The following is a 56198-nucleotide window of genomic DNA, read 5'->3' on the forward strand; positions in this document are numbered from 1 at the left end:
ACCAGACCGGCCAGCGGCATGTCCTCCGCGGCCAGCCGCTCCACGAAGTACGCGGCCTCGCGCAGTGCGTCCCGCTCCGGGGCCGCCACCACCAGGAAGGCCGTCCCGGGCGCCTGGAGCAGCTTGTACGTGGCGTCCGCGCGCGTGCGGAACCCGCCGAACATCGAGTCCATCGCCGCCACGAACGTCTGCACGTCCTTCAGCAGCTGCCCGCCGAGCACCTTGCCCAGCACGCCGGTCATCATCGACATGCCGACGTTGAGGAACTTCATGCCCGCGCGCCCGCCGACCTTCGCCGGGGCCAGCAGCACGCGGATGAGCTTGCCGTCGAGGAAGGACCCGAGCCGCTTGGGCGCGTCAAGGAAGTCCAGCGCGGAACGGGAGGGCGGGGTGTCGACCACGATGAGGTCCCACTCGTCCCGGGACCGCAGCTGGCCCAGCTTCTCCATCGCCATGTACTCCTGCGTGCCCGCGAAGCCCGCAGAGAGTGACTGGTAGAAGGGGTTGCCCAGAATCGCGGCGGCCCGCTCGGGGTCCGCGTGCGCCTCGACGATCTCGTCGAAGGTGCGCTTCATGTCGAGCATCATCGCGTGCAGTTCGCCGCCCGCGGAGTCGTCGACGCCCTTCACCCGGCGCGGGGTGTTGTCGAGCGAGTCGATCCCCATGGACTGGGCGAGCCGGCGGGCCGGGTCGATGGTGAGGACCACCACCTTGCGCCCCCGCTCCGCCGCGCGCAGGCCCAGGGCCGCCGCGGTGGTCGTCTTGCCCACGCCACCCGAGCCGCAGCACACCACGATCCGGGTCTCCGGGTCCTCGATCAGCGGGTCGATGGCGAGCGTGCGGGTGGGGGAGAGATGGTGACGGGCCGGGTCGTGGGTCTGTGCCGGTTCCGGACGACGGCTCATGACATCCCCTGCTTCCGGTGCTTCCGACGCGTGACGGGGCCGGTACGGCCGTGGCGGTGACGGAGGTGACGGCCGCCGCGGGGCGGCCGGGACGACGTACGGGCGCGGGCGTTCACGACACGTCCTGTTCGCGCAGTTCCCTGGCGAGCGCGTACAGGCCGGCCAGGTCCATGCCCTCCGCGAGCAGCGGAAGCTCGTGCAACGGCACGTCCAGGTCCGCCAGCACGGCGCGCTGTTCCGTCTCCAGCGCGTACCGCTCGGCGTACTCCTCCGCCTGCGCGAGCAGCGGCTCCACCAGCCGCTCGGCGTGTCCGCCGCGCCGCGCGCCGCCGAGGCCGGCGGACGACAGCGCCCGCGCGACGGAGGAACGGGGGAGCGCCGCCACGAGTTCCAGGGCGGACGCGTCCAGCACCTCCGGCCGCACCATGTTCACGATGACCCTGCCCACCGGCAGCCGCGCCCCGCGCAGTTCCGCGATGCCGTCCGCGGTCTCCTGGACCGGCATCTCCTCCAGGAGCGTCACCAGGTGCACAGCCGTCTCCGGCGATTTCAGCACCCGCATGACCGCCTGCGCCTGATGGTGTATCGGGCCGATCTTGGCGAGCCCGGCCACCTCGTCGTTGACGTTGAGGAACCGGGTGATGCGGCCGGTCGGCGGGGCGTCCATCACGACGTAGTCGTAGACGAACCGGCCGCTTTTGTCCTTCCGCCGTACCGCCTCGCACGCCTTGCCGGTCAGCAGGACGTCCCGGACACCGGGGGCGATGGTGGTGGCGAAGTCGATCGCGCCGAGCTTTCTGAGGGCCCGGCCGGCGCTGCCCAGTTTGTAGAACATCTGGAGGTAGTCCAGAAGGGCCAGTTCGGGATCGATGGCGAGGGCGTACACCTCGCCGCCGCCCGGAGCGACCGCGATCTTCCGTTCCTCGTACGGCAGCGCCTCCGTCTCGAAGAGCTGTGCGATGCCCTGCCGGCCCTCGACCTCGACGAGAAGCGTCCGCTTCCCCTGCGTGGTCAGGGCCAGCGCTAGGGCCGCGGCCACCGTGGTCTTGCCGGTTCCGCCCTTGCCACTGACGACCTGGAGCCTGCTCACGTCTTCGAGCCTAAATGCTCGCCGCTCGCCCCGGCGGCTCCGGGTGGCGGTTCCCGTCGGTCGCGCCCCGAGCGGCGGGCGGGCACACGGGGCGGGTGGGGCCGCCGGGACCGGCTGCGGCAGCGGCTAGAGTCGGCCGCATGACCAAGTGGGAATACGCGACTGTGCCGCTGCTCGTCCACGCGACGAAGCAGATTCTGGACACCTGGGGCGAGGACGGCTGGGAGCTCGTCCAGGTCGTGCCCGGGCCGAACAACCCCGAGCAGCTGGTGGCCTACCTGAAGCGCGAGAAGCAGGCATGAGCGCCGTCGAGGCGAAGCTGACCGAGCTGGGCCTGAGCCTGCCCGAGGTCGTTCCGCCGCTGGCCGCGTACCAGCCGGCCGTGCGGTCGGGGCGGTACGTGTACACGTCCGGGCAGCTGCCCATGGTGGACGGCAAGCTCCCGCTGACCGGCAAGGTCGGCGCGGAGGTCACCCCGGAGGAGGCGAAGGAGCTGGCGCGCACCTGCGCGCTGAACGCCCTCGCCGCGGTGAAGTCCGTCGCCGGGGACCTGGACCGGGTGGCGCGCGTGGTGAAGGTTGTGGGCTTCGTCGCCTCGGCGGCGGACTTCACGGGCCAGCCGGGCGTGGTCAACGGGGCGAGCGAGCTGCTGGGCGAGGTCCTCGGCGACAAGGGCGTCCACGCCCGCAGCGCGGTGGGCGTCGCGGTACTGCCGCTGGACGCCCCGGTGGAGGTCGAGGTCCAGGTGGAACTCACGGAGGCGTAGCCCCCGGCGGCCGTGCGGCACGGCCCTCTCCCGCGGGCGCGGACCGCGGGCCCTCACGGGGACGGCCGTCCTCCCGGCGGTGCCGGTACGGGTGCGGCCGGCGCCGGGCGCTTCGCCGCCCGCCTCCGCGCCCGTACGGCTGCCCCGCCGTCCCTCCGGGCACTCGAACATCCGGGCGTCACGGGATAGCCTCCGGCCATGGCGAACGCGCAGGCAGACGGTCAGTGGTACCCGCCGGAATGGCCGGAACGGATCCGGGCGCTCGCGGGTGGCGGCCTCACGCCGGTCACGCCGAAGCGTGCGGCCACCGTCATGCTGCTCAAGGACACCGGCGACGGACCCGCCGTGCACATGCTGCGCCGCCGCACGTCCATGGCCTTCGCGGGCGGCGCGTACGCCTACCCCGGCGGCGGCGTGGACCCCCGCGACGACGACCGGCACGTCCGCTGGGCGGGTCCCACGCGCGCGTGGTGGGCCGACCGGCTCGGCGTCGACGAGACGGGAGCCCAGGCGATCGTCTGCGCGGCCGTACGGGAGACGTACGAGGAGGCCGGGGTGCTGCTCGCCGGACCGACCCCCGACACCGTGACCGGCGACACCACCGGCGACGACTGGGAGGCGGACCGTGCCGCGCTCGTCGCGCGGGAGACGTCCTTCGCCGAGTTCCTCGACCGCCGCGGACTGGTCCTGCGTTCGGACCTGCTCGGCGCCTGGACCCGCTGGATCACCCCCGAGTTCGAGTCCCGCCGCTACGACACGTGGTTCTTCGTGGCCAGGCTCCCCGAGGGCCAGCGCACCCGCAACGCCTCCACGGAGGCCGACCGCACGGTGTGGATCACCCCGCGCGGGGCGGCCGCCGGGTACGACCGGGGTGAGCTGCTGATGATGCCCCCGACCATCGCCACCCTGCGCCAGCTCACGGCGTACGCCACGGCAGCGGAGGCGCTCGACGCGGCTCCCGCGCGCGACCTCACGCCGGTGCTGGCCACCGCGCGCCTGGTGGAGGGCGAGATCGTGCTCTCCTGGCCGGGACACGATGAGTTCACCAAGCACGTACCGACGGGTGGAGCCCCGGCATGACGGACGCGAACACCCTGCCCGGCCGGCCACGGGGCGGCGTCCTGTCCGGCCCGGCCACCCCACGCGCCGTCAACGTGCTCGCGCCCAACCCCTCGGCGATGACCCTGGACGGCACCAACACCTGGATCCTGTCGGAACCGGACTCCGAGCTGGCGGTCGTGGTCGACCCGGGCCCGCTGGACGACGGGCACCTGCGGCACGTCGTCGGCACGGCGGAACGGGCCGGCAAGCGCGTCGCCCTCACCCTGCTGACGCACGGTCACCCCGACCACGCCGAGGGCGCCGCCCGGTTCGCCGAGCTGACCGGCACGAAGGTGCGGGCACTGGATCCGGCGCTGCGGCTCGGGGAGGAAGGGCTGGCCGCCGGGAACGTCATCACCGTGGGCGGCCTGGAACTGAGAGTCGTACCGACCCCCGGCCATACCGCCGACTCGCTGTGCTTCCACCTCCCGGCGGACCGGGCGGTCCTCACGGGCGACACCGTCCTGGGCCGCGGGACGACCGTCGTGGCCCACCCCGACGGCCGCCTGGGCGACTACCTGGACACGCTGCGCCGGCTCAGGTCGCTCACCGTCGACGACGGCGTGCACACGGTCCTGCCCGGCCACGGCCCCGTCCTGGAGGACGCGCAGGGTGCCGTGGAGTACTACCTCGCCCACCGCGCCCACCGTCTCGCCCAGATCGAGACGGCCGTCGAGAACGGCCACCGCACCCCGTCCGAGGTCGTCGCCCACGTCTACGCCGACGTCGACCGCTCCCTGTGGCCGGCCGCGGAACTGTCGGTACGCGCCCAACTGGAGTACCTGCGGGAGCACGGGATCATCTAGCCGCACCCATACGGCGGAGCCCCCGTCTTCCCGGCCGGGAAGACGGGGGCTCCGCCGTATGGCGTCCGCCGGGAGTCAGCGGGAACGCTTCGCGAGGCGTTCGACGTCCAGGAGGATCACCGCGCGGGCCTCCAGGCGGAGCCAGCCGCGCTGGGCGAAGTCCGCCAGGGCCTTGTTGACCGTCTCACGCGAGGCGCCGACCAGCTGTGCCAGCTCCTCCTGCGTGAGGTCGTGCACGACGTGGATGCCCTCCTCGGACTGCACGCCGAAGCGGCGGGAGAGGTCCAGCAGGGCGCGGGCGACACGGCCCGGGACGTCCGAGAAGACCAGGTCCGACATCGCGTCGTTGGTCTTGCGCAGCCGGCGCGCGACGGCGCGCAGCAGCGCGGTGGCGACCTCCGGGCGGGCGCTCAGCCAGGGCGTCAGGTCGCCGTGGCCGAGACCGAGCAGCTTGACCTCGGTCAGTGCCGTGGCCGTCGCGGTGCGCGGGCCGGGGTCGAAGAGCGACAGCTCCCCGATCAGCTCACTCGGGCCGACCACGGCGAGCATGTTCTCGCGGCCGTCGGGGGACGTGCGGTGCAGCTTGACCTTGCCCTCCGTGACCACGTACAGGCGGTCGCCGGGGTCGCCCTCGTGGAACAGGGAGTCGCCCCGTGCCAGGGTCACCTCGCTCATGGAGGCGCGAAGCTCCGCGGCCTGCTCGTCATCGAGCGCCGCGAAGAGCGGGTTCCGCCGCAGAACGTCGTCCACGAGTTCTCTCCTTGTCGACCTGCTCAGGGGATCTTGCTCCCCACGTACCAGGGGACCGTGGTGCCCCTTTTGCCGGGTGGTCCAAACAGTGTGATCTGTCACAAGGATGCCGTACGGGCCGGTCGGGGTAAGCGGCAGGGGTCCAATTGGACGCCGGTCTTCAGGGGCCGGGGCGGATGTCGGTGCCGGGCCGTAGGCTGGCCGGGTGTCCAAATCGCCGGTGAGAGCACAGGCCGAGGGGGCTGCGCGGGTGGTTGTACGTCGCGATTCCGCCGTGGGCGAACAGGGCTCCGATGGCGGTAGGGAAACGGCGAAAGCGGCAAAGAGGTCGTCGCCGTCGAAGAGGTCGGACGAGAAGCCGGCGGCTCGCGTGAGCGGCGCGGCCGAGGAGAAGAGCGTGCCGAGGAAGCGGGCTGCCGCCGGGAAGGCGGCGACTTCGGGCGGGGCCGCGCCCGCGGGCAGGAGGGCCGCGGGTGAAGCGGCTCCGGCCAAGAAGGCCGCGGGCAAGGCGGCTCCGGCCAAGAAGGCCGCGGGCAAGGAGACGGCGGCTGAAGCAGCCGCGCGCAAAACCGTGCCCGCGCGCAAGGCGGCGCCCGCGCGCAAGGCGGCGCCCGCCAAGAAGGCCGGCACCCTCAAGAAGGCAACTGCCCCCGTCAAGAAGGCCCCGCCCCCGAAGAAGCAGCTCGTCGCTCCGAAGAAGGCGACCGCAGCCGTCCACGCCGCCCCGGCGAAGACCGTCGTCAGGCCCGCCGGGAACGAGTCGCGTACCGCCCTGGTGCGGCGGGCCCGCCGCATCAACCGCGAGCTCGCCGAGGTGTACCCGTACGCCCACCCGGAGCTGGACTTCGAGAACCCCTTCCAGCTCGTGGTCGCCACCGTGCTGTCGGCCCAGACCACCGACCTGCGCGTCAACCAGACGACCCCCGCCCTCTTCGCGAAGTACCCCACCCCCGAGGACCTGGCCGCGGCCAACCCCGAGGAGGTGGAGGAGATCCTGCGCCCCACCGGCTTCTTCCGGGCCAAGACCAAGTCGGTGATAGGGCTTTCCAAGGCACTCGCGGAGGACTTCGGCGGCGAGGTGCCCGGACGGCTCGAGGATCTCGTCAAGCTGCCCGGTGTGGGCCGCAAGACCGCGTTCGTCGTGCTCGGCAACGCCTTCGGACGCCCCGGCATCACCGTGGACACGCACTTCCAGCGCCTCGTGCGCCGCTGGCAGTGGACCGAGGAGACCGACCCCGACAAGATCGAGGCGGCCGTCGGCGCGCTCTTCCCCAAGAGTGACTGGACCGACCTGTCCCATCACGTGATCTGGCACGGCCGCCGCATCTGCCACGCCCGCAAGCCCGCCTGCGGCGCCTGCCCCATCGCGCCGCTCTGCCCGGCGTACGGAGAGGGCGAGACGGACCCGGAGAAGGCGCGGAAGCTGCTGAAGTACGAGAAGGGCGGTCTCCCGGGCCAGCGTCTGAACCCGCCGCAGGCCTATCTGGACGCCGGCGGCAGGGCCGCCCCGCCGCTGGGGGCCGGATGACGGAGCGTTGCACGCCACGGCGGCCCGCGGAACGATCCCGGGGCCGCCGGGCGTTGGACCCGTGGGACGCGGCCGGACGACGGGGGTGGCGATGACGCGCACGAGCGGTGCCCGGGGCGGTCCGGTGACGCTCAGCCGGGAGGGGCTGCCCTCCTGGCTTGACCCGGTGGCCCGGGCGGCGGAGACGGTCGCGCCGAGGCAGCTCAGCCGTTTCCTGCCCCCGGAGAACGGCAAGGGGCGCCAGTCCGCCGTCCTCATCCTCTTCGGCGACGGCGAGCGCGGTCCGGAGCTGCTGCTCATGGAGCGGGCGAGTTCGCTGCGCTCGCACGCCGGGCAGCCGTCCTTCCCCGGCGGCGCCCTCGACCCCGAGGACGGTGACCCGCAGGGTGACGGACCGCTGCGCGCCGCGCTGCGCGAGGCCGAGGAGGAGACGGGCCTCGACCCGTCCGGCGTCCAGCTCTTCGGCGTACTGCCGAAGCTCTACATCCCGGTCAGCGGCTTCGTCGTCACGCCCGTGCTGGGCTGGTGGCGCATACCCAGCCCGGTGGGGGTCGTCGACCCGAACGAGACCGCGCGGGTGTTCACCGTCCCCGTGGCGGACCTCACGCACCCCGACAACCGCGCGACCACGGTTCACCCCAGCGGTCACCAAGGCCCCGCATTCCTGGTCGAATCGGCCCTCGTCTGGGGTTTCACGGCGGGCGTCATCGACCGGTTGCTGCATTTCGCCGGGTGGGAGCGCCCCTGGGACAGGGACAAGCAGGTGCCCCTGGACTGGCGGTCATGACAGGGTGGGCGCCGTGCTGGGTACGACGAGGCGAGGCTTGAAGCGGTGAACGTGCTGGACATCCTGTTGCTCCTCGCCGCCGTGTGGTTCGCGGTCGTCGGCTACCGCCAGGGCTTCGTCGTCGGCATCCTGTCGGTGATCGGCTTCCTCGGTGGCGGCCTGGCCGCCGTCTACGCGCTGCCCGTCATCTGGGACGTGCTGACGGACCATTCCGAGGTCAGCACCGCGGCCGCCGTCGTCGCGGTCGTCGTCGTCATCGTCTGCGCCTCCGTCGGCCAGGCGCTGACCACGCATCTCGGCAACAAACTGCGCCGCTACATCACCTGGTCCCCGGCCCGCGCGCTGGACGCCACCGGCGGGGCCCTGGTCAACGTCGTCGCGATGCTCCTGGTCGCCTGGCTGATCGGCTCCGCCCTCGCCGGTACGACGCTGCCGACGCTCGGCAAGGAGGTCCGCAGCTCCAAGGTGCTGCTCGGGGTCTCCCGGGCGCTGCCCGACCAGGCCGACACCTGGTTCGCCGACTTCTCCTCCGTCCTCGCGCAGAACGGCTTCCCGCAGGTCTTCAGCCCCTTCGCCAACGAGCCGATCACCGACGTCCGGCCCCCGGACCCGGCCCTGGCGGGCAGCCCGGTGGCGCTCCGCGCGCAGCGCTCCATCGTCAAGGTGACGGGCACCGCCCCGAGTTGCGGGAAGGTCCTGGAGGGCACCGGCTTCGTCTTCGCCGAGCGCCGCATCATGACCAACGCGCACGTCGTGGGCGGCGTCGACGAGCCGACCGTGCAGATAGGCGGCGAGGGCAGGAAGTACGACGCCACGGTCGTCCTCTACGACTGGAAGCGCGACATCGCCGTCCTCGACGTACCCGATCTGAAGGCGCCCGCGCTGCGGTTCACCACCGAGGACGCGAGCAGCGGCGACAGCGCCATCGTCGCCGGCTTCCCGGAGAACGGGGCGTACGACGTCCGCGCCGCGCGCCTGCGCGGGCGCATCACGGCGAACGGCCCCGACATCTACCACCGGGGCACGGTCCGCCGTGACGTGTACTCCCTGTTCGCGACGGTCCGTCAGGGCAACTCCGGCGGCCCGCTGCTCACCCCCGACGGCGAGGTCTACGGCGTGGTGTTCGCGAAGTCGCTCGACGACGCCGAGACGGGTTACGCGCTGACCGTGGACGAGATCCAGGAGGACATCACCAAGGGCCGTAGCGCCAACCAGCAGGTGGACAGCGACAGCTGCGCGCTCTAGGCCCCGCGGGGCCTTCGGGGGCAGCGGCTTTACGAACCCTCAGCCGTTACGAACGCCGGCCCTCACGAACAGTCAGCCGCGCGGGCCGCCGGCCGGACGGACCGTCAGCCGCGCGGGTGACGCAGCCGGACCGAGACCCAGCGGGCCCGGCGGCGGAGGATGCGCGGGATACCCACCCTGAGGTCCGTAGCTGCCATCTGAGGTGCACCGCCTCGCTGGTGGGAACCCACACCGCTCGCCGAGCGGCGATTGCGGCTTGCGTCACTGTAGTCGTGCGTCCAGCCCATACCCCGACGTCTGCCCCGGGCCCATGGTCGATAACCTCCCGGCGGGCCCTCAATTGGCCTATGCGCCGGGCAATTGGCGTTCGTCGGACAAGTGTTCAGGAGGCTGGTGCCGGGAGCGACACCGACCGCGTCCGGACGGTCACCGATCCGGCTCGGGATCCTTCAGCCAGTTGATCAGTTCCGTCGAGAAACTGACCGGGTCCTCCTCGTGGGGGAAGTGGCCCAGCCCGTCGAACAGCCGCCAGCGGTAGGGCGCTTCGACGTACTGCCCGGAGCCGGCGGCGCTCCGCGTGCGCACCACGGGATCCAGCGAGCCGTGCAGGTGCAGTGTCGGCACCCGCACCGGCCGCTTCATCCTGCGGTTGTACTGGATGCCGTCCGGGCGGGCCAGGGAGCGCACCATCCACCGGTACGGCTCGACCGAGCAGTGCGCCGTGGACGGGATGCACATGGCCCGCCGGTAGTTCTCCAGCGCCTTGTCGTCCGGCAGGTGCGGCCCGGACCAGTCCTGGATGAGCTTCGCCACCAGCGCCCCGTCGTCCGCGGTGAGCTGCCGCTCCGGGATCCAGGGCCGCTGGAACCCCCAGATGTGGGACAGGGCGGCCGACTGCCTGGCGTCGGAGACCAACGCCGACCGCCAGCGCCGCGGATGCGGCATGGACGCGACCGCCAGCCGCCGTACGAGCTTGGGGCGCATCGCCGCCGCCGTCCAGGCCAGGTATCCGCCCAGGTCGTGTCCCACCAGGGCGGCGTCCGGCTCGCCGAGGGAGCGGATCACCCCGGTGATGTCCAGCGCGAGGTTGGCCGGGTCGTAACCGCGCGGCGTACGGTCGCTGCCGCCGACGCCCCGCAGGTCCATGGCGACGGCCCGGAAGCCCGCGTCGGCGAGCGCCGTCAGCTGGTGCCGCCAGGTCCACCAGAACTGCGGGAACCCGTGCAGCAGCAGCACCAGGGGGCCGTCGCCCAGCTCCGCGATGTGGAAGCGGGCGCCGTTGGCGGCGACGTCGCGGTGGATGAGCCCCGAGCTGCCGGGGATGTCCAGGCGTACGACCGAAGCGGGTTGCGCCGAAGGGGTGGCGGGGTCCGTCATGAGGACGAGCGTGCCACAGCCTCGATGGCCTGGGGGACCCGGTCCTCCGGCAGGGCGGGACGCGGGTGCGGCTTGGCCTTCTGCAGCACGCCCGCCGTCTCCTTCATCGAGGCGGCGACCTTCTGGGCGCCGCGGCCCTTCTTGGCCTTCTTGGCGAAGGTGACGCCGATGAGCGCGAGGACCCCGGCGATCAGCACGTTCGCCGCGAAGGACAGCAGGAAGCAGATCGCGAGGTTCCACTCGCTCCAGGTACGGATGCCGTAGGCGAGGGCGAAGTTCAGCATCGGCAGGGAGAACAGCAGCAGCACTCCTGCCGCCGTGAAGGCGCCGCCGCTGGTGGCGCCCCGCTTGACGTCCTGCCTGAGCTGCGCCTTCGCCAGCGCGATCTCGTCGTGCACCAGCGCCGACATGTCAGCCGTCGCCGAGGCGAACAGCTGGCCGATGCTGCGTTCGGCGCCGACCGGGCTGCCGTCGGGTGCGCTCATCGCGGTCTCCCTCTCCTGCGTACGCTCTGCGTACGGTCCTCGTGCCTGCGCGGACGGTTCAGTCTTTTGTACCGTCTCGTCAGATCATGCCGGACCGTCGTGCTCCTCGCTTGCCCCGTCGGTCACTTCGGCAAGCGCGTCCCGCTCGGCGGCCTTCTCCCGGGCGAGTCGCCGGTGCTCGACGGCCTTGCGTTCGTGGATCTCCGCCATGCGCAGGTGGTACGCCGGGTCGTCCTGTTCGTAGACGTCCGGGATTCCGCTGAGGTCCTCGTCGCGCTCCTCTTCCTCGATCAGCTTGCGGTACTTGGCGTTCCGTATCTTCAGCAGGACCGTCGCCAGGGCGGCGGCGATCAGCGAGCCGGCCAGGACGGCCGCCTTGACGCTGTCCGTCATCGACGCGTCGTCCTCGAAGGCGAGCTCGCCGATGAGTAGCGAGACGGTGAAGCCGATGCCCGCGAGGGCCGCCACCGCGAACACGTCCGCCCAGGCGAGCTCGTCGCTGAGCGAGGCCCTGGTGAATCGGGCGGTCAGCCAGGTGCCGCCGAAGATGCCGAGCGTCTTGCCGACGACGAGGCCGAGGACGACGCCGAGCGTCTCGGGCTGGGTGAACACCTCCGCGAGCGCGTCGCCGGAGACCACCACGCCCGCGCTGAACAGGGCGAACAGCGGGACCGCGAGGCCCGCCGAGAGTGGCCGGACGAGGTGCTCGATGTGCTCGCCGGGGGAGTGCTCCTCGCCCTCGCGGCGGTGGCAGCGCAGCATCAGGCCCATGGCGACACCGGCGATGGTGGCGTGGATGCCGCTGTTGTACATCAGCCCCCACACGACCAGCGCGAGCGGCACGTACACGTACCAGCCGCGTACGCCCTTGCGCAGCAGGAACCAGAAGGCGGCCAGGCCGACGACGGCCCCGCCGAGCGCCGCGAAGTTCAGGTCGCTGGTGAAGAAGACCGCGATGATCAGGATCGCGAACAGGTCGTCGACGACGGCGAGGGTGAGCAGGAAGGCGCGCAGCGCGCTCGGCAGGGAGGTGCCGATGACGGCGAGGACGGCGAGCGCGAAGGCGATGTCGGTGGCGGTGGGTACGGCCCAGCCGGCCAGGGAACCGCCGCCCGCGGTACTGGTGAACACGTAGACCAGCGCCGGTGCGGCCATGCCGCACAGGGCGGCGACGACCGGAAGCGCGGCGGCCTTGGGGTCGCGCAGATCGCCGGCGACGAGTTCACGCTTGAGCTCGACGCCCGCGACGAAGAAGAAGACCGCGAGCAGTCCGTCGGCGGCCCAGTGCGCCACGGACAGGTCCAGCCCGATCGCCCCGGGGCCGAAGTGGAAGTCGCTGACGCTCTCGTAGCTGTCACCCAGCGCGGGTACGTTCGCCCAGACCAGCGCGGCCACGGCGGCCAGCAGCAGGAGTACGCCACCGACGGTCTCGGTGCGCAGCGCGTCGGCCACGAAGGACCGCTCGGGCAGGGAGAGGCGTCCGAAAACCTTGCGGGGGGTGGGGGTCTGGGGCGCGGTCACGGGGAGATCCTCAGTTCTATGGGCAGCACGAATCGCGTGCCGACCAGACTTCCCGGCGCTCCCTGAGACAGCTTTTTGCTTAGTTTATCTAACGTGCTCCCGGGGCGCACCAGGAGCACCCCACGGGTACCCCGGGACGCCCCCGCGTATGACTGCGGGGGCGCCCCGGGTGCGACGTGCGCAGACGCCCCGGGAGTAATCGTCCGCCGGCCGGTCAGTCCTCGCCGGGCGCCTGGGGCAGCTTGGCCTGGATGAGGTCCATGACCGTGGAGTCCGTCAGCGTGGTGACGTCTCCGAGCTGGCGGTTCTCCGCGACGTCGCGCAGGAGGCGGCGCATGATCTTGCCGGAGCGGGTCTTGGGCAGCTCGGCCACCGGGAGGATCCGCTGGGGCTTGGCGATCGGGCCGAGCGTGGCGCCCACGTGGGCCCGCAGTTCGCCGACGAGGTCCTCGCTCTCCGCCGCCGTACCGCGCAGGATGACGAAGGCGACGATGGCCTGGCCGGTCGTCTCGTCCGCCGCGCCGACCACGGCCGCCTCGGCGACCGAGGGGTGGGAGACGAGCGCGGACTCGACCTCCGTGGTGGAGATGTTGTGGCCGGACACCAGCATCACGTCGTCGACCCGGCCGAGCAGCCAGATGTCGCCGTCGTCGTCCTTCTTGGCGCCGTCACCCGCGAAGTACCTGCCCTCGAAGCGCGACCAGTAGGTGTCGATGAACCGCTGGTCGTCGCCCCAGATGGTGCGCAGCATCGACGGCCACGGCTCGGTGAGGACCAGGTAGCCGCCGCCCCCGTCGGGCACCTCGTTCGCCTCGTCGTCGACGACGGTCGCGGCGATGCCGGGCAGCGGGGTCTGGGCGGAGCCCGGCTTGGCGTCGGTCACGCCCGGCAGCGGGGAGATCATCATCGCGCCGGTCTCGGTCTGCCACCAGGTGTCCACGACCGGGGTGCGGTCCGCGCCGATGTTCTTGCGGTACCAGATCCACGCCTCGGGGTTGATCGGCTCACCCACCGAGCCCAGCACCCGCAGGCTGCTGAGGTCGAACTTCGCGGGGATGTCGTCGCCCCACTTCATGAACGTGCGGATCGCGGTCGGGGCGGTGTAGAGGATCGTCACGCCGTACTTCTGCACGATCTCCCAGAAGCGGCCCTGGTGCGGGGTGTCCGGGGTGCCCTCGTACATGACCTGGGTGGCGCCGTTGGCGAGCGGGCCGTAGACGATGTACGAGTGGCCGGTGACCCAGCCGACGTCGGCCGTGCACCAGTACACGTCGGTCTCGGGCTTGAGGTCGAAGACGGCCCAGTGCGTGTACGCCGTCTGGGTCAGGTAGCCGCCGGAGGTGTGCAGGATGCCCTTCGGCTTGCCCGTGGTCCCCGAGGTGTAGAGGATGAACAGCGGGTGCTCGGCCCCGAACGCCTCCGGGGTGTGGTCGGCGCTCTGCCGCTCCACCAGGTCGTGCCACCACACGTCGCGGCCCTCGGTGAAGGCGACGTCCTGGCCGGTGCGGCGCACGACGAGGACGTGCTCGACGCTCTCCACCCGGCTGACGGCCTCGTCCACGGCCGGCTTGAGCGCGGAGGGCTTGCCGCGCCGGTAGCCGCCGTCGGCCGTGATGACGACACGCGCGTCGGCGTCCTGGATGCGGGTGGCCAGCGCGTCCGCCGAGAAGCCGCCGAAGACGACGGAGTGCGCGGCGCCGATGCGGGCGCAGGCCAGCATCGCGACGGCGGTCTCGGGGATCATCGGCATGTAGACGGCGACCCGGTCGCCCTTGCGGACCCCCAGCTCCAGCAGGGCGTTGGCGGCCTTGGAGACCTCGTCCTTGAGCTGGGCGTAAGTGAGGGAGCGGCTGTCGCCCGGCTCGCCCTCGAAGTGGATGGCGACCCGGTCGCCGTGCCCGGCCTCCACATGACGGTCCACGCAGTTGTAGGCGACGTTGAGCTCGCCGTCCTGGAACCACTTGGCGAACGGCGGGTTCGACCAGTCCAGGGTTTCGGTGGGCTCGGTGGCCCAGGTCAGCCGGCGGGCCTGCTCGGCCCAGAAGCCGAGCCTGTCAGCCTTGGCCTGTTCATACGCCTCCGCCGTGACATTGGCGTTCGCGGCCAGGTCGGCGGGGGGAGTGAAGCGACGCTCCTCCTTCAGAAGGTTGGCCAGGCTTTCATTGCTCACGGCATCTGCCTTTCCCAGGGTGTCCGTTGTGTCCCAGGCCACAGCTCATCAGACCCGGGGGTGCGCTGACAAGGGCCGACGGGCAATTGGTTTAGACCTGTCGGGGGTCGAGTGGCGCGGTGTGCGACACCCCTTCCCACGGGCCCCGGAGCAGGCCGGTTCAAGGTGTGTAACGCCTCTCACACCCGGACACGCCCCGCCTCACATCGCCAGGTCCGCGGCTCGGACTCTGTCGAACACCCTTTCCTCTCCCCGCTCGGTGAGGAGGTACGCCTGGGCCTCACCCACGTGGAAGTACAGCCCGTGGAGTTCCAGGGCCTCGTCCTTCAGGGCCCGGGCCACCGATTCGTGGGCGCGCAGGTGCTCCAGCTGCTGCACCACGTTCGTCAGGCAGAGCTCCTCGACGGCGTCGGCGGGTGTCCTCCCGGTCAGCCGCGGCGTGGGCCGGCTCGTGTCGCCCATGCGCTCCAGGCTCGGCCGCCCGTGCCGCAGCCAGCGTCTCAGCGGCGTACGGGCGCCGCCCGGGTCGGAGTCGAGCAAGGCCTGCATCGCACCGCACCCCGAGTGCCCGCACACCGTGATCGAGCGCACCGCCAGTACTTCCACGGCGTACTCGAGGGCGGCGGCCACCGAGTCGTCGCCGCTCTCCGCGCCGGGCGGGGGCACGAGATTGCCGACGTTGCGCACCACGAACAGGTCTCCGGGACCACTGGATGTGATCATGGACGTGACCACCCGCGAGTCGGCGCAGGTCAGGAACAGCTGGGCGGGCTGCTGCCCCTCGCGCGCCAGCCGGGCCAGCTCGCCGCGCACCAGGGGAGCGGTCTTCCGCTGGAACGCGCTGAGGCCGCGCACCAGTTGGTCGCCACTGGTACCGTCCGGCTCCGGCTCGACTGCAGCGACTCCGTCCGTACCGCCCGCTCGGTCCTCTCCGTCCTTCCCGTCGGTCGTGCCCGGGGGCCGGTCGCCGTCCGGCAGTGACCGGGGGCGCTCGCACTGGTGGTTGCGCCAGGCCGTCCAGGGCCGGCAGCGGCATTCCGCGTCGGACGCGCCCGCCTCCTCGGGTCCGTCGGCGGGCTCCCCGGAGGTGAGGGCGGCGGGTTCGGCGATCCGGACCCCGGCGCGGCGGCCGGTGATCTCCACGGTGCCGCCCCGGGCGGTGTGGGTGCTCTGCCAGTCCTGAAGCGTCTCGTACGCCGCGTGGTCCATGAAGGAGCCGTCCAGTTCCACGACGACGTCGGCCCCCTGGGGTACGAGATGCAGGGCGCGGCTGAGCCGTGGCACCGCGAGGAACGTCAACTGCCCTCTTACGTGTACGTGATGGACTCCTTCCTCTTCCTCGTGGGTGATGCGCGTGCGGGTGAGGCGGTGCAGGGCGACGGCGACGGCGACGGCGATGCCCAGGGCCACTCCCTCCAGGACGCCGAAGCAGACGACGCCGAGGGTGGTCACGGCGTAGACCAGCACTTCGCGGTGGCGGGTCACCGTGCGGATGTGGTGCAGGGACACCATCTGGATGCCGACGGCCATCACCAGGGCGGCGAGTGAGGCGAGCGGGATGAACTCCAGGAGCGGGACCATCAGCAGTGCGGCGGCCACTACGAGAACGCCGTGCAGCATCGTGGAGTTCCGGCTCACGGCACCCGCGTGGACATTCGCGGAACTGCGTACCGCGACCCCGGCCACGGGCAGTCCGCCGAGCGAGCCGGAGACGATGTTGGCCGCGCCCTGCCCGAGCAGTTCGCGGTCCAGGTCGGACCGCCCGACGGGGCCGGCACCGGGGCGGCCGGACACCAGTTTGTCCACCGCCACCGCGCCGAGCAGCGACTGCACGCTGCACACCAGTGTCGTGGTGAGCACGGCGGCAACGAGGCCGAGCACGGGTCCCTCGGGCAGTCCGGCCAGGGCGTGGTTGCGCCAGGACGGCAGATCCACCTTGGGCAGGACGAGCCCGGCCGCGGCGGCGATCGCGGTCGCCCCGGCGACGGCCACGAGTGCGGCCGGAACCGCACGCAGCAGGCGTCCGGCCCGGCCGGGGAGCCGCGGCCAGAGCAGCAGCAGGGCGAGGGTCAGCACGCTCACCGACAGGGCCGCGGGGTGCAGGTCCGCCAGCTGGGCGGGAAGTGCGCGGAGGTTGTCGGGGACCGAGCTCTGCGGCGTGCCGCCGAGGACGATGTGCAGCTGGGCGACGGCGATGGTGACACCGATGCCGGCGAGCATGCCGTGCACGATCGCGGGGCTCACGGCGAGCGCGCCGCGGGCCACCCGCAGACAGCCGAGACCGAGCTGGGCGAGGCCGGCGAGCACGGTGATCGCGCAGGTCGCCCGCCATCCGTACTGCTGGATGATGTCGGCGGTGACGACGGTGAGTCCCGCGGCCGGACCGCTGACCTGGAGCGGGGAGCCACCGATCCGCCCGGCGACGATTCCGCCGACGGCGGCGGCGACCAGGCCGGCCTGGAGCGGCGCGCCGGTGGCGAGGGCGATGCCGAGGGACAGGGGGAGGGCGATCAGGAAGACCGCGATCGCGGCCGACACGTCGGCGCCGGCGACGCGGAAACGACGGGGCCCGGGCGGCGGGCTGTGGGGCGGATGGGTGCGCTCGGTGTGGTCCGGATCGACGGTACGGGTGGGAACGCAGGCTGACATGGTGTCCCGTCTCCTTCGGGTCTGCGCGGTCGCTCGGCTGGTGGTCGCGCTCGGTGGCGGGGCGGTCATGGCCGTGGGGCAGAGCCCCGGAACGGCGGGGAGATGGCAACAATCAGTAAACGAATCGTAATTCCGAGTAAAGCGCTGGCATAGACTTTCCGGGCAAATGGGGGAATCAATCACCTCGGCGAGTGAAGTGGTCATTTCGTCGGCTTGTCGTATTAATTCCTTCTTCCTTTCGTGCGACGTTGGCGGCGCTGTCGGCATGGACCGGCACAGCACCAGACATCGCCCTCATCGAGCTCGGCCCGAGAGAAGGAAGAAGGTGGGCGGATGGCCGCCACCCACAGGATCGCCGCGGGCACCGTGATCGCCGCGGTCTGCGTCGCCTCGCTCGCCGGCTGCGGCACCGGCAGCGACGGCACCGGCGAGCAGCCACGGGCCCGGGAGAAGGCCAACCCGGCCCCCGCGCCGAAGAACGTCGTCCGGCTGATCGGCGACGGCTCCACCGCGTACACCGGAGCGCAGCCGCACCTGCCCCGGCCCGAGCGGCTGAAGCCGGGTGAGAAGCCCCCGCAGTTCGTCGTCTTCTCCTGGGACGGCGCGGGCGAGGACGGCCAGCGGCTCTTCTCCCACTTCCGCAAGGTCGCCAGGGAGAACAACGCGACCATGACGTACTTCCTGAGCGGCGTGTACCTGCTCCCGGAGGAGAAGCGTGATCTGTACCGGCCGCCTCAGCACTCCCCGGGCCGCTCCGACATCGGCTTCAACGACCGGCAGGGCATCGCCGACACCGTGAAGCAGTTGCGGCTGGCCTGGCTCGAGGGCAACGAGATCGGCACCCACTTCAACGGGCACTTCTGCGGCAGCGCCGGTGGGGTCGGCGAGTGGTCGGTGGCGGACTGGAAGGACGAGATCGCGCAGGCCAAGCGCTTCGTGAAGACCTGGAAGACCAACGCCGGCATGAAGAACACCGCTCCGCTGCCCTTCGACTACGACGAGGAGCTCATCGGCGCGCGCACCCCGTGCCTGGAGGGGCAGAAGAACTTCATGAAGGCCGCGCGCGAACTCGGCTTCCGCTACGACACCAGCGGGGTCAACAACCAGGTGTGGCCGAAGAAGAAGCAGGGGCTGTGGGATCTGTCGATGCAGCTCGTGCCCTTCCCCGGGCACTCCTTCGAACAGCTCACCATGGACTACAACTTCATGGTCAACCAGTCGGGCACCACCACCCAGGGCGACCCCGCCAAGCACGCGCTCTGGGGCGACCAGATGCGGGACGGCCTGCTCCAGGGCTTCGAGCGGGCCCACAAGGGCAACAGGGCGCCCCTGATCATCGGCAACCACTTCGAGTCCTGGAACGGCGGCACCTACATGCGTGCCGTCGAGGAGGTCGTCGAGACGGTGTGCAACAAGCCCGACGTCCGCTGTGTCTCCTTCCGGCAACTGGTGGACTGGCTGGACGCCCAGGACCCGGCCACCCTCGCAAAGCTGCGCACGCTGGGCGTCGGCGAGGCCCCCAAGAAGGGCTGGGACTCCTTCCTGTCCGGCGGCCCCGCCCCGGCTCCCAAGGGGGCACCCGGCTCCCCGGCGGCGAAGGGGTGAGTGTCAGGCGGACGCCGTGACGCTCTCGCCCAGCACGAAACCGGGGTCGACCTGGGCCGCCAGGTCGACCCCCGTGCGCTCGTTCCCCCACGACCGGGCGTTCTTCAGATGGAAATGCACCATCTGGCGTGTGTAACGCTCCCGGTCCCGCAGTCCGTACGCGGCGTCGGCGGCCGAGCGCAGCAGGCGCAGGGCGTGGCGGTTGGGCTCCTCCAGGAGCTCGAACCGCGGCGGCCGGCCCTTCTCCAGGGACCGGACCCAGTCGGAGTGCCCCACTGTCACCAGCAGGTCGTCGCCTACTTCCGCGCGGAGGAAGTCGAGGTCGTCCGGGCCCTGCACCTTGTTGCCGACGACCTTGAGGGCCACGCCGAAGTCGCGGGCGTACTCCTTGTACTGGCGATAGACGGAGACGCCCTTCCGGGTCGGCTCGGCCACGAGGAACGTGACGTCGAAGCGGGTGAACATGCCGGAGGCGAAGGAGTCCGATCCGGCGGTCATGTCGACCACGACGTACTCGCCGGGGCCGTCCACCAGGTGGTTGAGGCACAGCTCCACCGCTCCGGTCTTGGAGTGGTAGCAGGCGACGCCCAGATCGGCCTCGGTGAAGGAGCCGGTGACCATCAGACGGACGGTCCCGCCGTCGAGTTCCACCGGGCGCGCGCAGGCGTCGTAGACCGGATTGTCCTCGCACACCCGCAGCAGCCGGGAGCCCTCGCCGGGCGGCGTCGTCTTGATCATCGTCTCGGCGGACGCGATGCGCGGGTTGGTGCCGCGCAGGTAGTCCTTGATCAGCGGCAGGTGCTCGCCCATCGCGGGCAGGGCGGCCGCCTCCGCCTCGTCCAGGCCCAGCGCGGCACCGAGATGCTGGTTGATGTCGGCGTCGACCGCGACCACCGGGGCACCGCAGGCCGCGAGATGGCGGATGAACAGGGAGGACAGGGTCGTCTTTCCGCTGCCGCCCTTCCCTACGAAAGCAATTTTCATGTTCACCAACGGTAAGGTGCTGATGGCTCTACGTCACAGTTGTGCGTGAAGAAGACCACTCCATCGTGGGGCGGGCGCCCTGGGTGCGTAATGTCGTACTCATGAGTACGACAGGCGCGACCGCCGACCCGCTCGCGGCCCTGGGCGCCCTGCCCGGCGTGGCCGATTCCGTGGAGTCCGTGCGCAAGGCCGTGGACCGGGTCTACGGGCACCGGGTCATGCGGCGGCGCAGCAACGAGATCACCTCCGAGGCGGCGCTGCGCGGCGCCCGCGGCTCGGCGGCGCTGTCGGGCGCCGACTGGGCCCTGGAGGAAGTGCGCCGGCGCAGCGACTTCAGCGGTGACGACGAGGCGCGCACGATGGGCGCCGCCTTGCGCCTGACCGCCGAGGCGGGACAGCTGCTGTCCATCTGGCGGCAGTCGCCCCTGCGGGTGCTGGCCCGGCTGCACCTGGTCGCGGCGGCCGACAAGGCGGAGCGGACCGGGCGGCCCCGGCAGGAGGGTGAGCCGGTCGACGAGCCCTTGACCGGGCTCCCGCTGCCGAGCGCGGCGGAGGCGCACGGTCGGCTGGAGGGGCTGTCCGAGCTGATCATCGCGGGCGGTTCCGCACCGGCGCTGGTGACGGCCGCCGTGGTGCACGGCGAACTCCTCGCCCTGCGCCCCTTCACCTCCCACAACGGACTGGTGGCGCGCACGGCCGAACGCATCGTCCTGATCGGCAGCGGGCTCGACCCCAAGTCCGTTTGCCCCGCCGAGGTCGGACACGCCGAGCTGGGACGGGACGCCTATCTGGAGGCACTGGAGGGCTATGTCTCCGGCACCCCCGAGGGAATGGCCGCCTGGATCGCCCACTGCGGGCGGGCCGTGGAACTCGGGGCGCGCGAGTCGACGGCGGTGTGCGAGGCGCTGCAGCGCGGAGCGGCGTGAACGGGACGGCGTGAATGCCGTTCAAAGGGCTGCGCGAAGATGCGGCGGTACGAATACTCGTACCGCCGCTGGCATGTTCACCGCGTTACCAGGCGTCCTCGCTATATGCCCATCAGGTCGGGAACTTTGCCCGTCACCTGGTGCGGCTGGCCCGTAATCGACGGGTCGACGTCGCGTGGGTTCCCGGTGTTCATGCTCGGTCCGTGGGGCCGAATGCGTTGTAAAGGTGATCCTCTCGGATGTCCTTGGTCTCGCGGGCCGTTAAGTCCTTTGTACTCCCGTTTCGAAGCAGGCGGAAGTCCTGGGCCTGCTTCTTTACTTTTGTGTTGAAAGACGTGTCAAACGGGCGTCCACATGACGAACGCGGGCGACGCTCGCCCGCGCGACCCGTGAAGGGGAGCGGTCAGGCCACCGAAGTGCGGCGCCGGCTGGCGTACCAGACGAGGCCCGCGGTGGCCGCCGCGGCTCCTATCGCGGCCGCCGCGACCAGGGCGGGGCGCGGCGGCACGGCGAACGCGGGGAAGCGCTGCTTCAGCCGCACCGGCCGGTGGAAGTCGAGGATCGGCCAGTCCCGCGCGAGGGCCTCGCGGCGCAGCGCGCGGTCCGGGTTCACGGCGTGCGGGTGGCCCACGGACTCCAGCATCGGCACATCGGTCGCCGAATCGCTGTAGGCGTAGCAGCGGGCCAGGTCGTAGCCCTCGGACTCGGCCAGTTCCCGGATCGCCTCGGCCTTGGTCGGCCCGTACGCGTAGTACTCCACCTCGCCGGTGAAGCACCCGTCACCGCCCACGACCATGCGGGTGGCGACGACCCGGTCGGCGCCGAGGAGTTCGCCGATCGGTTCGACCACCTCGGCACCCGACGTGGACACGATCACGACGTCGCGCCCCGCGGTGTGGTGCTCCTCGATGAGGGTGGCGGCCTCGTCGTAGATGATCGGGTCGATCAGGTCGTGCAGCGTCTCGGCGACGATCTCCCTCACCTGCTGCACGTTCCAGCCGCGGCACAGGGCGGACAGATACTTGCGCATCCGCTCCATCTGGTCGTGATCCGCGCCGCCGGCGAGGAACACGAACTGGGCATATGCGGTTCGCAGGACCGCCCTGCGGTTGATCAGGCCGCCTTGGTAGAAGGACTTGCTGAACGTGAGCGTGCTCGACTTCGCAATGACCGTCTTGTCCAGGTCAAAGAAGGCGGCTGTGCGGGGCAAGGAGTGGTTTTCCACGTCCATGAGCATAGGCGCAGCCCATTCGGCGTAAGGTGGGGCGTGTGGGTTTGCCTGGGAAGGCTCTCGGGTACACCATGGAAGTCACGGATCGTTCGCGACCGTGCTAACCCGGTCCGACTCCTCCCCCCCCCGAGTCGGCCGTGGGGACGACCCCCGCTCTCCCCCCCGGCGGGGGTCGTCGCATGTCCGGACGCATTTTCACGCTTCTGCCCCCGCTTGGGACTCCGTGGCGGTGCTCGTCGTCGGTGTTTTGTCATGGGCATGAAAAGTTACCCGTGGTAGTCGCCGGACTGCCCTGCGGGACTCGCGCAGAAGGCACCCCGCGCTCACCGGTATGGGTGACCGCGATATTCACAGCCGTCGTCCCGTCCACAGTTATCGACCAAGATCCACGAGTTTCTCCGGATCGCTGCACCGTGATTCCAGCGCGACCCGCTCGCCGCGAGTTCGTGGCCGGTTCCGTTTGCCGGGTCGCGCGGGGGCCGGTTTCCGCCGGCCGCTCACAGGAAGGCCGCTTGCCGGCTCTTCACCCGTCCGGGAATCGCGAGGCCGCAGGGGCAGCGCGGGACCACGAAGCAAAGGGGGACGAACATGAACGGAACCATCACGCACGACCCGCCCGCCTCCGGAGGAGGCCGGCAGGGCGCACCACTGATCGTCACCGAGGACGCCGCACTCCTCGACGACCTGTTGCGCCTCTGCGCGGCGGCCGGTGCCACACCCGAGGTCCATCACGGGGTGCCGGAACCGAGGGGCAGCTGGGAGGCCGCACCCCTCGTCCTCGTCGGCGACGACGCGGCGCGGAGGGTGCGCGGGGCGGCACGCCGGCCGGGAGTCGTCCTGGTCGGCCGCGACCAGGACGACAGCGGAGTCTGGCGACGGGCCGTCGAGATCGGCGCCGACCACGTGCTGATGCTGCCCGACGGCGAGCAGTGGCTCGTCGACCGCATCGCCGACGTGGCCGAAGGTGTCGGACGGCCCGCTCTGACCGTCGGCGTCATCGGCGGCCGGGGTGGCGCCGGAGCATCCACGCTCGCGTGCGCCCTCGCCGTCACCTCCGCCCGCGAAGGACTGCGCACCCTCCTCGTGGACGCGGACCCCCTGGGCGGCGGACTCGACGTGGCCCTCGGCGGGGAGACCGCCAAGGGGCTGCGCTGGCCCGCGTTCGCCGCGTCGCACGGACGGGTCGGCGGCGGAGCCCTGGAGGAATCACTGCCGGAACTGCACTCCTTGCGGGTGCTCAGCTGGGACCGGGGCGACTGCCTCGCCGTACCGCCCCGGGCCGTCCGCGCGGTGCTCGCCGCCGCCCGGCGCGGGGGCGGCACCGTCGTGGTCGATCTGCCACGCCGCGTCGACGACGGGGTCGCCGAGATCCTCGCCCAGCTCGACCTCGGGCTCCTCGTGGTCCCCGCGGAGCTGCGCGCCGTCGCCGCGGCGGGCCGCGTCGCCTCAGCCGTGGGCATGGTCCTGCGCGACCTGCGCGTTGCGGTGCGCGGCCCCTACGCGCCCGGCCTGGACGACCGGGAGGTGGCCCGGCTGCTCGAACTGCCCCTGGCGGGAGACGTCCCCGTCGAGCCCGCCCTGCAGGGTCCGTACGACACGGGCCGGCCGCCAGGGGCGTCGGGCAGGGGCCCGCTGGCCCGCTTCTGCCGGGAGTTCTGGGAGCGCACGCTGGTGGAAGCGAGGGCGGCATGAGGAGTCCGGCGGTGAGCGGGGCGGGGATGCCACCCGGTCTGCTCGACGGGGTACGACGACGGCTGGCCGAGAGCGGGGCCGAGCCGACGCCCGCGCGGGTGGCGCAGGCGCTGCGGGACCAGGGGCGGGTGCTCGGGGACGCCGAAGTGCTGGGAGCGGCCGAGCAACTGCGGTCCGAGCTGGTCGGCAGTGGGCCGCTGGAGCGGCTGCTCGCCGATCCTTCGGTGACCGACGTGCTGGTGTCGGCGCCGAACCGGGTCTGGGTGGACCGGGGCGGCGGGCTGGAACTCACCGGGATCGCCTTTCCGGACGAGACGGCCGTCCGGCGCCTGGCACAACGGCTCGCCGCGGTGGCCGGCCGGCGCCTTGACGACGCCCGGCCCTGGGTCGACGCACGGCTGCCCGACGGGACACGCCTGCACGCGGTGCTGCCACCGGTGGCCGTGGGGGGCACCTGCCTGTCGCTCCGGGTCGTGCGGCCGCGCGCCTTCACACTCGGCGAACTGGTGATGGCCGGGACCGTGCCGCCGGGCGGGGACCGCGTACTGCGGGCGCTGCTGGACGCGCGGCTGTCGTTCCTGGTCAGCGGCGGCACCGGCAGCGGCAAGACGACCCTGCTGAGCGCGCTGCTGGGGCTGGTCGGTCCGGACGAGCGCGTGGTCCTGGCAGAGGACTCGGCGGAACTGCGGCCCGATCACCCGCACGTCGTGCGCCTGGAGACACGGCCCGCCAACCAGGAGGGCGCGGGTCTCGTCACCCTCGAGGACCTGGTGCGGCAGGCACTGCGCATGCGGCCGGACCGGCTGGTCGTGGGCGAGGTGCGCGGCCCGGAGGTGGTCCATCTGCTGGCGGCCCTCAACACGGGCCATGAAGGCGGCTCGTGCACGGTCCATGCCAATGCGGCGGGTGACGTGCCCGCCCGGCTGGAGGCACTCGGAACGGCCGCCGGACTCGACCGGTTCGCCCTGCACAGCCAGCTGGCGGCCGCCCTCTCGGTGGTGCTGCACCTCGTACGCGACCGGGGCGGTCGGCGGCGGATCGCGGAGGTGCACGTGCTGGAGCGGGACCCGTCGGGTCTGGTGCGGACGGTGCCGGCGCTGCGGTGGGGACCGGAGGCGTTCGTCCACGAGCGGGGCTGGGAGCGACTGCGGGAACTGCTCGGGAGCTCGACCGGTGACGGACGGCGCGAGGGGAGCGGGGCATGAACGCCGCGACGGAGGCGTCGATGGGCGTGGCCGTGGCCTGTCTGGGAGCCGCGGCGTGGTTGCTGGGCGGCGGGCAGGCGGATGCCAGGCGGACGCGGTTGCTGCTGGCCGGCGGGAGCCCCGTGGACAACGGGCCGCCCGGGCGGACCCGGGTGCTCCGTGAGTGGGGGCGGATCCGCGGGTGGCTGCGCGTCGAGTGGTGGTCGCTGGCCGCCGGGCTGGTGCTGGCGGTGCTGGGAGCGTCGGTGCTGCCGGTCGTCGCGGGGGCGGCCGGGGTGCCGTTGCTGCGGCGGCTGCGGCGGGCCACCGGGGAGCGCCGGGCCGAGGAGAGGCGCGGGGACGCGGTGATCGCGCTGTGCGGGGCGCTCGCGGGTGAGGTGCGTGCCGGCCGGCAGCCGGGCGAGGCGCTGCTGCCGGCCGCTCGGGACTCCGGCGGGCTGGGTGAGATGCAGGCGGCCGTGCTGGCGGCGGCGCGGTTCGGCGGGGACGTCCCGGACGCCCTGGCGGCGGCGGCACGGCAGCCGGGTGCCGAAGGGCTGCGGGGACTCGCCGCGTGCTGGCGGGTGGCCGTGGACCAGGGTGCCGGGCTCGCGGCAGGGCTCGACCGGCTGGAGGCGGCGCTGCGTGCCGAACGGGACCAGCGGGCCGACCTGCGCGCCCAGTTGGCCGGTGCCCGCGCCACGGCGGTGATGCTCGCCGGGCTCCCGGTCGTCGGCCTGGCCCTCGGCGCGGCCCTCGGCGCCGACCCGCTGCACATCCTGCTGCACACGTCGTCGGGGCTGGCCTGTCTGGTGGCCGGCGGGGTGCTGGAGGGCCTGGGCCTGTGGTGGGCGCTGCGGATCATGCGGGGCGCGGAGGAGGTGGCGGCATGAGCGGGGAGGTTGTCCACAGGCTGGGGGTGGCGGTGGGGATCGTGGCCGCGCTCGTCTGGCTGGCGGGATGGTGGGACCGCACACGGTTCGAGCGCGGAGTGCGGCGGCGCCTGGCCCGGGTGCTGGCGCCGGAACGGCCGGCTCCTGCCTCGCACCGCACGCTGCTGCTCGCCGCGCGGCGCTGGATGCCGCATGCGGGCGTGGCGTGTGCCGGGTGGGTGCTGGTGGGCGGACCCGCGGGGGTGGCGGTCGGGCTGGTCGCCGCGGCCGGGCTGTGGTGGCGGCTGCGGCAGACGGCGGCGGGCGCGCCCGCGCACGGGGCGCACACCACCGCGGCGGACACCGCCGGGGCGGGAAGCCAACTCCCCCTCGCCGCCGATCTGCTGTCCGCCTGCATCGCGGCGGGCGCCGGACCGGTACTGGCGGCGCAGGCCGTCGGGGAGACCTTGGGCGGGCCGGTCGGGGGTGCGCTCGCCCGGGGCGCGGCGGAAGTACGGCTGGGTGGTGAACCGGGAGCGGCGTGGCGCCGGCTGGAGTCGCTGCCGGGCGCCGTGCCGCTGGCCCGGCTGCTGGAACGGGCCGATGTGTCCGGACTCCCCCTGGCAGCCCCTGTGGGCCGGCTCGCCGCCGAGGCCCGCGCGGAGTGGACCCGCGCGGCGACGGCACGCGCCCGGAGAGCGGCCGTCATGGTCAGCGCCCCGGTGGGGCTGTGTTTCCTGCCCGCGTTCATCGCGGTCGGCGTACTGCCCGTGGTCATCGGACTCGCGGGCGGGGTGCTGGGAGGAGGTGGTGCGTGACGGAAGAGGGCGGCAGGACCGGCGGAGCCGGCGGAACGAGCAGTACCCACAAGATCAATGAGACTTCTCCTGACGGGGGTTGAGATGTATCAGGCGGTGCGGGCACGACTGGGTGCCCTGGTGTGCAAGCTGCGTGCGGCGCGGAGGGACGCCGGAATGGTGACGTCGGAGTACGCCATGGGAATCGTGGCGGCGGTGGCGTTCGCCGTGGTGCTCTACAAGGTGGTCAACAGCGGACCGGTCAGCACGGCGCTGCGGAACATCGTGCAGCAGGCACTCGATGGCCGGATGTGAAGGTCGTGCCGACCGCGGGTTCGTCACGGCGGAGGCGGCCATGGTGCTGCCCGTGCTGGTGATGTTCGCGACGGCGCTGGTCTGGGGCCTGCTGGTGGTGGCGGCGCAGATCCAGTGCGTGGACGCGGCCCGCACCGGCGCCCGCGCGGCGGCCCGGCAGGATCCGCACGACGCGGTCGTCGCGGTGGCCCGTGAGGCGGCGCCGCCCGGCGCCAGAGTCATGGTGAGCCGGGAGGCCGGGCAGGTCCGGGTGGTCGTCGTGGCCAGACCCCCGGTGCTGCACGGGCTGCCCTTCGACCTGCGGGAGGAGGCCGTCGCCGCGGTGGAGGAGACGACGGGAGCGGAGACATGAGGACCCACCCGCGGCCACGCAGGGGCCCCCGGTCCTGGAAGCGGTGGCCGAGGGGCGGCCGAGCCGCCCAGCGGTGGCCGAGGGGCGGCCGAGCCGCCGGGCACCGCACCGACCGGGGGTCGGCGACCGTCTGGAGTGTCGGGGCCGTCGCCGTGCTGTGTGTGGTGTTCGGCGTCGTCCTCGCCCTCGGGCAGGTGGTCGTGGTCCGGCACCGGGCGGCCGGCGGAGCGGACCTGGCGGCGCTCGCCGCGGCCGACCACTGGACGCGGGGCACCACGGCGGCCTGCGCGCGGGCGGACCGGGTGGCCCGCGCGCAGGGCACACGGCTCGTGCGGTGCGTGATCACCGGCGAGGTGTCGGACGTGTCGGTGGCGTCGGGCCCGGGGCCGTTCACGGTGGAGGTCAGGGCACGGGCGGGACCGGCCGGTCCGGTGGACCCTCCGCCGGAGGTCCCGGCTCCGGGTTCTGCCGGGGCCCGGGCGACCGCTCCGGTTGCTCCTCCGCCTCCGGGCCACCGGCCGTCCCGGCAGCACCTTCCGTCTCCCGCGGCTTCTCCGCCGGTGCCCCCTCCAGCAGCACCGTGAGCAGCCGCACCGCACCCCGCTTGTGCAGAGGGTCGTTGCCGTTGCCGCACTTGGGGGACTGGATGCAGGACGGGCAGCCGGCGTCGCACTCGCAGGAGGCGATGGCCTGGCGGGTGGCCGTGAGCCAGGCCCGGGCGGTGTGGAAGGCGCGTTCGGCGAAGCCCGCGCCGCCCGGGTGACCGTCGTAGACGAAGACCGTGGGCAGCAGGGTGTCGGGGTGGAGCGGGATCGAGACTCCGCCGATGTCCCAGCGGTCGCAGGTGGCGAAGAGCGGAAGCATGCCGATCGACGCGTGCTCGGCGGCGTGCAGGGCGCCGCCGAGGATCTCCGGGTTGATCCTGGCCCGGTCCAGCTGGTCCTCGGTGACCGTCCACCACACCGCGCGGGTGCGCAGCGTACGAGGAGGAAGGTCGAGCTTCGTCTCACCCAGCACCTCGCCGGTGATCTGGCGCCGGCGCAGGAAGGAGACCACCTGGTTGGTGACCTCGACGGTGCCGTAGCAGAGCCGGCCGTCGCCCCACGGGATCTCGGTGTCCGTCTCCAGCACGGAGATCGACGTCGTGTCCCGGGCCACCGTCGTGTAGGTCGGGCTCGCCCGCTCGACCAGGGCGACCGAGTCCTCCAGGTCGAGGGAGCGGACGAGATAGGTGAGGCCCTGGTGCAGATGGACCGCGCCCTCGTGGACGCTCGTGTGCGCCGCGCCCGCGTCGACCGTGCCGAGCAGCCTGCCCGTACCGGCCTCGACGACCTGCACCGGCCGGCCGCCCTCACCGCGGATGTCGGTCAGGTCGGCGGCCCGCTCGCGGCGGGTCCAGTGCCAGGCCTTCGTCCGCCGGCGCAGCAGCTTCGCGGCCTCCAGTTGCGGGAGCAGTTCCTCGGCGGCCGGGCCGAAGAGGGCCAGGTCCTCCTCGGTCAGCGGCAGTTCCTCGGCCGCCGCGCAGAGATGGGGGGCGAGCACGTAGGGGTTGTCGGGATCGAGGACGGTGGACTCCACGGGCCTCTCGAAGAGGGCCTCGGGGTGGTGGACGAGAAAGGTGTCCAGGGGGTCGTCGCGGGCGACCAGGACGGCGAGTGCGCCCTGCCCGGACCGTCCGGCCCGGCCGGCCTGCTGCCACAGGGAGGCCCGGGTGCCCGGGTAGCCGGCGATCACCACGGCGTCCAGGCCCGAGATGTCCACGCCGAGTTCGAGGGCGTTCGTCGCCGCGAGGCCGAGGAGCTCGCCGGAGTGCAGGGCCCGTTCGAGGGCACGGCGTTCCTCGGGGAGATATCCGCCCCGGTACGCCGCGACACGCCGGGCCAGCGACCGGTCGACCTCGGCGAGGCGCTCCTGGGCGATCACGGAGATGAGTTCGGCGCCGCGCCGGGAGCGCACGAAGGTGACCGAGCGGATTCCCTGCACGGTGAGGTCGGTCAGCAGATCGGCGGCCTCGGCGGTGGCCGTACGGCGGACCGGGGCGCCCCTCTCGCCGTGCAGCTCGGTCAGCGGGGGCTCCCACAGGGCGAACACGAGTTCACCCCGGGGTGAGGCGTCGTCGGCCACCTCGACCACCGGCAGGCCCGTCAGACGGCGGGCGGCGACCGCGGGCTCCGCGGCGGTCGCGGAGGCCAGCAGGAAGACGGGAGAGGCGCCGTAGCGGGCGCACAGGCGGCGCAGCCGGCGCAGCACCTGGGCGACGTGCGAGCCGAACACTCCCCGGTAGGTGTGGCACTCGTCGACGACGACGTACTTCAGCGACTTCAGGAAGGAGGACCAGCGGGGGTGGGACGGCAGGATGCCCCGGTGCAGCATGTCCGGGTTGGTCAGGACGTAGTTGGCGTACTGGCGGATCCACTCGCGTTCCTCGAACGGCGTGTCCCCGTCGTAGACCGCCGGACGCACCGAATGGCCCAGTGGTTGTGAAAGTTCCTTCACGGACCGGCACTGGTCCGCCGCGAGGGCCTTCGTGGGGGCGAGGTACAGGGCGGTCGCCCCGCGGCCGTTCGGCGCCTGCGAGCCGTCCAGGAGCGTCGACAGGACGGGCGTGAGATACGCCAGGGACTTGCCGGACGCCGTACCGGTGGCGACCACGACGGACTCGCCGTTCAGGGCGTGCTCCGCGGCGCGTGCCTGGTGGGCCCAGGGATGGTCGATACCCGCGGCCCGGACGGCGGCGACGACCTCCGTGCGGATCCGGTCCGGCCAGACGGCATGGCGACCCTCGCGCGGGGGCAAGTGCTCCGTATGAGTGATGCGCGAAGCCCGGCTCGGTCCGGACGCGAGCCGGTCCAGGACCACGCCCGGGGCGGTCCTGGACGGGGCCTGCGTCGGGGGTCTGTCGGATCGGTGATTCTTGGCCATCGGCACCGAGTGTGTCACTGGCGTGACGGACAATGGGGCCAAGGCGTCGTGCACGCCTGCCGGTAAGTGATTGAATGCCATCGCGGCTGGCGAACCGTCCCGGGGGCTGAGCCGAGATGCCCCAAGGGCGACCGCTCGATAGCTAGGTGCTGGAGGATCCGTGGACCTGTCCCTGTCGACCGAGACCATGGGCGATCGCACGATCGTCAGGGTCGGTGGCGAAATCGACGTATATACCGCGCCCAAGCTGCGCGAGCAGCTGGTCGAGCTGGTGAACGACGGCAGTTTCCACCTTGTCGTCGACATGGAAGGTGTGGACTTCCTCGACTCCACCGGACTCGGCGTGCTGGTCGGCGGCCTGAAGCGGGTTCGAGCCCATGAGGGCTCGTTGCGCCTGGTCTGCAACCAGGAGCGCATTCTCAAGATCTTCCGCATTACCGGCCTGACCAAGGTGTTCCCGATCCACACCTCGGTCGAGGAAGCGGTGGCGGCCACCGACTGACCACCACGCTCCCGGGCCGTGGCGCCCGGGCGGCGGAAGAGAACCACGAGGAGGGCCGGGCGTTCGGCGGCCCGGCCTCTCCACAGCACGCCCGTAGTTGCGAGGGGGATGCATGGCCACCGTTGAACTCCGCTTCAGCGCGCTGCCGGAGCATGTCAGGACCGCCCGTCTCGTGGCGGCGGCGGTGGCGCGCAGGGCCGGAGTGGACGAGGCCGTCCTCGACGAGGTCCGGCTCGCCGTCGGCGAGGCGTGCACCCGTGCCGTGGGACTGCACCAGCACGGCGGCATCTCGGCGCCCGTGAAGGTGCTGCTGATCGAGGAGGAGAAGCAGTTCTCCATCGAGGTCGGCGACGAGGCACCCCACGCGGTCCCCGGCGGACGAGCCGGTGACGGGTCGGGCGACGCGGACGTGGAGACCGAGGAGGACGAGATGGGCCTCGCGGTCATCAGCGGTCTCGTCGACGACGTCGAGGTCAGCGCCGGGGAGCACGGCGGATCGATCCGCATGAGGTGGCCCACCGTGCCGCCGGCCACCCTCCTCGCCTGACCGTTCACCCGTACGGCGACGTTTTCACCCGAAGGGCCCCACGAGTGGGGCCCTTCGGCATGTGCGGGTGCCGGTGCCCGCCCTTACAGTGGTCACGAGCGGTTGATCGCGTGAATTCCTTCACGATCGACCGGCGTCCTGGAAATGCGATCACGTGAATGCCCCAAAGGCATTACCGATTTCGGGCAACTGGCCGCCCGGCGATCAATGGGAAGAGTGCGTGCAGGCCATTTACATTTCACGCGCTCTGTTTTGATCAGGTTCCGGTACCTACAATCCCGTCCACATCTTGAGCTCAGCCCAAGCGTCAAGGAGGACGAATGGCGGGGCTTTCCATCCCATACGAGTCGGGCCAACCCACATCCCTCGCAGCCGCCGTGCTGACCGACGACAACCGCCTGCTCGTGGTGGTCATCGGGGTCGTTGCGCTGGCGGCGCTCGTGGTCGCGGGAGTCCTGGTGCGCCAGGTACTCGCGGCCGGCGAGGGCACCGACAGCATGAAGAAGATCGCGGCGGCGATCCAAGAGGGCGCGAACGCCTATCTGGCCCGCCAGCTGCGCACCCTCGGCGTATTCGCCGTCGTCGTGTTCTTCCTGCTCATGCTGCTGCCCGCGGACGACTGGACTCAGCGTGCCGGACGGTCGGTGTTCTTCTTGATCGGAGCGGCGTTCTCGGCGGCCACCGGCTATATCGGTATGTGGCTCGCCGTGCGCACCAATGTGCGGGTCGCCGCAGCGGCACGCGAAGCCACTCCGGCCGAGGGCGAGCCGGAAAAGGATCTCACCGCCGTCTCGCACAAAGCGATGAAGATCGCTTTCCGGACGGGCGGCGTCGTCGGCATGTTCACCGTGGGCCTCGGTCTGCTGGGTGCCTCCTGCGTGGTGCTCGTGTACGCGGCCGACGCGCCGAAGGTGCTCGAGGGGTTCGGCCTGGGGGCCGCGCTGATCGCGATGTTCATGCGGGTCGGCGGCGGCATCTTCACCAAGGCCGCCGACGTCGGCGCCGACCTGGTCGGCAAGGTCGAGCAGGGCATTCCGGAGGACGATCCGCGCAACGCCGCGACCATCGCCGACAACGTGGGCGACAACGTCGGCGACTGCGCGGGCATGGCGGCCGACCTCTTCGAGTCGTACGCCGTGACCCTGGTGGCCGCGCTGATCCTGGGCTCGGCGGCGTTCGGCGACGCGGGACTGGCGTTCCCGTTGCTGGTGCCGGCGATCGGTGTCGTCACCGCCATGATCGGTATCTTCGCCGTGGCGCCGAGGCGCGCCGACCGCAGCGGCATGAGCGCGATCAACCGTGGGTTCTTCATCTCCGCGGTGATCTCGCTCGTCCTGGTCGCGATCGCCGTGTTCGTCTATCTGCCGTCGTCGTACGCCGACCTCGACGGCGTCACCGACGAGGCGATCCTGGGCAGGGACGGCGATCCGCGGATCCTCGCGCTCGTCGCGGTGGCCATCGGCATCGTGCTCGCCGCCCTCATCCAGCAACTCACCGGCTACTTCACCGAGACCACCCGGCGTCCGGTGCGGGACATCGGCAAGTCCTCGCTCACCGGCCCGGCGACCGTCGTGCTCGCCGGTGTCTCCGTCGGTCTCGAATCCGCCGTCTACACCGCTCTGCTGATCGGCCTCGGCGTCTACGGGGCGTTCCTGCTCGGCGGTACGTCGATCATGCTGGCGCTGTTCGCGGTGGCACTGGCCGGCACCGGCCTGCTCACCACGGTCGGTGTGATCGTCGCCATGGACACCTTCGGCCCGGTCTCCGACAACGCGCAGGGCATCGCCGAGATGTCCGGCGACGTCGAGGGCGCGGGTGCCCAGGTGCTCACCAACCTGGACGCGGTCGGCAACACCACCAAGGCCATCACCAAGGGCATCGCGATCGCCACCGCGGTACTGGCGGCGGCGGCGCTGTTCGGCTCGTACCGGGACGCCATCACCACCGGCGCGAGAGACGTGGGCGAGCAACTCAGCGGGGAGGGCGCGCCCCTGAGCCTGATGATGGACATCTCCCAGCCCAACAACCTCGTCGGTCTGATCGCGGGCGCGGCGGTCGTCTTCCTCTTCTCGGGGCTGGCGATCAACGCGGTGTCGCGGTCGGCGGGTTCGGTGGTCTACGAGGTGCGGCGGCAGTTCCGCGAGAAGCCCGGGATCATGGACTACAGCGAGAAACCGGAGTACGGCAAGGTCGTCGACATCTGCACCAGGGATGCCCTGCGCGAGCTCGCCACGCCCGGTCTGCTCGCCGTGATGGCGCCCATCTTCATCGGGTTCACCCTCGGCGTGGGCGCCCTGGGCGCCTTCCTCGCCGGCGCGATCGGCGCGGGCACGCTGATGGCGGTGTTCCTCGCCAACTCCGGTGGCGCCTGGGACAACGCGAAGAAACTCGTCGAGGACGGCCACCACGGCGGCAAGGGCAGCGAGGCGCACGCGGCCACCGTCATCGGCGACACCGTCGGCGACCCCTTCAAGGACACCGCCGGACCCGCGATCAACCCCCTGCTGAAGGTGATGAACCTGGTGGCGCTGCTCATCGCGCCCGCGGTCATCGAGTTCTCCTACGGTGCGGACAAGAGCGTCGGGATGCGGGTGCTCATCGCGGTGCTGGCGCTGGTCGTGATCGTCGGCGCGGTGTACGTGTCCAAGCGGCGCGGTATCGCCGTGGACGGTGAGAACGACTCCGAGCCGGAACCCAAGTCGCCCGATCCGGCGGTGGTTTCCTAGGAGCGGCGGGCGGACACCGGATCAAGGTGCGGGCGGACGGCGCGTATTGGCGCGCCGTCCGCCCGCTGCTGGTGTCCGCACCCTGGCCGTGAGCCTTCTCTCGCTTGGTGCAAATGGCTTCAAAAGTGTCTTACCGGACGTTCGGCGGGTGGGTGTAGTCCATCCGGCGTGTATGTTCCGGGGCCGAAGGCCATGGAAGGGACCAATCCGGTGAACAAGAAGCTCGCGGCCGCACTGTCCGGCGGTGCGGTACTGGTACTGGCGCTGACGGGATGCGGCGGCGACGACAACAACGAGAAGCTCGACGCCTGGGCGAAGGAGGTCTGCGACTCGGTGCAGCCGCAGGCCGCGAAGATCAAGTCGGCCAACGCGGCGATCCAGAAGGAGACCTCGGACAACAGCACGCCGGAAGAGGTCCAGAAGGCCGACTCGAAGGCCTTCCAGGACATGTCCGACGCCTACAAGGCGATCGGTGCAGCCGTGAACAAGGCCGGGCCGCCGGACGTCGAGAACGGCGAGAAGAAGCAGACGGACGCCGTCAAGGAGCTCAACGGCATCTCCGCGTCGTACGCCTCGCTGAAGAAGCAGGTCGACGGCCTCGACACCGACGACCAGGCGGAGTTCGCCGACGGGCTCAAGGACATCGCCGCCGAGCTGGACAAGCTGAGCAAGAGCGGCAACGACGCTCTGAGCACCCTGGAGGAGGGCGAGGTCGGCGAGGCGATGTCCCGGCAGCCGAGCTGCCAGACGGCCACCGCGTCGGCCGGAGCCACCAAGAGCTGACGTCCCGTCGGCGACGAAGCGCCCCGCAGCCGCGGGGCGCGCCGGGAGGGGGCGGCGGCCACAATGGAGGGCGTGAGTGACGCCAGCCTGCCGCCCCTGCCCTCGTCCGACCGCCCCGAAGCCGCCGCGCGGTTGCGCGACGCCCTGCTCGGAGCCTCCTTCACCGCCGACGGACTGCTCGAACTGCTCGGCGCCCCCGCGTACGCGGCGCTGGCCCGCAGCGAGACCGTGCCCGCCCTCCGGGCCACCCGCGGGGACACCCCGCTGGAGACGCTCGTACGGCTGTTCCTGTTGCAGCAGCCGGTGCCGCACGCGCGCGTGGCGGAGGTCCTGCCCGTGGACGTCTGCCTGGAGAGCGGGTGGCTTACGCGCGCCGGCGCGGACGACCTCACCGCGGCCGTGGACGTACGGCCGTACGGCGGGCCGGCCGGTGAGGACTGGTTCATCGTGTCCGACCTCGGGTGCGCGGTCGGCGGAGCCGGGGGCATCGGCAGCCGCGACGAGGGCGTGGTCCTCGGCGTCGGCGGTGCGTCCATGACCCTGGCCGGCATCACCGTCCGTACGCCCGTGGCCTCCGCGCTCGACGTCGGCACCGGCTCCGGCATCCAGGCGCTGCACGCGGCCCGTCACGCCACGCGCGTGACGGCCACCGACGTTAACCCGCGCGCGCTGCACATCACCGGGCTCACCCTGGCCCTGTCCGGGGCCCCGGCCGCCGATCTGCGCGAGGGGTCGCTGTTCACTCCGGTCCGGGACGACGAGACGTACGACCTGATCGTGTCCAACCCGCCCTTCGTGATCTCCCCGGGCGCCCGGCTCACCTACCGCGACGGCGGGATGGGCGGGGACGATCTGTGCCGCACGATCGTTCAGGAAGCGGGGGAACGGCTGAACGAGGGCGGGTTCGCGCAGTTCCTCGCCAACTGGCAGCACGTCGAGGGGGAGGACTGGCAGGACAGACTCAGGTCATGGGTGCCCCGCGGGTGCGACGCCTGGATCGTGCAGCGCGAGGTGCAGGACATCACCCAGTACGCCGAGCTGTGGCTGCGGGACGCCGGCGACCACCGCGGCGACCGGGCCGGGTACCTGGCGCGGTACGACGCGTGGCTGGACGAGTTCGAGGCGCGCAAGGTGAGGGCGGTCGGCTTCGGCTGGATCACCCTGCGCAAGTCGGGCTCCGCCGCGCCGTCGGTCACGGTGGAGGAGTGGCCGCACCCGGTCGAGCAGCCGCTCGGCGAGACGGTCCGGGCGCACTTCGACCGGCTCGACTACCTGCGGGCGCACGACGATGCGGCGCTGCTCGGGGCGCGCTTCGAGCTGGCCGCCGAGGTCGTGCAGGAACAGGTCGGGCTGCCCGGTGCCGAGGACCCGGAGCACGTCGTGCTGCGGCAGAACCGCGGGATGCGCCGGGCCACCAAGGTGGACACGATCGGCGCGGGCTTCGCCGGCGTGTGCGACGGCACCATGAGCGCGGGCCGGATCCTGGACGCCATCGCCCAGCTCCTCGGTGAGGACCCCGTACTGCTGCGCGACCGTACGCCGGCCCAGATCCGGCTGCTGGTGGAGCAGGGCTTCCTGGAGCCGGCCGGCTGACACCGGCGGGCGGGGCGGCCGCCGGCGTCGGGGCCGGTGTCGGGCCGGTCGCCCCATGAGTCACTTCCCTGCCATGCGTCTCGTCCTTCACACCGGTACCGGTCGCTCCGCGCGCCTTTCCCACCGATCCGAGATTTCTGCCGGCGGGCCCCGGGACCGGATCCGGCCGAGTCGCTCCGGACCGTGGCCCCCACGTTCACCTCCGGTTCGCCCGCACGCCGCCCGGGCGTGGCAGCGTCACGCCCGGGCCGGTGTCGGAGGACGGGAAAGAGGAGCTCGGGGGACCATGGAGAGCGGACCGGCGATCTTCGCGGGAATGGTGTTCTGCCTGTTCGGAGCCGCATTGCTGGCCTGGACCGTGACCCGCGCGCGGCAGCACCGCCCGGTGGCCCAGGGTGTGAGCCCCGTCGCATCCGTCACCGTCGCCGGGCTCGTCGCGGTGACCGCCCTGGCCCTCGGCGCATGGTGCTTCACCCGCCTCTGACGAGCGGGGAACACCGGCCGCTCGCGGTAACCGATAGGTCGCGCTCCGCATAAGGGCGGGCGGAGTCTGGACACTCCGGGCGGCAGGAACGGTGGTAGTCGGGTTACCGTTCGAGTGGCCGTTGCGGGCTTTTCCCGTTTGACACGGGGGCGGGATGTACCGTCACACTCCGCAGCGTCACCTTGACCCGACCCCGGGGAGATCGCCTGGGGAGGCCCCAGCGTCGACCGGAGAGAAGAGCGAAGTTGTCCCCGACCAGCGAGACCGCGAACGGCGGCCGCCGACTCGTCATCGTCGAGTCGCCTGCCAAGGCGAAGACGATCAAGGGCTATCTGGGCCCCGGCTACATCGTCGAGGCGAGCGTCGGGCACATTCGCGACCTTCCCAACGGCGCCGCGGAGGTACCCGAGAAGTACACCGGCGAAGTCCGCCGACTCGGTGTGGACGTGGACCACGACTTCCAGCCGATCTATGTGGTCAACGCGGACAAGCGGGCCCAGGTCAAGAAGCTCAAGGACCTGCTGAAGGAGTCCGACGAGCTCTTCCTCGCCACCGATGAGGACCGCGAGGGCGAGGCCATCGCGTGGCACCTGCAGGAAGTGCTCAAGCCGAAGATCCCGGTCAAGCGGATGGTCTTCCACGAGATCACCAAGGACGCGATCCGCGAGGCCGTGGCCAATCCGCGCCAGCTCAACCAGAAGCTGGTCGACGCCCAGGAGACCCGCCGCATCCTCGACCGTCTCTACGGCTACGAGGTCTCGCCGGTCCTGTGGAAGAAGGTCATGCCCCGGCTGTCCGCCGGCCGTGTCCAGTCCGTCGCCACCAGGCTGGTCGTGGAGCGGGAACGCGAGCGCATGGCGTTCCGTTCCGCCGAGTACTGGGACCTCACCGGTACCTTCTCGACCGGCCGTGAGGGGGACCGTACGGACCCCTCGTCGTTGGTCGCGCGCCTGCAGTCCGTCGACGGGCGGCGGGTCGCGCAGGGCCGCGACTTCGACTCCCTGGGACAGCTGAAGAGCGCGAACACCCTCCACCTCGACGAGGCGAACGCCCGCGCCCTGGCCGCCGCCCTGGAGAACGCGCGGTTCGCCGTGCGTTCCGTCGAGTCCAAGCCGTACCGCCGCTCGCCGTACGCCCCGTTCCGTACGACGACGCTGCAGCAGGAGGCGAGCCGCAAGCTCGGCTTCGGCGCGAAGGCCACCATGCAGGTCGCGCAGAAGCTGTACGAGAACGGCTACATCACTTACATGCGTACGGACTCGACGACCCTGAGCGAGACGGCGGTGGCCGCCGCCCGCGCCCAGGTCACGCAGCTGTACGGCGCCGACTACCTGCCGCCGCAGCCGCGCACCTACGCGGGCAAGGTCAAGAACGCGCAGGAGGCGCACGAGGCGATCCGTCCCTCGGGGGACCGTTTCCGCACACCTGCCGAGACCGGGCTGACCGGTGACCAGTTCAAGCTGTACGAGCTGATCTGGAAGCGGACCGTCGCCTCGCAGATGAAGGACGCCACCGGCAACTCCGTGACCGTGAAGATCGGCGGCACGGCGGCCGACGGCCGGGACGTCGAGTTCAGCGCGTCCGGCAAGACGATCACCTTCCACGGTTTCCTGAAGGCGTACGTCGAGGGCGCCGACGACCCGAACGCCGAGCTCGACGACCGCGAGCGCCGGCTGCCGCAGGTCGCCGAGGGCGACGCCCTGGGCGCCGAGGAGATCACGGTCGACGGGCACGCCACCAAGCCCCCGGCCCGCTACACCGAGGCGTCGCTGGTCAAGGAGCTGGAGGAGCGGGAGATCGGCCGCCCGTCGACGTACGCGTCGATCATCGGCACGATCCTCGACCGCGGTTACGTGTTCAAGAAGGGCACGGCGCTGGTGCCGTCCTTCCTCTCCTTCGCCGTGGTCAACCTGCTGGAGAAGCACTTCGGCCGGCTCGTCGACTACGACTTCACCGCGAAGATGGAGGACGACCTCGACCGCATCGCGCGCGGTGAGGCGCGGGCGGTGCCGTGGCTGAAGCGCTTCTACTTCGGCGAGGGCACGGGCAACGGCGGCGCGGCCGAGGCGGGCAACGGCGACGGTGACCACCTCGGCGGTCTCAAGGAGCTGGTGACGGACCTGGGCGCGATCGACGCGCGCGAGGTGTCGTCGTTCCCCGTGGGCAACGGCATCGTGCTGCGGGTGGGACGCTACGGCCCGTACATCGAGCGCGGCGAGAAGGACACCGAGCAGCACCAGCGCGCCGACATCCCGGACGACCTGGCACCCGACGAGCTGACCGTCGAGCTCGCCGAGGAACTGCTCGCCAAGCCGAGCGGTGACTTCGAGCTGGGCACCGACCCGGCGACCGGTCACGCGATCGTCGCGAAGGACGGCCGCTACGGCCCGTACGTCACCGAGGTGCTCCCCGAGGGCACCCCGAAGACCGGCAAGAACGCGGTCAAGCCGCGGACCGCCTCCCTCTTCAAGTCGATGTCCCTGGACACGGTGACCCTCGACGACGCGCTGAGGCTGATGTCGCTGCCGCGCGTGGTCGGCGCGGACGCCGAGGGCCAGGAGATCACCGCGCAGAACGGCCGCTACGGCCCGTACCTGAAGAAGGGCACGGACTCGCGGTCGCTGCAGTCCGAGGAGCAGCTCTTCACGATCACGCTGGAGGAGGCGCTGGCGATCTACGCCCAGCCCAAGCAGCGCGGTCGGGCCGCGGCCAAGCCGCCGCTGAAGGAACTGGGCACCGACCCGGTCAGCGAGAAGCCGGTCGTGGTGAAGGACGGCCGCTTCGGCCCGTACGTCACCGACGGCGAGACCAACGCGACCCTGCGCTCCGGCGACAGCGTCGAGACGATCACGCCGGAGCGCGGGTTCGAACTGCTCGCCGAGAAGCGGGCGAAGGGCCCCGCCAAGAAGACCGCGAAGAAGGCCACCAAGAAGACGGCGGCCAAGAAGGCGCCGGCGAAGAAGGCGACGGCCGCCAAGAAGACCGCGGCGAAGAAGACGACGGCCGCGAAGACGACGGCGAAGAAGGCCGCCGCCAAGAAGGCGACCGCCTCGAACGGCGCGGAGGACTGACCTCTTCCCCGTGACGCCGGGCGGGCTTCGCCCGGCGTTCGGAATGCGAACGCCCCGGCAGCACTCCTGCCGGGGCGTGTGCATGTCAGGCGCGTCGCGCCCGTGGTGCCGACGCGGGCCGATAGGCTGAACGCATGACGCGAGCCGAGCAGCCTACGGCCCCTCAACCGGCCCCCGACGATGCCCTTGTCGCGGACTCCCGCGAGCGTGCCGTCCGCGCCCTGCTGCGCCGACCGCAGCTGAAACGGTTGTGGAGCGCACAACTGGTGGGCGGGGCCGGTGACGTCCTCGCCCTCCTGGTGCTGGTCCTGCTCGCCCTTCAGGCGGCGGTCGCCGAGGGGGCGTTCGGCGGCGGATACCGGGGCGCCGCGTTCGCAGTGGCGACCGTTTTCGGGGTGCGCATCCTGGCGACCCTGCTGTTCGGCGCCGTACTCCTCGGCCCGCTCACCTCGCTCACCTCGCAGGACGGGCCGCTGGACCGCCGCTGGACCATGGTCGGCGCCGACGGGCTGCGCGCGGCGCTGCTCATCGTGGCGCCGCTGTGGATCGACTGGACACCCGAGAACGCACTGGCCGTCCTTCTCGTCACCGCTTTCGTGGCCGGTGTCGCCGAGCGGTTCTGGACGGTGTGCCGGGAGGGCGCCGCGCCCGCGCTGCTGCCCGCGCCGCCCCCGGAGGGCGCGACCGTGCGGCCGCTGCCCGACCACATGGACGCGCTGCGCCGCCTGTCGCTGCGCACGAACTTCGTCGCGATACCGCTCGCGGCCGTCACGCTCGTCGTCGCGGCCCTGCTCAACAACCTGCTCGGCACGGGCATCGAATGGTTCGGCGAACACCGGGCCGCCCTCGCCTCCTACGTCGCGGCCGGACTGTTCGCCGCGTCCCTGTCCGTCGTCACGTTCCTGGAACTGCCCGGCACCCGCACCCCCCGCCCGAGGTCGCCGCTGGAGGGCCTGCGCCGCCCGAAGAGTGCCGCCGGCTCCGACAAGGGCCGCACGGGCGCGCTGCCGCTCCTGGTGTTCGCCTCCGCTTCCGTCGCCGCCGCGGTGTCGGCCGCCGTCGCCGTGTCGGTGCTGCACGCCAAGGACCTGGGCGGCGGCCCGGTGCTCTACGGCCTGCTGGTCGCCGCGCTGACCGGCGGTGTCGTCGTCGGCATCCGTACGGCGCCCGCCCTGCTGCCGGCCCTGTCGCGGCGCCGGCTGCTCGCGCTCGCCCTCGCCTTCACCGGTGTCGCGCTGCTGGCCGCCGGACTCGTGCCGGACGTCACCAGCGTGCTGCTGGTCATGGCGCTGGCCGGTACCGGCGCGGGCATCGCCGCCAACACCGGGCACACGCTGCTCGACCAGGAGACCGAGGACCAGCGCCGGGTCCGGACGACCGAGCACCTGCACGCCGTGGTACGGGTCCTGGTGGCGCTCGGCGCGGTGGCCGCCCCGCTGGTCGCCGCGGCCATCGGACCGCACCGGCTGGAGAACGGCCGGTTCGTCTTCGCGCACGGCGGTGCCGCGTTCACGCTGATGCTGGTCGGCGCGCTGCTGCTGCCGGTGGCCGCGCTGGTGCTGGCCAAGGTCGACGACCGCTCCGGGGTGCCGCTGCGGCAGGACCTGCGCGACGCGCTGCTCGGCGGCGACGACCCCGAGCAGACGCCCGCCGCCGCCGGCTTCTTCATCGCCCTCGAGGGCGGCGACGGCGCCGGCAAGTCCACCCAGGCCGAGGCCCTCGCCGAGTGGATCCGGGACAAGGGCCACGAGGTCGTCCTCACCCGCGAGCCCGGCGCCACCCCGGTCGGCAAGCGGCTGCGGTCCATCCTGCTGGACGTCTCCAGCGCCGGACTCTCGCACCGCGCGGAGGCCCTGCTGTACGCCGCGGACCGCGCGGAGCACATCGACACCGTCGTACGGCCCGCACTCGAGCGCGGCGCGGTCGTCATCTCCGACCGCTACATCGACTCCTCCGTCGCCTACCAGGGCGCCGGACGCGACCTGTCGCCGACGGAGATCGCCCGCATCAACCGCTGGGCGACCGACGGCCTCGTCCCGCATCTGACGGTGCTGCTGGACGTGGCGCCGGAGACCGCGCGGGAGCGCTTCACGGAGGCGCCGGACCGGCTGGAGTCGGAGCCGGCGGAGTTCCACGCGCGCGTGCGGGCCGGATTCCTCACGCTGGCCGCCGCCGACCCCGGCCGCTACCTGGTGGTCGACGCCGGTCAGGAACCGGAGTCGGTCACCACGGTGATCCGGCACCGGCTCGACCAGGTGCTGCCGCTGTCCGAGGCCGAGATCCGGGCCCGCGAGGAAGCACGCCGCAAGGCCGAGGAGGAGGCCCGCCGCAAGGCGGAGGAGGAGGCGGCCCGCAAGGCCGAGGAGGAGCGCCTGGAGCGCGAGCGCCAGGAGCAGCTGGCGCGGCTGCGCGCCGAGGAGGAGGAGCGCAAGCGGCGCGAGCTGGAGGAGGCGCAGCGGCGCGAGGCCGAACGGCAGGCGGAGGAGGCCCGGCAGCGCGCCGAGGAAGCGCGCCGGCGTGCCGAGGAGGAGCGTCAGCGGTTGCTCGCCGAGGAGAAGGCGCTCGCCGAGGAGGAGGCCCGCCGCAGGGCCGAGGAGGAACGCCGGCGCAAGCAGGCCGAGGAGGAGGAGCGGCTGCGCGCCGAGGCCGAGGCACTGCGCATGGAGAAGCAGCGGAAGGCCGAGGAGGCGCTGCTGCGCGCGGAGGAGGCCCGGCGGCTGGCCGAACGGGCGGCGGCCGCGGCGGAGGCGGGACCGAAGCCGACGGGCGGGCCCGATGCCACACGGCCCGCCGCCCCCGGGGCGTCCCGGCCGGGAGCCGACGACGCGCTGACCGTGCCGACGCCGGTGGTGACGCCGACGAACGCGTCGGGCGGACCCGTGGACGAGACGGCCGTACTGCCGCGGGTGCCGGGCGAGGACGCCGGGCAGCCGTCAGGACGGTCCGGTCCCGCTTCCGAAGCCGAGGTCACGACCGAGCTCCCCAGGCCGCAGGTCCCGCCGGGTGCGACGGACGAGACGGCGGTACTCCCGCCCGTGCCGCCGGGCGCGGCGGACGAGACCGCCGTGCTCCCGCCGGTACGCGGTGACGAACCGGGGCCCGCGGACCGGGTCCCGCCCGGCTACTTCCAGGACGAGCGCCCGGCGAGCGGACCCGGCGCTCCTGGCGGACCCGGTGGCTCCGACGGCCCGCAGGACCGTACGCGGGAACTGCCTCAGGTCGACCCCGAGCGCGCGCCGCGCCGGCGCCGGAAGCGCTCCGACTGGGCGGAGGAGACCCCGCTCGACGACCTGCCGACCCTGGCCGACGAACTCCTGGGCCCCCACGACGACGAGCACGGCGACGACGACGGCCGGGGCGGCGGCCGGGGCCGGCGGCGCTGACCGGCCCGGGGCGGTCCGGGGGGCCCGGGGTGGTCCGGGGTGGTCCGGGGCGGTGGCGGACCTCGGCGCGGGGGACCGTGGTGGTCCGGGGCGGTGGCGGACCTCGGCGCGGGGGACCGTGGTGGTCCGGGGCGGTGGCGGACCTCGGCGCGGGGGACCGCGGTGGTCCGAGAGCGTGGCGGACCTCGGCGCGGGGGACCGCGGCGGTCCGAGAGCGTGGCGGACCTCGGCGCGGCGGGCCGCTGCGGACCGCGGAACCGGTCGGGTGCGGCCGTTGTCAGTGCCCACCCGCACAATGGGACCCGTAGGCCAGACGTGACGGACGCGACGGAAGGGAGCGCCGGCCCATGACCGTGTGGGACGACCTCGTCGGGCAGGAACGGGTGAGCGATCAGCTCGCCGCCGCCGCCCGGGACGCCGACGCGCTCGTCACCGCCGCGGCGGCCGGCACGCCTCCGCCCGAGGCGTCGAAGATGACGCACGCCTGGCTGTTCACCGGCCCGCCCGGCGCCGGGCGCAACCAGGCGGCGCGTGCCTTCGCCGCCGCCCTCCAGTGCGTCAGCCCCGACCGCGCCCTCGGCGGAGCCCCCGGCTGCGGCTTCTGCGACGGCTGCCACACCGCGCTGGTCGGCACCCACGCCGACGTCAGCTCGATCGCCGCCGTCGGCTCCCAGATCCTCGTCGAGGTCATGCGCGACACCGTCCGCAAGTCGTTCACCGCCCCGGCGAACGGCCGCTGGCAGGTGATCCTCGTCGAGGACGCCGAGCGGCTGAACGAGAAGTCCGCCAACGCCGTCCTCAAGGCCGTCGAGGAGCCCGCCCCCCGCACCGTCTGGCTGCTGTGCGCGCCCTCCATCGAGGACGTCCTGCCGACGATCCGCTCCCGCTGCCGCCACCTCAACCTGAGCACGCCCTCGGTGGACGCCGTCGCCGACATGCTCGTACGACGGGAGGGCATCGAACCGGACGTCGCCGCCGCCGTCGCCCGCGCCACCCAGGGCCACGTCGACCGGGCCCGCCGCCTGGCCACCGACCCCGCCGCCCGCGCACGCCGGGCCTCCGTGCTGAAACTGCCCCTGCGGGTCGAGGACGTCGGCGGCGCGCTCAAGGCCGCCCAGGAACTCGTCGACGCCGCCGCCGAGGACGCCAAGCAGCTCGCCGAGGAGACGGACGGCAAGGAGACCGAGGAGCTGAAGGCGGCGCTCGGCGCGACCCAGGGCGGACGCCTGCCGCGCGGCACGGCGGGCGTGGTCAAGGATCTGGAGGACATGCAGAAGCGCCGCAGGACCCGTACCCAGCGGGACAGCCTCGACGTCGCGCTGACCGACCTGACCAGCTTCTACCGCGACGTGCTCGCCCTCCAGCTCGGCTCCCGCGTCGCCATCGCCAACGCGGACGCCGAGGACGCGCTGGAGCGCCTGGCCCGCGGCAGCTCGCCGGAGTCCACCCTCCGTCGCATCGAGGCGATCGCGGCGTGCGGCGAGGCCCTGGACCGCAATGTGGCCCCGTTGCTCGCCGTGGAGGCGATGACGATGGCCCTCAGAGCGGGTTGACGACAAGCCGGGCGCGCACCCCTCCGGCCGCTTGACGGGGTAACTCGTACGGGGCACGGCGTGCGCGCAGAGCACTCTTCTCGTTGCACACAGTTACGCTCGCGGTATGTACACAAGGCGCACCCCTCGCAGGACCCGTACCGGAGCCACCCTGCTCGCCGCCGTCACGCTGCTCGTTTCGGGCTGCTCCTCCGGGAGCACGACGGGTACGGCGAGTTCGGCGGCGGAGGAGGCGGCGGCAGCCCTCGCTCCTCTGCCCCGCTCCACACCCGCGGCGCTCACGCGGTACTACGAGCAGAAACCGGCCTGGCGCGACTGCGGTGCCGCCGGCTTCCAGTGCGCCACGCTGAAGGCCCCGCTCGACTACGCCGAGCCGTCCGCCGGCGACGTCCGTCTCGCCGTCACCCGCAAGAAGGCCACGGGGCCGGGCAAGCGCCTGGGCTCCCTGCTGGTCAACCCGGGCGGCCCGGGGGGTTCGGCGGTCGGCTACGTCCAGGCGTACGCCGGCATCGGCTACCCGGCGGACGTGCGCGCCCGCTACGACATGGTGGCCGTCGACCCGCGCGGCGTCGCCGGCAGCGAACCCGTCGAGTGCCTGGACGGGCCCGGGATGGACGCGTACACGCGGACGGACGTCACGCCGGACGACGGGAAGGAGGCCGGCACGCTCGTCTCGGCGTACAAGACGTTCGCCGAGGGCTGCGGGGCGGACGCGCCGAAGCTGCTGCGCCATGTGTCCACCGTCGAGGCGGCCCGGGACATGGACATCGTGCGGGCGGCGCTGGGCGACGAGAAGCTGAACTACGTCGGCGCCTCGTACGGCACCTTCCTCGGGGCGACCTATGCCGGGCTGTTCCCCGACCGCGCGGGCCGACTCGTCCTGGACGGCGCGATGGACCCCTCGCTGCCCGCGCGACGGCTCAACCTGGAACAGACGGAGGGCTTCGACACGGCGTTCACCGCCTTCGCCAAGGACTGCGTCCGGCGAAGCGACTGTCCCCTCGGCGGCGCGGGCACCACGCCGGAACGGGCCGGCAAGAACCTCAAGGCGTTCTTCGAGAAGGCCGACGCCCGCCCCGTCCCGACCGGTGACACGGACGGCCGCGGGCTCACCGAGTCGCTGGCGACGATCGGCGTGATCGCCGCCATGTACGACGAGGGGGCGTGGCAGCAGCTGCGCGAGGCCCTGACGGCGGCCATGCGGGAGAATGACGGGTCGGCGCTCCTCGTCCTCGCGGACAGCTACTACGAACGTGACGCCGACGGCGAGTACACCAATCTGATGTTCGCCAACGCGGCCGTGAACTGCCTGGACCTCCCGGCCGCCTTCGCGTCCCCGGACGAGGTCCGACGGGCCCTCCCCGACTTCGAGAAGGCGTCCCCGGTCTTCGGCGAGGGTCTCGCCTGGGCCTCGCTGAACTGCGCGTACTGGCCGGTGGAGGCCACGGGGAAGGCCCAGCGCATCGAGGCGAAGGGCGCGGCCCCGATCGTCGTCGTCGGCACCACCCGGGACCCGGCGACCCCGTACCGCTGGGCCGAGGCCCTGGCCGGCCAGCTCTCCTCGGCCCGCCTCCTGACCTACGACGGCGACGGCCACACCGCCTACGGCCGCGGCAGTGCCTGCATCGACTCCGCGATCAACGCCTACCTGCTCGCCGGCACCCCGCCCAAGGACGGAAAGCGCTGCTCATAGCCGGTACGACCACCCCCGGAGGCGGCCACCCCGGCCCGCCTCCGGGGCCGGTACGAAGCACCCCCGGAAACTGTGTAGACTTACCGACGTCGCTGATCGCACCATGGTGCACACGGCACGCCGCCTTAGCTCAGATGGCCAGAGCAACGCACTCGTAATGCGTAGGTCTCGGGTTCGAATCCCGAAGGCGGCTCCATCAAACCCTCAGGTCAAGCTCTGACCTGAGGGTTTCTTCGTGCTGCGCTGAGCGGTCCCGCGCAGGGCGTACTGCGACGCGTTCCCCGAGCCCGACCCGCCGACGTCTGTCGGTCCTTCATGCCTACGAGCTCGACTCTCCTGGTAGACGGCCGGGAACCGGTGGGGTTCTGCCGTGGCGGCGATCAGCCGGTCGGGGAGCGGGGCGCGGTGTAAGGATCTTGCCCGTGCCGTACCGAACAGCGTGTCGGAGGACCTGAAGCCCTCACGTCCGGCTCCACCGAGATGATCACATACGCTCTGGCCTCTGCTTCGCCGTCCTCGTGATCCAGGACTGGCAGCCCCACCGGGCCAGTCCGCCCACTGCGAGGGACACGAGGATCGCCCCCCAGTCGATGACGTGGGGCAGCCCGGGGAAGAAGGCGAAAAAGGCGAGGGAGACGACGAGGCCCACGATGAACGCGGCAATTCCGGCCTGACGCCGCCGTCTCGCTCCGACGAAAGCACAGTCGACCCCGGCGTTCTGGTATGTGATCCTTCTGCCACTTCCTCTGATGGCGTGCGTGAACATACAGCCCGTTGGAACCTTCATCGTCACGCCACCCACGCTGTACTCGAAGGTGCGCACGGGAGTTGACCCGATCGCACCGGCATGAGCACCGGTCGGTGTAGCGAGAACGAGGCTTCCCTCTGGGTTCTGCTGTGAGCACCTGGCCCAACCAACCTCGTTGTACTGGGGTGAGTTACAAGATTCCCGTCGATTCACTGTCAGGTGTGGTCGGGCAACGGCTGGCTGACCAGAGGAAGCGTTTCGCGTGAGAAAGAGGTTCACCGCACGGGCGCCGGTGACCGTCGTGATCTCGGTGAGCTCCGGATCGGCGGGGTCAACCGCATCGACGGTGCGCTGCATCTGCGGCGTTCCCAGGCAGAGATCCTGCTGGAACGCGACGGCGACCGGTACGAGCCGCATGCCTATGAGCAGTTGACGGTGGCCTACCGCCACGTCGGCGACGACGAGGCCCGGCTCGTCCAACCGCCAAGCAGCGCCGGCGCACCACGCTCACCTGGCACGGAAGGCTGTGGGGCTACCCCTACGGTCAGCCGTCCGTGATCCCTGCCTCACGGCCGTCCCCGGGCGGCCGGTGTGGTGACCGTCCACGAGGGCGCGTACTTAAGGTGTCCTTACCGTGAACGGCTAGCATCGCCCGTCAGCGGACAGCCGGTCGAGTTGAGGTGAGGACATGGAGACGACGCCCAGGATCGCCGTCGCCGTCGTGACCATGGGGAACCGGCCGGCCGAGGTGGACGCGCTGCTGGAGTCCGTGGCGAAGCAGGACGTGCCGCCCGCGCGGATCGTGATCGTGGGGAACGGGTGTCCGCTGCCCGAGTTCGCCCGCAGGCTGTCCCTGCCCGGTGAGGTCACCACCGTCGAGCTGGAGGAGAACCTCGGCTGCCCCGGCGGGCGGAACGCTGGGATCGAGCGGTTGCGGGAGTTCGGGGACGTGGACGTCGTCGTCGAGCTGGACGACGACGGTCTGCTGGTCGACGCCGATGTGCTGCGCCGCGTGCAGGAGCTGTACGCCGCCGACGAACGGCTCGGGATCGTCGGATTCCGGATCGCCGACGAACTGGGGGAGACCCAGCGGCGGCACGTGCCCCGGCTCGGGAAGTCGGATCCGATGAAGGGCGGGTACGTCACCGGCTTCCTCGGAGGCGGGCACGCGCTGCGGATGACGATGCTCGACGAGATCGGCGACTGGCCCGGGGAGTTCTTCTTCGCGCACGAGGAGACCGACCTCGCCTGGCGCGCCGTCGACGCAGGATGGCGGATCCTCTACGCGCCCGAACTGCTCCTCCGGCATCCGAAGACCTCGCCCGCCCGGCACGCCATCTACTTCCGGGTGACCGCCCGCAACCGGGTGTGGCTGGTCCGGCGGCGGCTGCCGTTCGTGCTCGTGCCCGTCCATCTCGGGGTGTGGGTGCTGCTCACCCTCCTGCGGAACCGGTCGGCCCGCGGACTGCGCGCCTGGTTCGGCGGGTTCGTGGAGGGGCTGCGGGAGCCGGCCGGGGAGCGGCGGGCCATGCGCTGGCGGACGGTGTGGCGGCTCACCCGGCTCGGACGGCCGCCGGTCGTCTGACCCACCAGGCAACAGAACCGGGCGACAGAGCGGGACAACTCGGGCCACGTGGATAAGGGCGAGGGCCCGGTCGCGCACCTCTGCCGACCGGGAGCCCTCGTGTCCGGACCGGGCCGCGGCGGCGACACTCCCCCGAGCTGCGCGTTCTACGCGCGCGCCCCCGGGCCGGATCCGATGTAGTGATCACATCAGAACTTGCCAACGGATCGCTAACATATGGCCAATGGTTCTCCGTTCGGTCACCGGTCACCCGGAAGGCAGTGGTGCGGCGTGACACGGCGCGGGCTGCGGTTCGGGCTCCTGGGGGCGCCGGTTCTGTACGGCGGCGGGGACGGACGTGACCTCCCCGGTTCCGTCCGGGACATCGGCAGCCCCAAACTCCGCGCGCTCCTGGCGGTGTTGCTGCTCGAGGCCGGGCGGGTCGTCTCCGTCGAGGTTCTGAAGGACGCGATGTGGGGCGGTGTGCCGCCCGCCTCCGCGCAACCCTCGCTGCACAATCACGTCGCCCGGCTGCGGCGGTTGCTCGACGACCCCGGGCGGCTGGTCACCGTGCCCACCGGGTATGTGCTGCGGGTCGCCGAGGGCGAGGTGGACGTGCAGGTCTTCGACGCGCACACCGCCGCCGCCCGCGCCGCGCACGCGGCGCGGGACTGGGAGCGCGTGGTGCGCGAGTGCGCGGCCGCGCTCGGGCTGTGGCGGGGGAGTCCGCTGACCGGGCTGCCCCCGGAGGTGGGCGGGTACGCCCTGGTGCGGCGGCTGTGCGAGGCGCGGCTGCTGCTCCTGGAGTGGCGGTACGACGCCGAGCTCGCCCTCGGCGGCGGGCGCCTGGACGATCTCGTGCCCGAGCTGGCGGCGCTGGCCGCCGAACATCCCCTGCGGGAGGCGTACCACCGCCAGTTGATGCTCGCCCTGCACCGCACCGGCCGCCGGGCGGAGGCGCTGGTGGTCCACCGCGATCTGAGGGCCCGGCTGGTGGAGGAACTCGGCATCGAACCGGGGCCGGGGGTGCGCGCGGCACACGTGGAGGTGTTGCGGGGGAGGGACGAACCCGGCCGGGATGGCGGTCGTGGGGAGGTGCAGGGCTCCGGGCGTGGTCAGGGCCACGGTCGGGGGGAGGTGCAGGGGTCCGGGCGTGGTCAGGATCACGGTCGGGGTTTGGGGCAGGGGCATGACCCCGATCTCCCCGCAGCCGCCCCCAACGGCGTCGCCGCCCCGCGCCCCGCGCAACTCCCCCCGGCACCAGCCCACTTCACCGGCCGCGGCGACGTACGGGACGAGCTGGTCCGTGTGCTCACCCGCGCTCCGCGCACGGACGTGCCCGCCGTCGCCGTGATCAGCGGGACGGCCGGGGTGGGCAAGAGCGCGCTCGCGCTCAAGGTCGCGCACAGCCTGAAGAGACGTTTCAGCGACGGTCAGCTCTACGTCAACCTGCACGGCGCGACCCCCGGCATGGCCCCGCTCACCCCCGCCCAGGCCCTCACCGCGCTCCTCCGCGACCTCGGTACCGAACCCTGTGGCATCCCGGAACACCCGGACGCGGCAGCCGCGTTGCTGCGCTCCCTGCTCGCGCCCACCCGCACGCTCCTGGTGCTGGACGACGCCGCGAACGCCGCACAGGTACGGCCGCTGCTGCCGGCCGGTGCCGGCTGCGCGGTGATCGTCACCAGCCGTTCGCCGCTCACCGCGCTCGACGGCGCCGCCCGTGTCCCGCTCGCCCCGCTGTCCGACGAGGACAGCGCCGCCCTGCTGCGGGCGGTCTCCGGCCGGGACGGGCTGGACGCCGGTCACCCGCTCGTGGCGCTCACCGGGCGGCTTCCGCTGGCCCTGCGCGTCGTCGCGGCCCGGCTCGCCGCGCGCCGGGCCCTCACCCCGGACGCACTGGCCGGTCAGCTGTCCGAGAGCGACAGCCGGTTGCCCCATCTGCAGTACGACGACCTGAGCGTGCGCCGTTCCCTGGCCGCCGCGCACGACGCGCTCACGGTCTCCGAGCGCGAGACCGACCGCGACGCGGCCCTCGCGCTGTGCCGCATCGGCGCGCTCGACCTGCCCGGCTACGGCGCACCCCTGCTGGCCCGGCTCATCGGCACCGATGTGCGCCGGGCCGAGGCCGCGCTGGACCGGCTCGTCGACGTGGCCCTCGTGGAGGAGACCGCCTACGGCCGTTACGTCCCCCACGACCTGGTCCGCGACTTCGCCCGCGAACGCGCCGGTGCCGACGCGGCCGGCCGCGAGGAAGCCGCCGGGACCGCCCTGCGCTGGTACGCCGCCGTCGCCGAACGGGTCCTCGCCGCGATCGCCGAACCCGGCCCGGACCGGGAGGACCGCCGTCGCCCGACACCGTCCCAGCCGCCCGGGCACACGGCCCACGTCGCCACCGTGCCCTCCTTCACCGACGCCGGGGCGGCCTTCGCCTGGGGCGACCGGGAGTTGGAGAACATCGTCGCCCTGGTCGAGAGGTACGCCGGCGACGCCCCCGGCGCGGACGGTGCCCCGGACCGCCGGGACGTCCACATCTCCGTGCTCCTGCGCCTGCTGTACCCCTATCTCCTGCGCCGCGGCCGCGTTCCCGAACTGGAGGTGCTCGGGCGGGCGGCCCTCCGGGTGGCGCGGCGGCTCGGGGACGAGGTCGCGGAGGGGTACGCGCTGGGCGACCTGGCGGGGCTGCACTTCCTGACCGGCCGCACCAACGACGCCCTCGCCCTGACCGACCGCGCGCTGGAGATCTGGCGTCGGCTCGGATCCGTCTCCTGGATCCGCCGGTCCCTCAACAACCGGGGCCTGCTGCTCGAAGGGCTCGGCCGGTACACCGAGTCGGGGCAGGCGCTGCGGCAGAGCCTCGCCCACTCACGGCAGCTGAACGACCCCTACGGCGAGGCCGTCACCCGCAGCCATCTCGGCAACCTGTACGAGCACACCGATCCGCGCGCCGCGATCGAACAGCACCGGCGCTCGCTCGCCATCGGGGACGAGATCGGAGCGGTCATCGTGCGGCACTCCGCCCACTGCAACATCGGTTACGCCCACCTCCGCCTGCGCGAACCGGCCGCCGCCCTGCCGCACTTCGAGGAGAGCCTGCGCATCCTCGGCGGGCACGGCGACTGGCACGGCGAGTCCCAGACCCGGCTCGGTCTGGTCCGGGCCCTGCGGCTGCTGGGGCGCTCCGGCCGGGCCGTCCGCGAGTGCGCCGAACTGCTCAGCCGGGCGGACGCCCGCGCCGACCGCTACACCGGCGGTCTGGCCCGCCACCAGTACGGTCTGCTGCTGCGCGAGCGGGGACGGGTGAACGAGGCGTACGAGCAGTGGCGGTCCGCGCTCGTCTCGCTGGACGGTACGGACGAACAGGCGGTGGTGGAGGAACTGCGGGAACTGCTGGCCGGGGCCCGGCCGGCGGACTGATCACTTGGCGTCGGCATAGCACTCCACCACCGCCGTCGTGAACGGGAACCGCACCGGTGTCTCGCCGAACGTCAGCCGGCCGGCCAGGTCCGCGGCCTGCCGGATCGCCTCCGCCACGGTCGCCGCCTCCTCCTCGGGACAGTGCACGATCACCTCGTCGTGCTGGAAGAAGACCAGTTCGGCCGCCATGCCGCTCAGGGTCTGCCGCAGCGCGGCGAGCAGCAGCAGGGCCCAGTCGGCGGCACTGCCCTGGACCACGAAGTTGCGGGCGAAGCGGCCACGGGCGCGGGCGTCGGTCGAGGCGTAGCCCGGGACCCAGGGGCGGGCGTCGGTGGCCTGCTCCTCCTCCGCGAGCGGGATGCCCGCCTCCTGGGCCGCGTCGTCCGCCGCACGGGCGGCCGGCGGACAGGTGCGGCCCAGCCAGGTGCGTACGAGCCGGCCCTCCTCGCCCGCGCGGGCGGCCTCGTCGACGTAGGCCACCGCCCTGGGGAAGCGGCGTCTGAGCGCGGCGAGGTTCTTCAGGCCGTCGCCGGACGTCTGGCCGTAGACCGCGCCGAGGACGGCGAGCTTGGCCTGTGAGCGGTCGCCGGAGAAGGCGCGGTCGGACACCGACTGGTACAGGTCGGTCTCCCGGCCCGCCACCTCCATCAGCCCGGGGTCGCGGGAGATCGCCGCCAGCACCCGCGGCTCCATCTGGTCCGCGTCGGCGACGACGAGCCGCCAGCCCGGGTCGGCCACGGCCGCGCGGCGGATCACCTTGGGGATCTGCAGGGCGCCCCCGCCGTTGGTCACCCAGCGGCCGGTCACCGTCCCGCCCGCGAGGAACTCCGGCCGGAAGCGGCCGTCGCGCACCCAGTCCTGGAGCCAGGACCAGCCGTGCGCGACCCAGATCCGGTACAGCTTCTTGTATGCGAGCAGGGGTTCGACGGCCGGGTGGTCGACGGACTCGATCTCCCAGCGGCGGGTCGAGGAGACCTTGATGCCGGCCTGCGCGAACGCCTTGACCACATCGGTCGGCAGATCGGGCCGGACCCGGCGTCCGAAGGCCGCGGACACCTCGTCGGCGAGCTCGGCGAGCCGGCGGGGCTCACCACCGCCCGCGTACCGCTCGCCGAGCAGGTCCTGGAGCACGGCGCGGTGCACGTCCGCCCGCCACGGCAGTCCCGCGCGGTTCATCTCGGCGGCCACCAGCATCCCCGCCGACTCGGCCGCGGTCAGCAGCCGCATCCGGTCCGGGTGCGCGGTGGCGTCGGTCCGCCGCTGCTGCTCCGCGTACACGGCGAGCAGGTCGGGCAGCGGCAGGCCGGTGCCCCTCGGTTCGAAGAGGGCTGACTGGGCGCCCGGTTCGGCCTGGCGCTGCGGCGGATCGGGCGGTACGGGGCCGCCGCGCAGCCGGGCCAGCGCGGCCGCGGCCGAACGGGGTTCCCCGTACCGCCCTTCGTGACCGAGGAGGAGCGTCTCGGCTGCCTCGACGTCGTATCCCCGCTCCACTCGCACCCCCGTGGCGAGCAGGCGCGGGTAGACCTCGGCGGTGGACCGCCACACCCACCGCGTGACACCGGGACGGCTCCGCACGGCCTCGGCGGGATCCGCCTCCCGCCGCACCGGACCGGCGGGCAGCCCGTCCGGACCGAGGGGGGCGACATCGACGCCGCCCTCCTCGGCCGGAGCGAGTGCCCACCGGTCGGCCATGCCGAGAGTGTGGCAGGGGGGTCTAACGCCCCCGGACCGGGCTCCTGACCTGCCCGGCCCTCCCCCGGACCGGAGCCCGGCGGGTCAGTCCTCCTGCGCGGACTCGTCCTCGGTCCGCGTCGTCTCGACGTACTGGGCCAGCATCTCGGTGATGTACCGCTCGGTGGCCGCCTTGCCGATGCCGAGGCCGCTGAGGAGGCCCTCGCCGTTCTCGTGCTCGAGGAGCGCGAGCAGGATGTGCTCGGTGCCGATGTAGTTGTGGCCCAGGCGGAGGGCCTCGCGGAAGGTCAGCTCCAGGACCTTCTTGGCCGCCGGGCCGTACGGCACCAGCTCGGGGGCGTCCTCGGCGGCCGGCGGGAGTGCCGCGCGGGCGGCCTCGCGCACCGCCTCCACGGTGACGCCCTGCTCGGTGACCGCCTTGACCGCCAGTCCCTGCGGCTCGGCGAGCAGGCCGAGGACCAGGTGCTCGGGCAGGCCCTCGGCGTTCCGCGCGGCCCGCGCCTCGTTGTGCGCGGCCATGACCGTGTTGCGGGCGCGGGGCGTGTAGCGGTTGAAGCCCTGGCTCGGGTCGAGGTCGTTGCCCTCCTTGGGCACGAAGCGCTTCTGGGCCGCCTGCCGGGTCACCCCCATGCTCCTGCCGATGTCCGTCCAGGAGGCGCCCGAGCGCCGGGCCTGGTCCACGAAGTGGCCGATCAGGTGGTCGGCCACGTCACCGAGGTGCTCACCCGCGAGCACCGCGTCCTGGAGTTGTTCGAGGGGCTCCTCGTGGACCTTCTTGATGGCCGCGATGAGGTCGTCGAGACGTACGGATGACTTGATGGCGGGGTTCGTCGTCATGTGTCAACCGTAAGTTGACAGTCGTGGGGTGTCAACCCGAAGTTGACACTTGCGGGTGACGTTCCGGAGGCATGGCACGATCGGGCTCGTGAGTACGTCCAGCACCGTCGACCGCGCCTTCCGCGCCGCCCTCTACGACACCGGCGACACCGCCCTCGACACCGGCGCGTCTCTGCTCGCCGCCGATCCGGCGGCCGACGCCGAACTGTCCCGGCGGGGCGAGGAACTCGTGGCGACCGCCTGGCGGCGCGGCTGGCAGCCCGCCGACGTCGTACGCGTCGTCCGGCGTGAACTGGACGACGCCCACGTACGGCTGGTCACCGCGCTGATCCGTGCGCAGGCACCGCGCGACGACACCCCCCGGGGGCCGCGCTGGAGGGCCCAGCTGGCCCGGCTCGGGGAAGAGGGCGCGGACCCCGCCCCGCGCGGTGACCGCTTCTCGCACGCCACGGCCGTGCTGGAGCTGTACCGCCTGCTGCTGCGCCTGCCCGCGCTGGAACCCCTCGACGGGACTCCGGCCCCCGATTCGTCGGACCGGCGGCCGGAGTCCCGCATGCTCGGCCGCATCCGCGCGCTGCTGGCCAAGGCGGAGGCCACGGGATTCCCGGAGGAGGCGGAGGCGCTCAGCGCCAAGGCGCAGGAACTGATGGCGCGGCACAGCGTCGACGAGGCGCTGCTCGCCGCGCGGGCGCCCTCGGCCGAGGCCCCGGGCGCCTGCCGGATCGGGGTGGAGCCGCCGTACGAGCAGGCCAAGGCGGTGCTGCTCGACGCGGTCGCCGGCGCCAACCACTGCCGGGCCGTGTGGAACGAACCGCTCGGCTTCTCCACCGTGGTGGGCTTCGCCCCCGACCTGGAGGCGGTCGAACTCCTCTACACCTCACTGCTGGTGCAGGCCACCACCGCGATGACCAGGGCGGAGGCCGCGCAGCGCGCGGGCGGGCGGAAGCGGACCAAGACCTTCCGGCAGTCCTTCCTCGCCGCCTACGCCCACCGGGTGGGAACGCGCCTCGCGGCCGTCGCCGAGACCCAGGTGAGCGACGACCTGCTGCCGGTGCTCGCCTCCCGCGCGGTGGCGGTCACCGACCGGACGGACCGGCTGTTCCCGGAGACGATCACCACCCGGCTGCGCGGGGTGAGCGACGCGGCGGGCTGGGAGGAGGGCGCCCGCGCGGCGGACGACGCACGGGTCAGGACGCGCCCACACCTCCCCTGACGCGGACCCGCCCCGCCGGAGGGGCCAAGAACCGCGCCCGGCAGTCGGCCGGGGCGCCCCAGGGGTCGTGCCCGGGTGTGGGCAGGGGTTGCGGGAGTCCCGGCCCGGCTTCCGGCGGGGCTGCAGGAGGTCAGCCCGGCCGTCGGCCTGGGGCCCAGGGATCGTGCCCGGGTGTGGGCAGGGGGTGCGTCAGCCCCGGCTCGGCTTCCGGTGGGGCTGCAGGTGGTCGGCCCGGCCGTCGGCTGGGGCCTCAGGGGTCGTGCCCGGGTGTGGGCAGGGGTTGCGGGAGTCCCGGCTCGGCTTCCGGTGGGGCTGCAGGTGGTCGGCCCGGC

General features: G+C 72.5%; 43 protein-coding genes, 1 tRNA gene and 1 pseudogene (1 of these 45 only partly in view). 30 read left to right on the forward strand and 15 right to left on the reverse strand.

Annotated elements, in window-relative coordinates:
* Together F1615_RS08105 and F1615_RS08110 are read right to left on the reverse strand one after the other, a co-directional pair.
* Positions 1-905 carry the 5' portion of an ArsA family ATPase gene (locus F1615_RS08105; RefSeq protein WP_149548170.1) on the reverse strand. The gene continues 508 nt to the left of window position 1, outside the view, so only the first 905 of its 1413 coding nucleotides appear in the window; the start codon lies at positions 903-905; the stop codon falls past the left edge of the window.
* Between the two features lie 112 nt (positions 906-1017).
* On the reverse strand, positions 1018-1995 hold the full coding sequence (locus F1615_RS08110; protein ID WP_149548171.1) for an ArsA-related P-loop ATPase: 978 nt from the start codon (positions 1993-1995) through the stop codon (positions 1018-1020).
* A gap of 140 nt (positions 1996-2135) precedes the next feature.
* On the opposite strand from F1615_RS08110, the gene F1615_RS08115 reads away from it, so the two are divergent.
* From F1615_RS08115 to F1615_RS08130, 4 genes are all read left to right on the forward strand, one after another.
* Positions 2136-2297 (forward strand): DUF4177 domain-containing protein, encoded by a 162-nt coding sequence (locus tag F1615_RS08115; protein ID WP_003975360.1) that lies wholly within the window; start codon positions 2136-2138, stop codon positions 2295-2297.
* Complete coding sequence (locus tag F1615_RS08120; RefSeq protein WP_149548172.1) at positions 2294-2761, forward strand: RidA family protein; 468 nt, start codon at positions 2294-2296, stop codon at positions 2759-2761. Before F1615_RS08115 ends, F1615_RS08120 begins: the two co-directional genes overlap by 4 nt.
* A 198-nt stretch (positions 2762-2959) precedes the next feature.
* Entirely contained in the window at positions 2960-3841 is an 882-nt protein-coding gene (locus F1615_RS08125; RefSeq protein WP_149548173.1) for an NUDIX hydrolase, read from the forward strand.
* Positions 3838-4668: an MBL fold metallo-hydrolase gene (locus F1615_RS08130; protein ID WP_149548174.1), complete on the forward strand. Its 831-nt coding sequence runs from the start codon at positions 3838-3840 to the stop codon at positions 4666-4668. Before F1615_RS08125 ends, F1615_RS08130 begins: the two co-directional genes overlap by 4 nt.
* Positions 4669-4743: 75 nt before the next feature.
* On the opposite strand, the gene F1615_RS08135 is transcribed toward F1615_RS08130, so the two are convergent.
* Entirely contained in the window at positions 4744-5418 is a 675-nt protein-coding gene (locus F1615_RS08135) for a Crp/Fnr family transcriptional regulator (protein WP_149548175.1), read from the reverse strand.
* Positions 5419-5788: 370 nt separating this feature from the next.
* On the opposite strand from F1615_RS08135, the gene nth reads away from it, so the two are divergent.
* The 3 genes from nth (at position 5789) to F1615_RS08150 (ending at position 8978) form a co-directional block, all read left to right on the forward strand.
* Complete coding sequence (nth, locus tag F1615_RS08140; RefSeq protein ID WP_341873419.1) at positions 5789-6946, forward strand: endonuclease III; 1158 nt, start codon at positions 5789-5791, stop codon at positions 6944-6946.
* A gap of 91 nt (positions 6947-7037) precedes the next feature.
* Positions 7038-7733 carry an NUDIX hydrolase gene (locus tag F1615_RS08145; RefSeq protein WP_149548176.1) on the forward strand — a complete coding sequence of 232 codons (696 nt, stop codon included), beginning with the start codon at positions 7038-7040 and terminating at the stop codon, positions 7731-7733.
* 45 nt (positions 7734-7778) lie between these two features.
* Positions 7779-8978 (forward strand): MarP family serine protease, encoded by a 1200-nt coding sequence (locus F1615_RS08150; protein WP_149548177.1) that lies wholly within the window; start codon positions 7779-7781, stop codon positions 8976-8978.
* Between the two features lie 104 nt (positions 8979-9082).
* On the opposite strand, the gene F1615_RS36155 is transcribed toward F1615_RS08150, so the two are convergent.
* From F1615_RS36155 to F1615_RS08180, 6 genes are all read right to left on the reverse strand, one after another.
* Entirely contained in the window at positions 9083-9265 is a 183-nt protein-coding gene (locus F1615_RS36155) for a hypothetical protein (RefSeq protein WP_078492825.1), read from the reverse strand.
* 139 nt (positions 9266-9404) lie between these two features.
* Positions 9405-10355 carry an alpha/beta fold hydrolase gene (locus F1615_RS08160; RefSeq protein ID WP_149548178.1) on the reverse strand — a complete coding sequence of 317 codons (951 nt, stop codon included), beginning with the start codon at positions 10353-10355 and terminating at the stop codon, positions 9405-9407.
* Complete coding sequence (locus F1615_RS08165) at positions 10352-10840, reverse strand: phage holin family protein (protein WP_149548179.1); 489 nt, start codon at positions 10838-10840, stop codon at positions 10352-10354. Before F1615_RS08165 ends, F1615_RS08160 begins: the two co-directional genes overlap by 4 nt.
* Positions 10841-10924: 84 nt before the next feature.
* Entirely contained in the window at positions 10925-12361 is a 1437-nt protein-coding gene (gene nhaA / locus F1615_RS08170) for a Na+/H+ antiporter NhaA (protein WP_149548180.1), read from the reverse strand.
* 214 nt (positions 12362-12575) lie between these two features.
* A complete protein-coding gene (gene acs, locus F1615_RS08175) occupies positions 12576-14531 on the reverse strand; it encodes an acetate--CoA ligase (protein WP_149548181.1) in 1956 nt (651 codons plus the stop codon).
* Between the two features lie 201 nt (positions 14532-14732).
* Entirely contained in the window at positions 14733-17180 is a 2448-nt protein-coding gene (locus tag F1615_RS08180; RefSeq protein ID WP_149548182.1) for a bifunctional SulP family inorganic anion transporter/carbonic anhydrase, read from the reverse strand.
* Between the two features lie 333 nt (positions 17181-17513).
* Here F1615_RS08180 and F1615_RS08185 point away from each other — a divergent pair, with 333 nt between their 5' ends.
* Entirely contained in the window at positions 17514-18785 is a 1272-nt protein-coding gene (locus F1615_RS08185) for a polysaccharide deacetylase family protein (RefSeq protein ID WP_149548183.1), read from the forward strand.
* A gap of 3 nt (positions 18786-18788) precedes the next feature.
* On the opposite strand, the gene F1615_RS08190 is transcribed toward F1615_RS08185, so the two are convergent.
* Positions 18789-19769 carry an ATP-binding protein gene (locus tag F1615_RS08190; protein ID WP_149548184.1) on the reverse strand — a complete coding sequence of 327 codons (981 nt, stop codon included), beginning with the start codon at positions 19767-19769 and terminating at the stop codon, positions 18789-18791.
* Between the two features lie 101 nt (positions 19770-19870).
* Here F1615_RS08190 and F1615_RS08195 point away from each other — a divergent pair, with 101 nt between their 5' ends.
* Positions 19871-20695 (forward strand): oxidoreductase, encoded by an 825-nt coding sequence (locus F1615_RS08195; protein ID WP_149548185.1) that lies wholly within the window; start codon positions 19871-19873, stop codon positions 20693-20695.
* A 403-nt stretch (positions 20696-21098) separates the two neighbouring features.
* Here the strand turns inward: F1615_RS08195 and F1615_RS08200 are convergent, their stop codons facing one another.
* Complete coding sequence (locus F1615_RS08200) at positions 21099-21932, reverse strand: HAD family hydrolase (RefSeq protein WP_149548186.1); 834 nt, start codon at positions 21930-21932, stop codon at positions 21099-21101.
* Positions 21933-22514: 582 nt separating this feature from the next.
* On the opposite strand from F1615_RS08200, the gene ssd reads away from it, so the two are divergent.
* The 7 genes and pseudogenes from ssd to F1615_RS08235 all read left to right on the forward strand — a co-directional run.
* Positions 22515-23618 carry a septum site-determining protein Ssd gene (ssd, locus tag F1615_RS08205; RefSeq protein WP_149548187.1) on the forward strand — a complete coding sequence of 368 codons (1104 nt, stop codon included), beginning with the start codon at positions 22515-22517 and terminating at the stop codon, positions 23616-23618.
* The gene (locus tag F1615_RS08210; RefSeq protein ID WP_149548188.1) at positions 23615-24823 is read left to right on the forward strand and encodes a TadA family conjugal transfer-associated ATPase; all 1209 of its coding nucleotides are present in this window, start codon (positions 23615-23617) and stop codon (positions 24821-24823) included. Before ssd ends, F1615_RS08210 begins: the two co-directional genes overlap by 4 nt.
* Positions 24820-25695 (forward strand): type II secretion system F family protein, encoded by an 876-nt coding sequence (locus F1615_RS08215; protein WP_149548189.1) that lies wholly within the window; start codon positions 24820-24822, stop codon positions 25693-25695. The genes F1615_RS08210 and F1615_RS08215 overlap by 4 nt, the downstream gene beginning before the upstream one ends.
* Positions 25692-26492, forward strand: coding sequence for a type II secretion system F family protein (locus F1615_RS08220; protein ID WP_149548190.1), 801 nt, complete (start codon positions 25692-25694; stop codon positions 26490-26492). Before F1615_RS08215 ends, F1615_RS08220 begins: the two co-directional genes overlap by 4 nt.
* An 84-nt stretch (positions 26493-26576) precedes the next feature.
* Entirely contained in the window at positions 26577-26786 is a 210-nt protein-coding gene (locus tag F1615_RS08225; protein ID WP_149548251.1) for a DUF4244 domain-containing protein, read from the forward strand.
* Positions 26773-27138 (forward strand): TadE family type IV pilus minor pilin, encoded by a 366-nt coding sequence (locus tag F1615_RS08230; RefSeq protein ID WP_149548191.1) that lies wholly within the window; start codon positions 26773-26775, stop codon positions 27136-27138. The genes F1615_RS08225 and F1615_RS08230 overlap by 14 nt, the downstream gene beginning before the upstream one ends.
* A pseudogene (locus F1615_RS08235) lies at positions 27135-27500 on the forward strand (Rv3654c family TadE-like protein); the annotation flags it as partial. The gene F1615_RS08230 and the pseudogene F1615_RS08235, both read left to right, overlap by 4 nt.
* A 40-nt stretch (positions 27501-27540) precedes the next feature.
* Here the strand turns inward: F1615_RS08235 and F1615_RS08240 are convergent.
* On the reverse strand, positions 27541-30141 hold the full coding sequence (locus tag F1615_RS08240; RefSeq protein ID WP_244328670.1) for a DEAD/DEAH box helicase: 2601 nt from the start codon (positions 30139-30141) through the stop codon (positions 27541-27543).
* Between the two features lie 79 nt (positions 30142-30220).
* On the opposite strand from F1615_RS08240, the gene bldG reads away from it, so the two are divergent.
* The 11 genes from bldG (at position 30221) to F1615_RS08300 (ending at position 46591) form a co-directional block, all read left to right on the forward strand.
* Entirely contained in the window at positions 30221-30562 is a 342-nt protein-coding gene (gene bldG / locus F1615_RS08245) for an anti-sigma factor antagonist BldG (protein ID WP_003991900.1), read from the forward strand.
* Between the two features lie 112 nt (positions 30563-30674).
* Complete coding sequence (locus F1615_RS08250) at positions 30675-31109, forward strand: ATP-binding protein (RefSeq protein ID WP_149548193.1); 435 nt, start codon at positions 30675-30677, stop codon at positions 31107-31109.
* 320 nt (positions 31110-31429) lie between these two features.
* The gene (locus F1615_RS08260; RefSeq protein ID WP_149548195.1) at positions 31430-33835 is read left to right on the forward strand and encodes a sodium-translocating pyrophosphatase; all 2406 of its coding nucleotides are present in this window, start codon (positions 31430-31432) and stop codon (positions 33833-33835) included.
* A 192-nt stretch (positions 33836-34027) separates the two neighbouring features.
* Positions 34028-34618, forward strand: coding sequence for a small secreted protein (locus tag F1615_RS08265; RefSeq protein ID WP_149548196.1), 591 nt, complete (start codon positions 34028-34030; stop codon positions 34616-34618).
* Positions 34619-34681: 63 nt separating this feature from the next.
* Positions 34682-36211, forward strand: coding sequence for a DUF7059 domain-containing protein (locus tag F1615_RS08270; RefSeq protein ID WP_208818266.1), 1530 nt, complete (start codon positions 34682-34684; stop codon positions 36209-36211).
* A gap of 286 nt (positions 36212-36497) precedes the next feature.
* Positions 36498-36695, forward strand: coding sequence for a hypothetical protein (locus tag F1615_RS08275; protein WP_149548198.1), 198 nt, complete (start codon positions 36498-36500; stop codon positions 36693-36695).
* A gap of 245 nt (positions 36696-36940) precedes the next feature.
* Positions 36941-39766, forward strand: coding sequence for a type I DNA topoisomerase (gene topA / locus F1615_RS08280; RefSeq protein WP_149548199.1), 2826 nt, complete (start codon positions 36941-36943; stop codon positions 39764-39766).
* Between the two features lie 134 nt (positions 39767-39900).
* Positions 39901-43149: a dTMP kinase gene (gene tmk / locus F1615_RS08285; RefSeq protein ID WP_149548200.1), complete on the forward strand. Its 3249-nt coding sequence runs from the start codon at positions 39901-39903 to the stop codon at positions 43147-43149.
* A gap of 347 nt (positions 43150-43496) precedes the next feature.
* Positions 43497-44702: a DNA polymerase III subunit delta' gene (locus F1615_RS08290; protein ID WP_149548201.1), complete on the forward strand. Its 1206-nt coding sequence runs from the start codon at positions 43497-43499 to the stop codon at positions 44700-44702.
* A 106-nt stretch (positions 44703-44808) separates the two neighbouring features.
* Positions 44809-46395, forward strand: coding sequence for an alpha/beta hydrolase (locus tag F1615_RS08295; protein WP_149548202.1), 1587 nt, complete (start codon positions 44809-44811; stop codon positions 46393-46395).
* Positions 46396-46514: 119 nt separating this feature from the next.
* Positions 46515-46591: transfer RNA gene (locus F1615_RS08300), tRNA-Thr, on the forward strand.
* A gap of 288 nt (positions 46592-46879) precedes the next feature.
* Here F1615_RS08300 and F1615_RS37065 read toward each other — a convergent pair.
* Positions 46880-47623 carry a hypothetical protein gene (locus F1615_RS37065; protein WP_425385627.1) on the reverse strand — a complete coding sequence of 248 codons (744 nt, stop codon included), beginning with the start codon at positions 47621-47623 and terminating at the stop codon, positions 46880-46882.
* A 208-nt stretch (positions 47624-47831) separates the two neighbouring features.
* On the opposite strand from F1615_RS37065, the gene F1615_RS08315 reads away from it, so the two are divergent.
* Both F1615_RS08315 and F1615_RS08320 read left to right on the forward strand, forming a co-directional pair.
* Complete coding sequence (locus F1615_RS08315; RefSeq protein WP_149548203.1) at positions 47832-48728, forward strand: glycosyltransferase family 2 protein; 897 nt, start codon at positions 47832-47834, stop codon at positions 48726-48728.
* 216 nt (positions 48729-48944) lie between these two features.
* Positions 48945-52124 carry an AfsR/SARP family transcriptional regulator gene (locus F1615_RS08320; RefSeq protein ID WP_149548204.1) on the forward strand — a complete coding sequence of 1060 codons (3180 nt, stop codon included), beginning with the start codon at positions 48945-48947 and terminating at the stop codon, positions 52122-52124.
* Here the strand turns inward: F1615_RS08320 and F1615_RS08325 are convergent, their stop codons facing one another.
* Both F1615_RS08325 and F1615_RS08330 read right to left on the reverse strand, forming a co-directional pair.
* Positions 52125-53816, reverse strand: coding sequence for a bifunctional 3'-5' exonuclease/DNA polymerase (locus F1615_RS08325; protein WP_149548205.1), 1692 nt, complete (start codon positions 53814-53816; stop codon positions 52125-52127).
* A gap of 84 nt (positions 53817-53900) precedes the next feature.
* Positions 53901-54653 (reverse strand): Clp protease N-terminal domain-containing protein, encoded by a 753-nt coding sequence (locus F1615_RS08330; RefSeq protein ID WP_149548206.1) that lies wholly within the window; start codon positions 54651-54653, stop codon positions 53901-53903.
* Between the two features lie 88 nt (positions 54654-54741).
* Between F1615_RS08330 and F1615_RS08335 the strand changes: the two genes are divergently transcribed.
* On the forward strand, positions 54742-55866 hold the full coding sequence (locus F1615_RS08335) for a DUF2786 domain-containing protein (RefSeq protein ID WP_149548207.1): 1125 nt from the start codon (positions 54742-54744) through the stop codon (positions 55864-55866).
* Positions 55867-56198 lie beyond the last annotated feature (332 nt).

Origin of the sequence: Streptomyces marokkonensis, from assembly GCF_008312835.1 — a bacterium.
In the GTDB taxonomy this organism is placed as follows: domain Bacteria; phylum Actinomycetota; class Actinomycetes; order Streptomycetales; family Streptomycetaceae; genus Streptomyces; species Streptomyces marokkonensis_A.

Coding starts and splice junctions, on each gene's coding strand:
- F1615_RS08115 (WP_003975360.1), top strand. CDS start 2,136: ATGACCAAGTGGGAATACGCGACTGTGCCGCTGCTCGTCCACGCGACG.
- F1615_RS08120 (WP_149548172.1), top strand. CDS start 2,294: ATGAGCGCCGTCGAGGCGAAGCTGACCGAGCTGGGCCTGAGCCTGCCC.
- F1615_RS08125 (WP_149548173.1), top strand. CDS start 2,960: ATGGCGAACGCGCAGGCAGACGGTCAGTGGTACCCGCCGGAATGGCCG.
- F1615_RS08130 (WP_149548174.1), top strand. CDS start 3,838: ATGACGGACGCGAACACCCTGCCCGGCCGGCCACGGGGCGGCGTCCTG.
- F1615_RS08145 (WP_149548176.1), top strand. CDS start 7,038: ATGACGCGCACGAGCGGTGCCCGGGGCGGTCCGGTGACGCTCAGCCGG.
- F1615_RS36155 (WP_078492825.1), bottom strand. CDS start 9,265: ATGGGCTGGACGCACGACTACAGTGACGCAAGCCGCAATCGCCGCTCG.
- F1615_RS08160 (WP_149548178.1), bottom strand. CDS start 10,355: ATGACGGACCCCGCCACCCCTTCGGCGCAACCCGCTTCGGTCGTACGC.
- F1615_RS08165 (WP_149548179.1), bottom strand. CDS start 10,840: ATGAGCGCACCCGACGGCAGCCCGGTCGGCGCCGAACGCAGCATCGGC.
- F1615_RS08180 (WP_149548182.1), bottom strand. CDS start 17,180: ATGTCAGCCTGCGTTCCCACCCGTACCGTCGATCCGGACCACACCGAG.
- F1615_RS08185 (WP_149548183.1), top strand. CDS start 17,514: ATGGCCGCCACCCACAGGATCGCCGCGGGCACCGTGATCGCCGCGGTC.
- F1615_RS08190 (WP_149548184.1), bottom strand. CDS start 19,769: ATGAAAATTGCTTTCGTAGGGAAGGGCGGCAGCGGAAAGACGACCCTG.
- F1615_RS08195 (WP_149548185.1), top strand. CDS start 19,871: ATGAGTACGACAGGCGCGACCGCCGACCCGCTCGCGGCCCTGGGCGCC.
- F1615_RS08200 (WP_149548186.1), bottom strand. CDS start 21,932: ATGCTCATGGACGTGGAAAACCACTCCTTGCCCCGCACAGCCGCCTTC.
- ssd (WP_149548187.1), top strand. CDS start 22,515: ATGAACGGAACCATCACGCACGACCCGCCCGCCTCCGGAGGAGGCCGG.
- F1615_RS08210 (WP_149548188.1), top strand. CDS start 23,615: ATGAGGAGTCCGGCGGTGAGCGGGGCGGGGATGCCACCCGGTCTGCTC.
- F1615_RS08215 (WP_149548189.1), top strand. CDS start 24,820: ATGAACGCCGCGACGGAGGCGTCGATGGGCGTGGCCGTGGCCTGTCTG.
- F1615_RS08220 (WP_149548190.1), top strand. CDS start 25,692: ATGAGCGGGGAGGTTGTCCACAGGCTGGGGGTGGCGGTGGGGATCGTG.
- F1615_RS08225 (WP_149548251.1), top strand. CDS start 26,577: ATGTATCAGGCGGTGCGGGCACGACTGGGTGCCCTGGTGTGCAAGCTG.
- F1615_RS08230 (WP_149548191.1), top strand. CDS start 26,773: ATGGCCGGATGTGAAGGTCGTGCCGACCGCGGGTTCGTCACGGCGGAG.
- F1615_RS08240 (WP_244328670.1), bottom strand. CDS start 30,141: ATGGCATTCAATCACTTACCGGCAGGCGTGCACGACGCCTTGGCCCCA.
- F1615_RS08250 (WP_149548193.1), top strand. CDS start 30,675: ATGGCCACCGTTGAACTCCGCTTCAGCGCGCTGCCGGAGCATGTCAGG.
- F1615_RS08260 (WP_149548195.1), top strand. CDS start 31,430: ATGGCGGGGCTTTCCATCCCATACGAGTCGGGCCAACCCACATCCCTC.
- F1615_RS08265 (WP_149548196.1), top strand. CDS start 34,028: ATGGAAGGGACCAATCCGGTGAACAAGAAGCTCGCGGCCGCACTGTCC.
- F1615_RS08270 (WP_208818266.1), top strand. CDS start 34,682: ATGGAGGGCGTGAGTGACGCCAGCCTGCCGCCCCTGCCCTCGTCCGAC.
- F1615_RS08275 (WP_149548198.1), top strand. CDS start 36,498: ATGGAGAGCGGACCGGCGATCTTCGCGGGAATGGTGTTCTGCCTGTTC.
- tmk (WP_149548200.1), top strand. CDS start 39,901: ATGACGCGAGCCGAGCAGCCTACGGCCCCTCAACCGGCCCCCGACGAT.
- F1615_RS08290 (WP_149548201.1), top strand. CDS start 43,497: ATGACCGTGTGGGACGACCTCGTCGGGCAGGAACGGGTGAGCGATCAG.
- F1615_RS08295 (WP_149548202.1), top strand. CDS start 44,809: ATGTACACAAGGCGCACCCCTCGCAGGACCCGTACCGGAGCCACCCTG.
- F1615_RS08315 (WP_149548203.1), top strand. CDS start 47,832: ATGGAGACGACGCCCAGGATCGCCGTCGCCGTCGTGACCATGGGGAAC.
- F1615_RS08320 (WP_149548204.1), top strand. CDS start 48,945: ATGGCCAATGGTTCTCCGTTCGGTCACCGGTCACCCGGAAGGCAGTGG.
- F1615_RS08325 (WP_149548205.1), bottom strand. CDS start 53,816: ATGGCCGACCGGTGGGCACTCGCTCCGGCCGAGGAGGGCGGCGTCGAT.
- F1615_RS08330 (WP_149548206.1), bottom strand. CDS start 54,653: ATGACGACGAACCCCGCCATCAAGTCATCCGTACGTCTCGACGACCTC.